This window comes from Shewanella atlantica (assembly GCF_003966265.1).
GTDB classification, from domain to species: domain Bacteria; phylum Pseudomonadota; class Gammaproteobacteria; order Enterobacterales; family Shewanellaceae; genus Shewanella; species Shewanella atlantica.
Genome location: NZ_RXNV01000006.1, coordinates 230687 through 273211 on the forward strand (window position 1 = coordinate 230687; position 42525 = coordinate 273211).

26 protein-coding genes and 2 rRNA genes (1 of these 28 running past the window's edge) are annotated in these 42525 nt (G+C 44.9%); 14 read left to right on the forward strand and 14 right to left on the reverse strand.

Translation table 11 applies throughout. The features are described from left to right. The 3 genes from purH to EKG39_RS14880 form a co-directional block, all read left to right on the forward strand. Window positions 1-178 carry the final stretch of a bifunctional phosphoribosylaminoimidazolecarboxamide formyltransferase/IMP cyclohydrolase gene (gene purH / locus EKG39_RS14870; protein WP_126506535.1) on the forward strand. 1427 nt of this gene lie to the left of the window's left edge, so only the last 178 of its 1605 coding nucleotides appear in the window; its start codon lies beyond the left edge, outside the window; its stop codon occupies window positions 176-178. A gap of 81 nt (window positions 179-259) precedes the next feature. Beyond that, a complete protein-coding gene (gene purD, locus EKG39_RS14875; RefSeq protein ID WP_126506536.1) occupies window positions 260-1552 on the forward strand; it encodes a phosphoribosylamine--glycine ligase in 1293 nt (430 codons plus the stop codon). Between the two features lie 335 nt (window positions 1553-1887). Then, complete coding sequence (locus EKG39_RS14880) at window positions 1888-4893, forward strand: hypothetical protein (protein WP_126506537.1); 3006 nt, start codon at window positions 1888-1890, stop codon at window positions 4891-4893. 158 nt (window positions 4894-5051) lie between these two features. Here the strand turns inward: EKG39_RS14880 and EKG39_RS14885 are convergent, their stop codons facing one another. Beyond that, complete coding sequence (locus tag EKG39_RS14885; RefSeq protein WP_126506538.1) at window positions 5052-7664, reverse strand: EAL domain-containing protein; 2613 nt, start codon at window positions 7662-7664, stop codon at window positions 5052-5054. Between the two features lie 540 nt (window positions 7665-8204). After that, a complete protein-coding gene (gene hemE / locus EKG39_RS14890; protein WP_126506539.1) occupies window positions 8205-9269 on the reverse strand; it encodes a uroporphyrinogen decarboxylase in 1065 nt (354 codons plus the stop codon). A 525-nt stretch (window positions 9270-9794) separates the two neighbouring features. Between hemE and rsd the strand changes: the two genes are divergently transcribed. Continuing rightward, window positions 9795-10262 carry a sigma D regulator gene (rsd, locus tag EKG39_RS14900; RefSeq protein ID WP_126506540.1) on the forward strand — a complete coding sequence of 156 codons (468 nt, stop codon included), beginning with the start codon at window positions 9795-9797 and terminating at the stop codon, window positions 10260-10262. A gap of 192 nt (window positions 10263-10454) precedes the next feature. Here rsd and acnB read toward each other — a convergent pair whose 3' ends face one another. Continuing rightward, window positions 10455-13052, reverse strand: a complete 2598-nt coding sequence (gene acnB, locus EKG39_RS14905; protein ID WP_126506541.1) for a bifunctional aconitate hydratase 2/2-methylisocitrate dehydratase — start codon at window positions 13050-13052, stop codon at window positions 10455-10457. A gap of 415 nt (window positions 13053-13467) precedes the next feature. On the opposite strand from acnB, the gene hxpB reads away from it, so the two are divergent. Then, window positions 13468-14139, forward strand: a complete 672-nt coding sequence (gene hxpB, locus EKG39_RS14910) for a hexitol phosphatase HxpB (protein WP_126506542.1) — start codon at window positions 13468-13470, stop codon at window positions 14137-14139. 334 nt (window positions 14140-14473) lie between these two features. Here the strand turns inward: hxpB and EKG39_RS14915 are convergent, their stop codons facing one another. The 9 genes from EKG39_RS14915 to ampD all read right to left on the reverse strand — a co-directional run bounded on the left by EKG39_RS14915 (window position 14474) and on the right by ampD (window position 32692). Then, complete coding sequence (locus EKG39_RS14915) at window positions 14474-16528, reverse strand: M13 family metallopeptidase (protein ID WP_126506543.1); 2055 nt, start codon at window positions 16526-16528, stop codon at window positions 14474-14476. Window positions 16529-16694: 166 nt separating this feature from the next. Further along, window positions 16695-18908: a patatin-like phospholipase family protein gene (locus EKG39_RS14920; protein ID WP_126506544.1), complete on the reverse strand. Its 2214-nt coding sequence runs from the start codon at window positions 18906-18908 to the stop codon at window positions 16695-16697. A 154-nt stretch (window positions 18909-19062) separates the two neighbouring features. Further along, the gene (locus EKG39_RS14925) at window positions 19063-23520 is read right to left on the reverse strand and encodes an EAL domain-containing protein (protein ID WP_126506545.1); all 4458 of its coding nucleotides are present in this window, start codon (window positions 23518-23520) and stop codon (window positions 19063-19065) included. Between the two features lie 132 nt (window positions 23521-23652). Continuing rightward, window positions 23653-25080 (reverse strand): dihydrolipoyl dehydrogenase, encoded by a 1428-nt coding sequence (lpdA, locus tag EKG39_RS14930; RefSeq protein WP_126506546.1) that lies wholly within the window; start codon window positions 25078-25080, stop codon window positions 23653-23655. Between the two features lie 154 nt (window positions 25081-25234). Next, entirely contained in the window at window positions 25235-27163 is a 1929-nt protein-coding gene (aceF, locus tag EKG39_RS14935; RefSeq protein ID WP_126506547.1) for a pyruvate dehydrogenase complex dihydrolipoyllysine-residue acetyltransferase, read from the reverse strand. Between the two features lie 12 nt (window positions 27164-27175). Then, window positions 27176-29842 (reverse strand): pyruvate dehydrogenase (acetyl-transferring), homodimeric type, encoded by a 2667-nt coding sequence (gene aceE, locus EKG39_RS14940; RefSeq protein WP_126506548.1) that lies wholly within the window; start codon window positions 29840-29842, stop codon window positions 27176-27178. Between the two features lie 85 nt (window positions 29843-29927). Beyond that, window positions 29928-30680 carry a pyruvate dehydrogenase complex transcriptional repressor PdhR gene (pdhR, locus tag EKG39_RS14945; RefSeq protein ID WP_126506549.1) on the reverse strand — a complete coding sequence of 251 codons (753 nt, stop codon included), beginning with the start codon at window positions 30678-30680 and terminating at the stop codon, window positions 29928-29930. Between the two features lie 403 nt (window positions 30681-31083). Continuing rightward, complete coding sequence (gene ampE, locus EKG39_RS14950) at window positions 31084-31935, reverse strand: beta-lactamase regulator AmpE (RefSeq protein WP_126506550.1); 852 nt, start codon at window positions 31933-31935, stop codon at window positions 31084-31086. A 139-nt stretch (window positions 31936-32074) separates the two neighbouring features. Next, on the reverse strand, window positions 32075-32692 hold the full coding sequence (gene ampD, locus EKG39_RS14955) for a 1,6-anhydro-N-acetylmuramyl-L-alanine amidase AmpD (protein ID WP_126506551.1): 618 nt from the start codon (window positions 32690-32692) through the stop codon (window positions 32075-32077). Between the two features lie 312 nt (window positions 32693-33004). Here ampD and nadC point away from each other — a divergent pair, with 312 nt between their 5' ends. The 9 genes from nadC (at window position 33005) to mutT (ending at window position 41249) form a co-directional block, all read left to right on the forward strand. Next, on the forward strand, window positions 33005-33910 hold the full coding sequence (nadC, locus tag EKG39_RS14960) for a carboxylating nicotinate-nucleotide diphosphorylase (RefSeq protein WP_126506552.1): 906 nt from the start codon (window positions 33005-33007) through the stop codon (window positions 33908-33910). A gap of 725 nt (window positions 33911-34635) precedes the next feature. Then, window positions 34636-35088 carry a pilin gene (locus tag EKG39_RS14965; protein ID WP_126506553.1) on the forward strand — a complete coding sequence of 151 codons (453 nt, stop codon included), beginning with the start codon at window positions 34636-34638 and terminating at the stop codon, window positions 35086-35088. A 76-nt stretch (window positions 35089-35164) separates the two neighbouring features. Continuing rightward, a complete protein-coding gene (pilB, locus tag EKG39_RS14970) occupies window positions 35165-36874 on the forward strand; it encodes a type IV-A pilus assembly ATPase PilB (RefSeq protein WP_126506554.1) in 1710 nt (569 codons plus the stop codon). A 66-nt stretch (window positions 36875-36940) separates the two neighbouring features. Further along, on the forward strand, window positions 36941-38209 hold the full coding sequence (locus EKG39_RS14975) for a type II secretion system F family protein (RefSeq protein WP_126506555.1): 1269 nt from the start codon (window positions 36941-36943) through the stop codon (window positions 38207-38209). A gap of 50 nt (window positions 38210-38259) precedes the next feature. Next, a complete protein-coding gene (locus tag EKG39_RS14980) occupies window positions 38260-39171 on the forward strand; it encodes a prepilin peptidase (RefSeq protein ID WP_126506556.1) in 912 nt (303 codons plus the stop codon). A 44-nt stretch (window positions 39172-39215) separates the two neighbouring features. After that, on the forward strand, window positions 39216-39821 hold the full coding sequence (gene coaE / locus EKG39_RS14985; protein WP_126506557.1) for a dephospho-CoA kinase: 606 nt from the start codon (window positions 39216-39218) through the stop codon (window positions 39819-39821). Window positions 39822-39829: 8 nt separating this feature from the next. Then, window positions 39830-40564 carry a cell division protein ZapD gene (gene zapD, locus EKG39_RS14990; RefSeq protein WP_126506558.1) on the forward strand — a complete coding sequence of 245 codons (735 nt, stop codon included), beginning with the start codon at window positions 39830-39832 and terminating at the stop codon, window positions 40562-40564. Between the two features lie 79 nt (window positions 40565-40643). Then, entirely contained in the window at window positions 40644-40856 is a 213-nt protein-coding gene (gene yacG / locus EKG39_RS14995) for a DNA gyrase inhibitor YacG (RefSeq protein ID WP_126506559.1), read from the forward strand. A gap of 3 nt (window positions 40857-40859) precedes the next feature. After that, window positions 40860-41249, forward strand: coding sequence for an 8-oxo-dGTP diphosphatase MutT (gene mutT / locus EKG39_RS15000; RefSeq protein WP_126506561.1), 390 nt, complete (start codon window positions 40860-40862; stop codon window positions 41247-41249). Window positions 41250-42189: 940 nt separating this feature from the next. Here the strand turns inward: mutT and rrf are convergent. Both rrf and EKG39_RS15010 read right to left on the reverse strand, forming a co-directional pair. Further along, window positions 42190-42305 (reverse strand): 5S ribosomal RNA (gene rrf / locus EKG39_RS15005). A gap of 106 nt (window positions 42306-42411) precedes the next feature. Then, window positions 42412-42525, reverse strand: a 23S ribosomal RNA gene (locus tag EKG39_RS15010); the annotation flags it as partial.

Here is a 42525-nt window from a genome sequence, read left to right on the forward strand (position 1 = left end):
AGTTATGGCGTCCGATGCCTTCTTCCCATTCCGTGATGGTATCGATGCAGCCGCTGCTGCGGGTATCAGCTGTATCATCCAACCCGGCGGTTCGATTCGTGATGAAGAGATCATTGCCGCGGCAGATGAGCACGGCATGGCGATGGTATTCACCGGAATGCGCCACTTCCGTCATTAATGATAAGAAGGAACTAGGTTCTAGGGTTTAGTTCCTAGTTCCTAGCTCCTCGATCCTAAGAACTTCTTTAAGGATAAAAAAATGAATGTATTAGTCATAGGTGGCGGCGGTCGTGAACATGCATTGGCATGGAAAGCGGCGCAGTCTGCACAGGTCGAAAAAGTCTTTGTTGCCCCGGGTAATGCTGGCACGTCTCTGGAACCAAAATTAGAAAATGTAGCCATTAATGTAGAAGAGATCTCAACTTTAGTCGCTTTTGCTAAAGAGCAGAAGATAGAGATAACCATTGTCGGCCCTGAAGTTCCATTGGCGCTAGGTGTGGTCGATGCGTTTAATGAGGCGGGTTTACCTATTTTTGGCCCAACCCAAGGCGCAGCACAGCTGGAATCTTCTAAAGCCTTCACCAAAGATTTCTTAGCGCGTCATAACATTCCAACGGCAGCCTATTCTAATTTCACAGAAATAGCGCCGGCTAAAGCCTATGTTACTGAAGTGACTGGTATGACAGGTTTCCCTATCGTGATTAAGGCCGATGGCCTTGCCGCGGGTAAAGGGGTGATCATTGCCGAAGATCAGGCTGCAGCAGATGCAGCTATCGAAGATATGTTGGCGGGTAACAAGTTTGGTGAAGCGGGTTCTCGCGTCGTGATCGAAGAGTTTCTCAAAGGTGAAGAAGCCAGCTTTATCGTTATGGTCGATGGCGAAAACATTCTTGCCATGGCCACCAGCCAAGATCATAAAGCCCGTGATAATGGCGATCATGGTCCTAACACCGGCGGTATGGGTGCCTATTCACCCGCTCCGGTTGTCACACAAACCGTACATGATTGGACCATCAATAACGTCATCCGCCCAACGGTCGATGGCATGGCAGCAGAAGGCAACGTCTATACCGGCTTCCTTTATGCGGGCTTGATGATCGCGCCCGATGGCAGCGCTAAGGTATTAGAGTACAACTGCCGTTTCGGTGACCCTGAAACTCAACCGATCATGATGCGCCTGAAATCTGACTTAGTTGAGCTTTGCCTCGCTGCCACTCGTGGTGAGTTGAATAAGGTGACGGCTGAATTCGATGAACGCGCCGCCGTAGGTGTCGTATTGGCCGCCGGAGGGTATCCGGAAGCGTACCGTAAACACGATGTGATTGACGGTTTAGATCTGGGTAACAATGACGCTAAGGTCTTCCATGCAGGAACCAGCATGAAAGACGGTCACGTGGTGACCAATGGTGGCCGCGTACTCTGTGCTACCGCTCTGGGTAATAATGTCACCGAGGCACAACAAGCAGCATACGGGCTCGTCGATAAGCTTCACTGGGATGATGTCTACTTCCGCACCGATATCGCCTACCGCGCTATATCCAGAGAAAGTTAGAAGCCAAACGCTTCAAATATAAAGCAGATTATTTAGGTGGCTGACGTTTTAATACCCATTAAGAGGTAATCAACTTAAAACGAGACTGAGGTCACGCTCATAACCGCATGCAGACTTTCTGCATAATAAAGCACCTAATAACCTTAACATTTTTAGGTGCTCTATTTTCTAAGGGCTGGAACAAAGCAGTAGAAAAAATACTCCTTAAAAGTGAATAACCATTGCAATAACTAAATACCGACCACTACAACACTATAAAAACACTGCAAAACACCATTGTTACAGACTTTTCATCTACGTATACTCCAGCTCTTTTTAATTTGGCCGGGGGCCCGATGAGATACCTGTTATTAATAATCACCTTATTTATTACCGCATGCGGTGGCGGCGGAGGTGATGAAACAAGCACGACACCACAAGAAAAGTTAACTCATCCGGGACTCATAGCGTCCGATATCCGGGTCGATTACTCACTCGATGGCAATCTGACACCAACACTCAGTGGTACCCAAGGCAATATCAGCTTCAGCTTAGCCGATGGCGCCGCGAATGATGTTGTGCGAATCAATCAAAATACTCTGACCATATTAAATGTCGGTAAAACTAAGTTGATCGTTACCGATAGCGGTAACAGTCAATATAAGTCCACGGTCACCTCATTTTATGTCACTATCGATAAAGCCGATCGCGACCCCTTACTGAGTAATGACTACTCCTACCCTTATGAAGCAGGAGCCATTCACCGGGTCAGTGTCAGCGGTGCTAAAGGAAAATTACTTTACGAACTCAGCTCCGGTTATCGCAATGATGTTGTCAAAATCGATATTGCAGGTGAGCTAATAGTGTGGGGAGAAGGTCAGACTCAAGTCACAGTCAATGATGACGGGGGGCGAAACTACCAAAGCAGCGAGAGTAAATTTTTCATTACCGTCGAAGCCGCAAACTCTCAGTCTGCCACCTATCAAGACATAACCAATAAGCCATTAATCTTTGGTGGCACTATACTTCCTGTTTATTCCGGCTCACCGACGAGTGAAATAAGCTTCACTATCGCAGAGAATGCCAATCCAGACGTTGTCTCGATACACCCTACTACGGGTGTGATGAATATCAAGGGAGCAGGTGAAACTGAAATCGTCGTCAGCCAAACGGCTGAAGATAATCATCAAGGCATTGCAACACAGACCTTCAAAGTCAGCGTAGATAAAGCTGCTAACACTAGCTTTAAGGCTGGAACTCTGACAACCCCATATGGATTCGATGACGAACCAATACTACAAACAAGTGGTGCACAGGGCATACTCACTTTCGAAATTATCGATGGTGAGTCGACTGATGTGATCAACTTTATCAATAGTGAAACCGGACAATACCGTTTCAGCGGTGTCGGTGAGACTAAAGTAAAAATTACAGATTCGGGTAACACTAACTACCTGAGTAAGACCATAGTGACCGATGTTAAAGTTGAGCGTATTCAATCTGCGCAGCTCTCACCGGTAGACCTTGAGAGTTCATATCAGGAAAACAAGGTAATATCGGCTCAAGTCGCAAGCAGGCAAGGTAAGCTAAGCTTCTCTCTTGCAAAAGATAGCGCAACGGATGTGGTGAGCATAGATTCACAATCGGGTGAGATGACGGTACTAAAACCAGGTAAGGCAGAAATCAGTGTCACCGATGATGGTGATCTGTTCTACATTCCGCAAACCACAAGTTTCTTTGTGACTATCAATAAACTAGTTAACAATCAATTCAGTGTCGATGATAGTCGTATCAATAATATTGCGAATAACACAGTGTTTACTCCAACCCCCAGAAATAGCCAGGGGACAGTGACCTACTCGATTTCAGCCAACTCTACGGCGAATGTGTTAACTCAAGACCCGACAACCAAGGTCATCACATTAACCGGTGCAGGTCGAGGCTGGATAACCGCAACTGATCATGGTAACGATTACTACCACAGCCAGACAACTGACTTCTACGTTGATGTAAACTACACAGCAAGTTCATTACAGGCTGACCCTATCAGGACAAATTATGTCGCCGATAAGTTAGTCAGCCTTCCAATTTCGGGTGTCGTCGGACAGCTAAGTTATAAGCTGGACAATGGTCAACCCGGTGATGTTGTCGATATCAATCTTGTTGATCTTACAGCCACCGTTAAAAATGCGGGCCATACAACTTACATCATCACAGATTCCGGTAATGAAGCTGTCGCCTCCACCAAAATTTATCTACCAATAACGGTAGAAAAAGCCGCAACGAATGTAGACTTAACCCTGAAATCTACGCTGATAGATACCATATATGAAGAGGATAAGCAGCTTACCTCACCCGCGGTATCGGGAAAGGCTACCGAGAGTTCGATTAAATACTTTGTCGACTATAGCGATCGACAGGTGGTTACCGTAGAACCGAGCAGTGGAGCTCTGACAATACAAGGCGCTGGTTCGGCTCAGGTCCAGGTTACCGAGGTGAGTCGTAACTTTGAAAACACGACACGCAACTTCACAGTTAACGTCGGTAAAGCGAAGCACCCAGGATTGACCGTTGCTAAACAGGTACCCACAGCAAGCTATTACCCGGGACTCGAGATGGCGCCTGCTGAGCTGGCCAATCGATTCGGAGAGCTCAGCTATAAGTTCACATACACTGAAAAGCCACAGACTTATGAGTTAAGCCAAAACGGAACTTTAAGAGTACTAAAGTACCCAGCCTCGCGTACCAACACATATGTCCGTATAACTGCCACCGATGATGGCGGCGATGATTACCTGCCAAGTTCTGTCGATTATGATATTCATGTCAACCCTATCGAAGAGGGCCGCGGCGAACAGGCTGTGCTCACTTTCGACGGGAACGAGCTACCTATCACCTCTCCAATCGATGTAGCCGCCGGAGATGTTACATACTTCTCGGCCTCAGATAGTCTCTCGGAAGCAGAAACCATGGGCGGTAACGTTCAAAAGCCCGGCGGCTATGCAACTCAAACAGTTACCGTTTGTAATGACCCATCAGTCTTAAGCACCTGTACCTTAATCACTGTTAGGCTACAAAACACCAGTCACTGTACCGATGGCAGTAAAATCGCCTACCCTGTAGGCGCTAAAATTCGTTATGAATGTCCGGATCTGAAACAACCTATACGTTCAGAGGTGACGATGAGCTTCGATAGAAACGATGCCTTTAATGCTTCTCTGTCTACGGGCACTTATCAATCTAAGGAGCCGATAACCTTAGTACACTTTGCCAAACCCTACCGCTCGGGAGGTGTCATCGAGGCGGGTGACATTCAACCAAGGGCCTGGTGGTTGATCAAGGTTAACCTGACCCAAGACTAGTCCGGTTACGTTCCGGCACCACTCTGACTCCTCATGGACGTTTAAGGCCTGATACTCGAGAGTATCAGGCCTTATTTTATTCACAGAAAATGGGCAGCTTAATCAAGTGTTCGTTAGGGGATTAGCGAGTTCAGCATCGGGACAGGCATACTCGACGATCAGGCACTGATAAGCTCCAGTGCAGGCTTAGCTTGCAACGGCTGCCCTCTGGAGCGTCTAAGTTCAATATATGTCTCTAAAGGCTTAGGGCGCCCTATTGCATAGCCTTGGGCATAGTTAATCCCGATCCCCTCAAGCCTGTCGATGATATCCTGGTTTTCAACAAACTCAGCCACGGTCTCAATACCCATGACATCGCAGACATCATGAATAGACTTAACGATGGCATAATCTTTTGCATTCGTTGCTAAGCTTTTGACGAAGCAACCATCGATTTTCACGTAGTCGACAGGTAACTCTTTCAAGTAGCCATAAGAGGCAAAGCCGGTACCGAAATCATCCAACGCAAATGAGAAACCGAGTTTTCGCAGGTAGTTGAGCATATCCATAGCTCGATTTCTATTTTGAATTGCACTGGTCTCTGTGATCTCAAAACAGATACACTTACTCGGGATCTCGAAACGCTTAAACTGCTCGGCAATGTACTCCACCATGCCTTCGGCACCTAAGCTATTACCGGAAAGGTTAATCGATATGCAGTGATCGTCCCAAATCTCCTCATGAAGCGACAACCACAGAAATGCCTTTCGAATGACCTCTTTATCGACGTCATTCATTAACTTGAAGCGCTCAGCAGCTTCGATAAACTGGGCTGGTGATAAGATGCGTCCACAAGGCTCCTGAATACGGAGTAGAATTTCCATGCGTTGTTTATGTTCACCCGGCCCCATACCTTTGATTGGCTGGTAATAGAGTAGCAGTTCATTATGCTCTATCGCCTGACCAATTCTTACCGCCCACATGGGGGCGTTACGCTGATAGATAGATTCTTTATCATTATCATCGTAAAAGTGAACTTGGTTACTCCCTTTTCGCTTAGCGGCAATACACGCCACATCAGCATCTTTGAGCAACTCTTTCGGGCTGATGTAGGGAGCTCTGGCAATTGCGACACCAGCGCTGACACCGACCTTATAGTGACACCCATTATCACGTAGCACCTGCATGGAAACACTGGAAATGATCCTTTTCACCAGCTGAGCCACCTCTAATGCGTTATGATCCCGTATAGCTAAACCGAACTCATCTCCCCCTAATCGGGCCAACATCTCATCTTTACTCAAACAAGATTGCATCGCTTTGGCAACCATGGCCAGCATGGTGTCTCCGGCACTGTGTCCACAGGAATCATTGATCAACTTGAACTGTTCAAGGTCGAAGTAACAGATCGCTATCGATTGAGCATCATGGCTAAATTTATCCAACCTCTCTTCGAAAGCGCGACGATTCAACAGTGAAGTGATGGAATCAAAATTGGCCTTTTGCCTTAACTGCCTTTTCAGTAGCTCCTCTCGGGTAATATCGCGTAGCACGATAACACTCCCTATCACGCCCCTCTTATGATTAAGTAAATTACTGATACTACGCTCCAGAATTCGAGTCTTGTCAGTTTTCAACTTTAACTTACTTAATACGGGTTGCTGAGCCTGACTAAACATGAATTCAAACAGATCATCTTTGATACTCTTGTCTGTTTTAACCAATGAGTCCACGGAAGTACCTATGGCACTTTCACTCTTAACACCGAGTAACTGCTCGGCCTGGGGATTTAAATACACTACCTTAGCCCCGATATCGGTCAGAATCACCGCCTCGGCGATCGACTCTAATGTCGTTTTAAACCGCTCCTTCTGCTGAAATATTCGTGCTAGCAAGATATTCACTCTTTCAGCCATAATGACAAGCTCAGAGCAACCACTTCCAACGAGCGGGGTATAGGTTTTGGCAATGGGATCGATATCGGCAACCTGAGTCATCAATTTACGGAAGGGACGAATAAGCCCCAGCTTGAGCCAAATATACCCGATGATAAGTATCAGTAATCCTACCCCCACGATAGAGAAGGTCACCAGATCATACTTTAACTTCACCTGATTAAACGCATTTTCGGAGAACTGAACCTCCAGATGAATAGGACTCTCAAAGACTAAACTCGGTACCTTAATACTCGATATTGGGTTATCACTATTGACGTCATAGACCAGGTTTGATTCACCTGACACCATATTGATACGACTGACTAACCCTTTGAGGCCATAAGTAGAGAGATATTCGGGTGTAAGCTGTCTGGCTAAAATAATTGAACGACTCTCAGAAACCGGCACTAAGCTGACAATGAAACTCTTATCCTGCAGCATATAAATACCGGACTGGGCTTGAGTAGCATGTTTAAGCTGAGCAGGCACTGTATCGAACTCAAATGACATGGTGTCATCGTATATAGGAGAAAATGGCTGCAGTTCACCATTATTTAGATAAAATAAACTCAAATGGTCGGCAAGCTGACTGTCCCGCCATGCTTCGTCTAATAGTTTTCTTTCTTCGGTAGCGAGTTTTGAAAGGGGTAAGGCGTAGACATTAGCTAATAACTGCAGCTGATTTATATCTTTTTCTATATGGGTTTTAATGGTGCTGAGTTCGATGCCGATCGCACTGTTCTTGAATGTATCTACCCTGTGATCGAACCACATGCTTAAGCAATAAGAGACAGAGATAACTGCGGGCAGACAGAAGCCTATAATAAAGACGATTAACTTTTTGCCTATACGCATCTTATACCAATTTCAATGAACATTTTTCACTCAGAGCCGATTTGGCATTTCAATTTTAAGGATATTGATGGGTGTGTTCTAATCCTTGAGCGCCCTAATCTATAATGATGTTGCCTTGCACGCTCCCGGTGCAAAAAAGTCAGAATTACATTGAAAACATCTACCTCATAACAACGACAAAAAAGCTCACAACTAAAGCCCTGATAACGATTTCAAAAATAAATAAAGACAGTAATCATAACCTCGGCATGCAAAATAGCGCATTTAGAGACAGGATAAAACCCGTTTTGCTTTACTCGTTGCTAAAGTAATCAATAGCCTGCATTTATCTGATTTTGTAAGCCTTGATATAGCGCATTAAAAGATCTGTAATCCGCAGATATCGGCTGAAAAACAGATGACAATCACATATTGAAGTTTGCTTTGACACATTTGTGGTCATTCCTCGGAACTCAAATTGCCCTCTTTAGCTACAATCAATAAAAAGGCCCGCCAATGGCGAGCCTTAATAACACAACAAGAAGACTAAGAGCTGATAGTTTACTTGTGGTATTGAGCCGATAACTCGTGTACTGAATTAATGAAAGAACCTGCGTGCTCTGGATCTACATGCTGGTGAATACCATGACCCAAGTTGAACACGTGACCAGTACCTTCGCCATAGCTAGATAGGATCTGATCCACCTCTTGATGGATACGCTCAGGTGAAGCATAAAGTACCGACGGATCCATGTTGCCTTGAAGGGCCACTTTATGACCAACACGACGACGTGCATCACCGATATCGACAGTCCAATCCAAACCAAGTGCATCACAGCCGGTTTCAGCCATTGATTCTAGCCATAAACCGCCACCTTTAGTGAACAAGGTAACCGGAACCTGACGGCCATCGGCGTGACGAGTCAAACCATCGACAATCTTCTGCATATAACGCAATGAGAATTCACGATAAGCGTGATGTGAAAGTGCACCACCCCATGAATCGAAAATCATCAGTGATTGAGCGCCGTTAGCCACTTGAGCATTTAGGTATAAAATCACTGAATCAGCAAGTTTATCGAGTAGCATGTGCAATGTAGCTGGCTCTTCATAGGCCATCTTCTTGATCTTCTCGAATGTCTTGCTTGAACCACCTTCAACCATATAAGTCGCAAGTGTCCATGGAGAACCAGAGAAACCAATTAACGGTACTTCGCCTTTAAGCTCACGACGAATAGTACTGACGGCGCGCATGACATAACCAAGCTCGTCTTCAGGATCAGGAATTGAAAGCTTCTTGATCGCATCGATCGTATCGGTCGGACGCTGGAAGCGCGGGCCTTCACCCGTTTCGAAGTACAGACCTAAGCCCATGGCATCTGGTACGGTCAAAATATCCGAGAATAAGATAGCTGCATCGAGGTCATAACGGCGAAGTGGCTGTAGTGTCACTTCACAAGCCAAATCCTGATTCTTACACAAAGACATAAAGTCACCGGCTTCTGCACGTGTGGCTTTATATTCTGGAAGGTAACGGCCAGCTTGACGCATCATCCAGACAGGTGTTCTGTCGACAGGCTGTTTTAGTAAGGCGCGTAAATAACGATCATTTTTTAATTCTGCCATTTGGCTCTATTCCTAGATTTATTGATTTCCGCTGGGTCAGTAGTTTAGCATTTACGCGAATAAAGTAACCTCTATCAGCTCATTTATGTGACATTAACCTCTTCATACTCAAATAGGTTAATGCGCTACCGACTTATCCATCTCTGTATTTCCCGCTGCACTCAGATAGAGAAACATCGGGATGTAAATATCCTGACAAAAATTAGGTGTTAATGTTCCCAATATGACAGAAAAAAGTTGCACACATCTTCAGCCTTTGGTATAAAAAGTCTGCGCTAGCAAGAACAATCAAGAAGCTCGTCGCATCGAGCCCGCAAAACCTTTACTCGCCCAGCGATAGCATTCTATCGCTGGGCATTTTATTTTTTGGCTGTTTAATTCCCCTATTTCCACATTTTTCTGTATACAAAATAATCATCTCTTCGAATTAATAATATCTGCCTAAATAAGCGAATAATGGTTGATCATTACCCTAGTTGTCACCTACATTAGAAGTCAGGGAAGAACTCTTTAACGGGAACTATCATGCTAAGACAACTAGAGAAAGCCGAACAAAAATGGGGTGGTTCTAACACTCTTATCGATCATTGGCTCAACAACCGTCGCAAACTACTCGTGAACTATTGTCAGATCGCAGGCATTCCTCCCTATGAGCCAAGCGAGAAATCACTGCCGGCTATTACAGCAATCAAAGAGTTTTGTGATCTCTTGATGGATTATGTTTCTGAAGGGCACTTCGAGGTTTATGATCGTGTCGTGACAGCCTGTGAAAAACATGGGGTTTCGAGTCAGAAGCTCGCCCAGAACCTGGTTCCCCGCATCAGTGAAACTACAGACTCAGCCTTAGATTTCAATGATAAATATACCGAATTCGTAGATGATAAAGTGTTATTCCAGCTCGACAAAGATCTATCATCTTTAGGCCATGCGATGGAAACTCGATTCGAATTAGAAGATCAGTTACTGGAAGTGCTACACACTAAGCATTCATAATGAGGTGCTAGGTGCTAGGTGCTAGGTGCTAAAAAGTTTAATAAGAAAGGCTAGATTCATTGATATGAATCTAGCCTTTTTGTTGGTTCGCTGCACTGAAATACCAACCGGTATAACGCTCAATACTACGCCCTAAGGGATAAAGTCCACCTTATAAGCTAATGCTTTAAGTGGACCCGACCCGTTCTGACTTTATACCGCAGACTGGAAGATAACTTCGCCCGCTTTTTCAGTATAAGAGCTCATCTCATCGAAGTTCAGATAACGATAGGTATCGGCAGCCGTGGCATCTAACTGCTTAGCATACTCCTGGTACTCGTCAGAACTAGGCAGACGACCAAGGAGAGCTGCAACCGCGGCCAATTCAGCCGATGCCAAATAAACATTAGCACCTGTACCCAAACGGTTAGGGAAGTTACGAGTCGAAGTCGACACCACTGTCGCACCATCGGCAACACGGGCCTGGTTACCCATACATAGAGAACATCCTGGGATCTCAACGCGTGCACCAACACGACCGAAGATAGCGTAATAACCCTCTTCGGTGAGCTGATCACGATCCATCTTAGTTGGAGGCGTGATCCACAAGCGCGTCGGTAGCGTCGTAGCAAACTTATCTAACATCTTACCCGTAGCACGGAAGTGACCGATATTAGTCATACAAGAGCCCACGAAAACTTCGTCAATCTTAGTATCTTTAACGTCTGATAGCAGTACCGCATCATCAGGATCGTTAGGTGCACATAAAATTGGCTCTTTAATGTCATTCAGGTCAATTTCGATAACTGCGGCGTATTCTGCATCGCTGTCTGCTTCCATCAACTCTGGGTTTTCTAACCACTCTTGCATCGCGATAATACGACGCTCGATAGTACGGCGATCACCATAACCTTCGGCTATCATCCACTTCAACATCACAATGTTAGAGTTCAGATATTCGATAACAGGCTCTTTATCCAGCTTGATACTACAGCCTGCAGCACTGCGCTCAGCCGATGCATCGGACAATTCAAATGCCTGCTCAACTTTCAAGCTTTCCAAGCCTTCGATTTCAAGTACACGCCCTGAGAAGAAGTTGATCTTACCTTGCTTCTCAACAGTTAGCAGACCCATCTCAATCGCTTTATGAGGAATCGCATGGACAAGGTCACGTAACGTGATACCTGGCTGCATTTCACCTTTAAAGCGAACCAAGACTGATTCAGGCATATCGAGCGGCATTACGCCAGTCGCGGCTGCAAAGGCCACGAGACCCGAACCTGCCGGGAATGAGATACCTAACGGGAAACGAGTATGTGAATCACCACCGGTACCAACAGTATCAGGCAGTAACATACGGTTTAACCAAGAGTGGATAACACCATCGCCCGGACGCAGAGAAACACCACCACGATTCATGATGAAATCAGGTAGAGTGTGGTGCGTATTCACATCGACAGGCTTAGGATAAGCCGCTGTGTGACAGAAAGACTGCATCGTCAGATCGGCGCTGAAACCAAGACATGCAAGATCTTTAAGCTCATCGCGAGTCATAGGACCGGTAGTATCTTGAGAACCAACCGAAGTCATCTTAGGCTCACAGTATTGACCAGGACGGATACCGGTAACACCACAAGCTTTACCAACCATCTTCTGAGCAAGGGTATAACCTTTACCTGTATCGGCCACATCTTGTGGTAATACGAAAACAGTTGATGCTTCAAGCTTAAGAACTTCACGGGCACGAGCCGTCAGGCCACGACCGATAATCAATGGAATACGACCACCAGCACGAACTTCATCCATTAACACGTCAGTCTTAAGTGCGAATTCAGAGATAACGTCATCGCTATCATGACGCTTAACGACGCCCTGATACGGGTAGATATCGATCACATCACCCATATTCATCTTACTAACGTCGAGTTCGATAGGTAGTGCACCGGCATCTTCCATAGTGTTGAAGAAGATTGGCGCTATCTTACCACCCAGACAGAAGCCGCCAGCGCGCTTGTTTGGCACATTAGGGATATCATCACCCATAAACCAAAGCACTGAGTTAGTCGCAGATTTACGTGAAGAGCCGGTACCGACAACATCACCGACATAAACTAATGGGAATCCCTTAGTCTTAAGCTGTTCGATCTCTTTAATTGGACCAATCACACCGGCTTCATCGGGCACAATACCTTCACGGGCATTTTTTAGCATAGCTAAGGCGTGCAGTGGGATATCCGGGCGTGACCATGCATCGGGAGCTGGAGACAAGTCATCTGTGTTTGTCTCGCCTGATACTTTAAATACTGTCAGAGAGATCTTCTCTTCAAGCTTAGGGCGGTTAAGAAACCACTGTGCCTCAGCCCAAGAGTGAACGACCTGCTTAGCAAACTCATTACCGGCTTGCATCTTCTCAACCACATCGTGGAAGGAATCAAACATCAACAGGGTTTTAGATAGTGCAGCCACGGCCAAAGGCGCCTGCTCTGCAACATCTAACTGAGCGATGAGCGGTTGAATATTGTAACCGCCCTGCATGGTGCCAAGCAGTTCAACGGCGCGAGCCGATGACAGAATAGATGACTTGGCTTCGCCTTTTGCGACAGCATCCAGGAAACCAGCTTTAACATAAGCGGCTTCATCGACACCTGGTGGAATTCTATTTTCCAGCAGGTTCAGGATAAACTCCTCTTCTCCTGCAGGTGGGTTCTTAACCAGCTCAACCAGTTCGGCAACTTGGTGGGCATCTAGTGGCTTAGGGACTACGCCCTCTGAAGCACGCTCTTCGACGTGTTTACGATATGCTTCTAGCACGGCAACATTCCTCTTTGTTTGGCGTTCTAACAACGAAACTGCACGTCTTCATAAATGAAGCTCACAGTCCTGCAGGCTCGACCCTTATTTCTGCTCGGCATTATACAACAGGTTTACAAAAGTTTGAATCAGATCACACTCTTATGGGCCATAAACCGATGATTAATCCGCCAGCTTGCTTAGGGGGAACTGTAATTTAATCGTTACTCGTGCAAAATGAAATTAGACAATAGTTTTAAAAACTATATAAACACCTTAAAAACATATAGTTAAGCACAACAAGATCACCGCTAAGACCATTGAAGAAGGCAGTGAAAAGTAAACTTTATTAGCAGAAACACTCCCAATATCATGCAAAAATGATGATAATTAGTAGTACTATTCACCGTAGTTATAATGAACATACCGGAGCCCTATGACTTCTTCGCACCTATTGGCCATCATTTTCGATATGGATGGCATACTTATCGACTCAGAGCCAACCTGGCAGAAAGCAGAATTTCAGACCATGAGAGATTTAGGGTTAGAGATCAGTTTTGACGATACCCTTCAAACTACAGGCCTGAGAATCGATCAAGTGGTGAGTTATTGGTATCAGCGTTTTCCCTGGGATAATTATGACAACAGTGAAGTGGCTAAGCAGATCGTCGATCAGGTTGTTAGCTATATTAACAAAGACGGTATCGCCATGACGGGAGTGATCTCTGCATTAAATTACTGCCGGGAAAGAGACCTCAAAATAGGTTTAGCCACCTCCTCATCACACGCTATCGTCGATGCTGTTTTAAACAAACTGGATATCAGTCATTACTTTAACTCGATTCAATCAGCCGAGCATTTGGCCTATGGAAAACCACACCCGGAAGTGTATCTGAACTGTGCACTGGACTTGGGCGTATCCCCTACGGAATGTATTGCTGTCGAAGATTCATTTAACGGACTCGTCGCCGCCCGTGCGGCAAACATGCAGACTTTAGCTATCCCCGCCCCAGAGCAACGCCTCGAATCTAAGTGGATTATTGCTCACCAGCAGCTCACCGATCTCACCAAGCTTCCAGAATATTTAGATGGGATTAGGAAGTTCTAAGTTCTAGGTCAAAGTGCGGGAAAATGGACGCGACTTTGTCGCTAAGAGACGCCAACCCGTTGGCTGGAAGACGCTGCGCTAATCGAGCTAAGTAAATATATTAAATATTAAACATACGCGGAGACGATTTGATTTTAGGGCAAAGCCCGTCTAACAGGCTTCGCCGTCCGCATAGCGATAGACCTAAGGTCATCATCTTAGTTTTTGCCCTAAGCACTGTCTGTTTAAAATAAAAAAGCCCATCTAAAAAGATGGGCTTACTTGTGATTACTTTTATTGCTCTCTATCTTGGTCACACCACGAAGTGGTATCGATAGAGATGCGTGCAGGTCTATTACCAGATCTTAACGCGATCTTCCGGACTCAGGAACATCTTATCACCCTCTTTCAAGTCGAATGCTTGATAGAAGGCCGGGATGTTTCTAGGTGTCCCCATGGCGCGGAAGTGGCTCGGAGAATGAGAGTCGGTCATCAGACGGCGGCCCAACTCTTCATCACGGTAATTACGACGCCATACTTGCGACCAACCAATAAACAGACGCTGTTCACCGGTTAAACCTTCAATTACGGGCGACTCTTTGCCATTCAGGCTCAAATGATATGAGCGAGCCGCAACAGTCAAACCACCTAAGTCACCGATATTCTCACCAAGAGTCAGATCACCATTAACGTGTTTGCCAGGTAGCGCTTCATAGGATGAGTACTGTGCAGACAGTTGCGCCCCACGCTTCTGGAACTCTTCACGATCTTTATCTGTCCACCAATCTCGCAGGTTACCATCACCATCATACTTGGCACCCTGGTCATCGAAGCCGTGACTGATCTCATGGCCGATAACGGCACCGATACCACCGTAGTTTATCGCATCATCGGCATCCATATTAAAGAAGGGAGGCTGAAGAATGGCAGCAGGGAACACGATCTCGTTCATCACAGGGCTGTAGTAGGCATTTACTGTTTGAGGCGTCATGTGCCACTCAGTACGGTCGATAGGCTTACCTAGCTTATCCAGCATGCTTGTATACTCGAACTTAGCATAACGCTTATAGTTACCTACCAGCTGATCGGCTTTGATTGTAAGAGGGGTATAATCCTTCCACTTATCAGGATAACCAATCTTATAGGTAAACTTAGACAGCTTCTCTTGAGCTGCAACCTTAGTCTCCGGTGTCATCCATTCCAGTTCATTGATACTAACTTCAAATCCTTTGATGAGATTTTGAATGAGTACTTCCATCTTCTCTTTGGCTTCCGGTTTGAAGTGTTGTTTCACATACTCCTTACCTACAAGCTCACCAATGACCTGATCCGCAGCATCGACAGCCTTCTTCCAACGTGGCTTCTGCTCTTCGATTCCCATCAAGGTTTTACTATGGAAAGCAAAGTGAAGATCAACATAGTTTTTACTCAAAAGCTCAGCATAACTATCAACCAGATGGAAAGAGAGGTAATCCTGCCACTCGTTCACGGTAAACTGATTGAACTGGGCACCAAATTTTTCAAAATAGGAAGGCTGACGTACAACGGTTTCAGTTACCGCACTCATGTTGGCACTGGCAGCAAACTGAGCAAAGTCAAAATCGCTTACTGTAGTTTGAAGCTCAGCGCTATCCATCTTGTTATAGCTCTTGTTCGCATCACGTGACTCGACACGACTCCACTGACTCTGAGCGATAAAATACTCGATTTTGGCTACACTGGTAGCGACTCGCTCAGCATCTTTACTGCCAGCTTGCGTCATGATATCAGCGATATAAGTATTTAATGCGGCTCTGTTAGCTACAAACTTTTCGTCATCTTTCAGGTAATAATCACGATCGGGCAAGGTTAAACCAGATTGATAGAGGTAAACCGCATATTGGCTTGAGTTTTTAGCATCGTTGTTAACGTAAAAACCGAATGGCATCTGAACACCACTTACCAGCAGTGTGCCCATCAAGCCAGCGATATCTTTGTGAGTCTTTGCCTGAGCGATATCGGACAGTTGCTCGCTCAACGGGCTGATACCTAGCTTCTCGATGACATCAGTATTCATATAGCTGGCATAGAAATCACCCACTTTTTGCTCACTGGAGCCTTCAACTTTATCTTTCTTAGCCGCAGCTTCATCGATAATTTTTTTCAGTGCATTTTGGCTCTGCTCATAAAGAACTGAAAATGCGCCATAGTTAGACTTATCAGCAGGAATTGGAGTATTAGCAAGCCAATGGCCATTTACGCTGTAGTAAAAATCATCTTGATGGCGAACCGAATTGTCGAAATTCTCTTTTTCGACTCCTGACACCTTAGCCACTTCCTGAGTGGCGATTGTCGTTGGTTCATTACTGCTACAGGCAGCGAGTCCTAAGCTAAGTGCAATACCTACTGCCAGTTTACTTACTCTGTTCATTTTCATCCCCGATCTGTCCTTTTAACGTATATGTATAGAGTCTCCTATGGTGGAGCTTTCTATAAATTTATCCGATCACACACTACCACTGAGCTATTTTCGCCTACAGTAAGTTTTTGTAACTTTGTATGAATTAATACCAATCGGTATAAGCTAACCTTCGGGCTTACCAGTTCTTTCCTATAAAAATGAATAACGTCATCTCACCATCATCAGCCCAACCAAAACCTAATGCGGCAGGCCCCATGGAGGTATCTGTTCCGAAATATAAACTGCCGGAATAGATAAGATCATCAAGATCCACTCCATCTCTGTAGTCCCAAACATTACCCGCCTCGATACTCGTACCAAGATAGAGCGGATAATCTGTCATACCTAGCACATCTCGTCCCAGATCATACTGATAGACGAAGGCGCCAAACACTTTATGAGCGCCAACCAGCGCATTCTTGTGATAACCCGATAGATTCAGGAAGCCACCGAGTTCAGACACATGCACGCTGAAACTGTCATCTTTATCGACGGTAGCCAGTGATGCGATTCCAACAAATGCATGGTTGCCAAAACTTAATGCCCCGCGCCAGTCAGCCTCTATTTGGAAAGAGTTCTCGCTATTCTGAAAACCTAAAAGATCCGGCGCCGACTCGTTTCTGTAATAGAGGTTTAAGGTAAATCTATTACCTGAAGTGGGGAAGTTAATGCTGTTGAGATCATCGAAACCAAACTTGAAATAAGCACCATAGGTTTCATATTTGAGTTCATCAATGAGCGCCTTATTTTCCAAAATTCCCTTTTCACCCGTTATTCCCAGCTCAACCATGCCCTCTTTTACATAGTTATATCCGATGCCAAGATCCGCTCTATACTGAGTCTGAGATAATTGTAATGTCTTAGCATTTTTTTCATAGAAATCCCAATCCCTTAACTCATAAGCTAATTTGGCGCGACTAAAGAAGCCTTGATCATAATCCATAGGCAGATAAAACTCAGTCGAGATCAACTTTTCAAAACCGAGTCTTAATTCATTGCGCCACTCACCACCGGTATCGGTGATATCGGTCAGTGTGTAGGCCAGATCCAGTGACACGACAGAGTCCAGAGAGAAATCATCTTCCCAACTGAAACCCAGTTGAAAATAGTTAGGCCCCCATGATTTTGCCTTGGTATTTAAGGTCAGTACACGACCTTGTTCGGTATCGGTAAACTCTGCATCAACAAGCTCAAACTTGTCCAGGGCATATACATTAGCTATGCCTTTTTCAAGTTGCTCAGTAGTGACAACCTCACCGGAATCAATCCCAAAGGCCTCCCTTAACAGAGATTCACTCACTCTTGATTCATTGTTAAACACGACATCGACTAAGGGGTGATCGACTTCATTGACCCAGGCTTTACTTCTGCGTTTTTTTCCTTGCTGATAACTGGCGTATTGAGCCTCAGTGACACGTAACTGCTTGAGTAACTCAATATGCTCCAGCGCAGCCGACTCACCCAAGGCGTATGCCTGAGGCATGATAGAAAAGTCTGTAGTACTCATACCACCGACTTTTGGGCGAATAAGAATATCACCTTCGCCAAGGAGGAGCTTTTGTCTCTCTGAACTGGCATTAGTCAGCATGGTCGATAGCTGGTTCAATACCGCCACAGTACTATTCAACTCCTCTTTCTTTACCAGAGATGAACCGATATCGACGGCAATAATAATGTCAGCCCCCATCCCCATAATCACATCGATTGGCATGTTATTAGCGATGCCACCATCGACGAGAAGCTTGCCTTCATATTCAACCGGCTGGAGCGCACCGGGAACGGTAGCCGAAGCCTGCATGGCCTTAACGACACTACCATTATTGATAACTACGGCATGACTGGTTTCAAGATCCGTTGCCACGGCGCGATATGGGATAGCTAATTCATCGAAGTGACCAAACTGATGAACTAACCCGGTAGATCGCTGAAGAAGTGTAGACATGGTTTGCCCACGCAGCAGACCATTAGGTACTTTCATCTCATCATCGCTATAACCCATATTCACAGGAATATTAAATCTATCCCTCTGCTGCTTATTTCGATAGCTTAATGACTCTCTGGGAATCGTATCTGAATATCCATCGGACCATGACTCGGTCATCATGATCTTTTCAATCTCTGTTGCACTGTATCCAAGGGCATACATGCCGCCGACGTAAGCACCTATGCTGGTTCCTGCGATATAATCGACAGGTATTCTATTGTCCTCAAGCACCTTTAATACACCAATATGTGCCGCTCCCTTCGCACCACCACCACTGAGTACCAAACCGATTTTAGGTCTGGCTTCAGCCATGACGGGAGTAGTGATAAAGCTAACCACCAGAAAAAATATTAGATTACGTATCATAGGATATTGGTTCTTAGTTCTTAGTTCTTAGTTCTTAGTTATGAGTTATTAATTGATGCAGGCGGGCATATTCTAACAAAAAAAACGTAACATGGTTAAAACACAAACAGAGAACTAATATGGGATGTTCAATGACCAATATGAAATCATTCGATCACTCAGTTTTTTCCAGCCCCATATATGACTCCATATCGTTCAGCGTTAACGGCTTAGAGAAGTAATAACCTTGGATAACATAACAACCCCGGCTAAATACTTGCTCGAGTTGATCTTTGGTTTCCACACCTTCCGCTACCACATTCAATTTTAAGTTTCTGGCCAGCTCTATGATACTACTCGCAATGGCCTGATCGGTCTCATTAGTAGCGATATCTATGAGGAAAGAGCGATCGATCTTCAATGTATCGACATCGAAGTGACGCAGGTAAGCCAGCGAGGAGTAACCGGTACCGAAGTCATCAATAGCCACATCTATTCCGAGTTCTCTCAGGTCCCTCAGATGATCTTTTGCAATATGTAACTCCTTCATCAAGACCCCTTCGGTGATCTCAAAACCCAATGCAGATGGAGGGATCTTAGTCTCTTCCAGAATAGATCTTACACCATCGATAAAGTCAGGCTGACGAAAGTGAACAGCAGAGATATTAACGGATAACTTAAACTTTTCATCATAAGAGTTGGCCCAGAGCGCCCCCTGTACACAAGCCTGCCGTAGCACCCAGCGATCGATATCTATGATTAATCCGCATGACTCGGCCACCTTGATGAAGACATCGGTCCGAACCAGCCCATCTTTATGATGCCTCCAGCGCAGTAATGCCTCCATACCAATTAATTTATCCCCCCTGAGAATATCGACCTGAGGTTGATAATGAAGCTCAAATTCATCGCGTTCAATCGCTTTACGCAGTTCCCCCTCCAGGCGCAGATGGTATAAGGCCTCAGCATTACGATCCGAAGAGAAATATTGGAAATTCCCTCTCCCCTCCTCTTTCGCATGGTACATAGCCTGGTCGGCATTTTTAATTAACACCTCAGGCTGCCTTGCATCATCTGGCCATAAGCTGACACCAATACTCGTAGAGATAAAAAACTCTCGGCCAAATAACTCAAATGGAGCCTCGATTTGTACCAGTAACTCGGCACAAACATGATTTATCTTATCAATATTGCCGGCATCTCTGATTAGAAGCACGAATTCATCACCGCCAAAGCGACATAAGGTGTGCTCCTCTGATATACACGACTGCAGCCTGCTTGCGGCTTCAACCAAGAGTGCATCCCCCATGCTATGGCCATATGAGTCATTTACATGCTTAAAGCGATCCAGATCGAGAAAGATCAGAGCCAACTTCTCACCGCTATGTTCAGCACGATGAATAGATTGAGCCAAACGGGTAGAAAACAGAGAACGATTAGGGAGTCCCGTTAGTACGTCATAATTAGCCAGACGACGCAGGTCTGCTTCTGTTCGCTTTCGTTCTGTGATATCGGAGAATACGGCGACATAATGGGTGATATTCCCTTTGCCGCCGAGCATTGTCGATACATTAAGCCACACCGGACAGCTACTACCATTCGTACATACAAACTCACGTTCCCCCGTCCATGAGACGCCCTGATCCAGAAGGTGCGCAATTTCATCTGAGCGCCCCTCTTTAGCGACCATAAGGTCGGAGAAATACTTATGCGTTAACACTCTCGCATCTGAACCTATAATTTTCTGAGCCGCCTTATTGGAGACCTTTATCCGCTCACTGGCATCCAAAATCAACACACCTTCAGAGGTGTTACCGAATGCCTGGGCTAACAATTTCACATCGTCTTCGAGTTGACGTTGCGTCGTGATGTCTGAATATATCCCCGCTACGCGTAAGATTTGTCCCGATTCAGGATCAACCTCTACCGGCCTGCCTCTAACTCTTGTCCACCCCCAGGTCTTATCTTCTCTTCGGTAGCGATACTCGATATCGAATCGATCGCTATAGCCATCGATCATATTATTCCAGGAGGCCAATACCTTATCTTTTTCATCACGATGAACCGGAAATTCATTCAGTGTAAGCAACTTATTTTTGCGATCTTCTTTTCGTTTCGCACCTCTATTCTCCAGGCTGAACATCTGTGTGTCGTAACGCCACTCCCAGAGTTCTGAGTCACTCCCCTTGAGTGATTGGCGAAGCCTGTCCTCACTTTCAACCAAGGCACTGTTAACAAGCTTAAAGGCCTTCACTTGTCGCTGCCTGTAAACAATCACTCCGATACCAATGCAGAGAACGGTGAATAATATCAGGCCGTTAAACCATTGAGTCTGCCACCAGAATTGTTTAACCCTAAATTCAAAGGTATGAGGATCCTTTGACCAGACACCATTCTCTTGACTTAAAATATCCAAGTGATATTTCCCGGATGATAATCCGGTGATATTCAGTTGAGATTGCCCCTCCAACAAGAGATAGTGGCTCTCAGTGCTGTCCCCTTCACGGCGCAACCTATATTGCAATGTCATAGGTGTATCATCGAGGTAATCCAAGCTGGTGACCTGGAAACTAATCAGTCTCGCACCAGGTAAAATCACTTTATCGGCCAGAGGGATGAGATCGATTTGAGTATCATCGTCATAAAATACCGAAACGGCTTCCAGAAACACCTTGTCTCTTTGAATACGATTGCTCAAGTGATCGACATTCAGCGCCATGGCTCCGTCAGGCGTACCCAGATAGAGTCCGTAGCCGGGATCATAAAAATAGGCCCCGTCGTTCAACTCGTCACCAATAAGACCGTCGTTTTCACCGATAACCAAAATATCTTTACTCTGGATATCCTGCCTGATTATCGAATATGGGCAACCAACGACCCGATAGTCGTCATCTTGGTGAATGAAATAAACAGAGGAACAATCTATCAACCACTCCTGATCTAATGACTTAACCCGGCCCGTAACCGGAATATATTCAATTAGTCCCTTGGGAGATGTACCAAGCCAAAATACACCCGGCTCGACTTGATTAATGTAATTGACTTCGACATCAGTACCTTCATCGCTGAAAATACTTAGTTTTGAATGAAACTGCTCATCACTATCCAGATAACCAAAAAAGCTTCCTCCGCCGACCCATAATCTGCCCGCCCCGTCGCGAAATAACGCCCGCAGGTCTCGCATGCTGGAGCTGCTCTCTCTTCCTTCGAGCAGCATCTCTTGTGGGTTAAGCATTCCCGGCTCCCAAAAATACAGGCCGGTCATGGTGAGAAACCACCAACGTCCCTCTATCAAGGGATCGTTATAACTTGTATATACCACTTTGTGCTCTAAGGAGTAATCTCCCTGAGCCCACTGGTCAAAACGTTGAGAAGTAAAATTACGCTTATCTACAACAAACAGACCATTGGTCGTTGAAAGTAACAGGTGGTTACTATCTAAAGGATCAATCTTATAGATACTGTCATTTAACTCGATACCATCAGGAACCAAGGTCTTAGATTGCTTTGTGTTTTTATCGATAACGATAAGACCGTTATCGGTACCAAGCCAAAGGTACTGCTCCTCAGCAAACACTCCCCACACCATCTCATTACTGATATTATAGGGCTCAGACATAGTGAATTTATCAATAAGGAAATCAGGATCATCGGCAAGAACAGCCAGGCCATCTCCCGAACCTCCGACCCATATAATGCCTGTATTATCAATTGCGATATCATTGATATAATCGATATCAGCACTCAGCTTTAACTGCTCTTTAAATAGCTTATGGTCAGTAGCTCCCGGATGCCACTTGATTAACCCTATATGGCTGGAGATCCAAAGATTGCCATTATTATCCTCAGCAATCTTGGTCGTATAATAGGGTAGCTCTTTAACAGGGTTAATCTGTAAATTATCAACATCGACCCGATATAATCCATTCGTCGAGCTTAACCAAACTCTTCCCTTTGAGTCTTTAAACAGCCACTTCATTAAGCCGTTTTTCTCTTCCCAGGGTAAAACCGCTATCCGTCGTCCTTTGCTGTCTCGTAGTTGTAACTCATATTCGGTGCCGACCATGATGCGGCCATCGTCGAGTGCAACCAGGTTATGCCAGAGAACATCGGCATTGTTAGGTAAGAAGATAATTCTTTCTAACGAAGATTGCTGGTAGGAAAATTTAAGCAACTCCCCTTCTCTGGTGAGAAAAATGAAGCTCCCATCCGCCAGTTTTACCTGAGCCATTATACTTTCCCCCTTAAAATCGGGGAAAAGCTCATCACTGCCGAATTTGATAAACTGATTGTTCAGAATGTCATAGAGATAGTTATCAGAATAGTTACTGACAAGCAGATGTTTTTTACTCAGGGGTTCAACAATATTGATATATTCATCGGAGAGGCGCAGGTCGAATTCGACTTTGTCGATTCGTCTGACTTTTGAATTACTTAATCTATAAAGTCCCTCATCGGTGGCCAGCCACACGAAACCATATTCATCGAAGCTGATGTCATTGATCTGGGAGTTAGCCAGACCTTCACGTTCATTAAAAACACGAGACACGAGATCGCCTGCCATGACGGGCGTCAGGCAAGTAAGAAGCAATAACAATGGAAAAAGTATTCTTTTTAAGTAAGCGATTTGCATTCAATAAACATCTCATAGGCTTACTTCGAATGTAGCAGTTCATTGAGCCTAATTCACCTGCTTATTTACATATTTGTAACGCAATTAAAAAAAAAGCGCTCTAAAAGAGCGCTTTATCAGTTCTGTGTCAGGTTACTTTTTCTTTTTTGCTTTTGGATTTGGCAAATCAGTTATTGAACCTTCATAGATTTCAGCGGCCAAACCTACTGATTCATGCAAGGTTGGGTGAGCATGAATAGTCAACGCTAAGTCTTCAGCATCACAACCCATCTCGATAGCAAGACCGATTTCACCCAGTAGCTCGCCACCATTAACGCCTACGATAGCGCCACCGATCACACGATGTGTCTCTTTATCGAAGATAAGCTTAGTCATACCATCGCTACAATCGGATGCGATAGCACGACCACTTGCGGCCCATGGGAAAGTAGCGGTTTCATAAGCAACACCTTGCTCTTTCGCTTCTTTCTCAGTTAAACCTACCCACGCGACTTCAGGGTCAGTATAGGCAATCGAAGGAATAACTTTAGGATCGAAGAAATGCTTAAGGCCGGAGATAACTTCTGCTGCAACGTGACCTTCATGCACACCTTTATGTGCAAGCATAGGTTGGCCAACGATATCACCGATTGCATAGATGTTTGGAACGTTAGTACGCATCTGCTTATCAACATTGATGAAACCACGCTCATCGATATTAACACCCGCTTTTTCTGCATCAATTAGCTTGCCATTTGGCGTACGGCCAATTGCCACAAGCACTGCATCGTAACGAACAGGTTCCGCAGGCGCTTTCTTACCTTCCATAGACACATAGATACCGTCTTCTTTAGCTTCTACGGCGGTAACCTTAGTCTGTAAGATAAGATTAAATTTCTTCTTAATCTTCTTAGTGTAAACACGAACGATATCTTTGTCAGCGGCAGGAATGACCTGGTCAAACATCTCAACCACGTCAATCTCACTACCCAGCGATGAGTAAACAGTACCCATCTCAAGGCCGATGATACCACCGCCCATAACAAGTAGCTTTCCAGGTACTTCTTTAAGCTCTAGCGCATCGGTCGAATCCCAGATACGTGGGTCTTCATGTGGGATAAATGGCAATTGAATAGGACGTGAACCAGCGGCAATAATTGCCTGCTCGAAGCGAATAACTTTGACGCCATCTTCACCAGCAACTTCGATGGTATTAGGGCTGGTAAACTTACCAAAACCATTAACAACATCAACTTTACGCATTTTGGACATTCCGCCCAAACCCGTTGTTAGCTGACTAATCACTGTTTCTTTAAAGCCACGAAGCTTATCAAGATCAATTTGTGGCTCACCAAAAACTACACCGTGACTCGCAACCGCTTTCGCCTCTTCGATCACTTTAGATACGTGAAGCAGCGCTTTTGATGGGATACAGCCTACATTCAAACAGACACCACCAAGCGTGTTGAAACGCTCAACGATAATAGTTTCCAGACCTAAGTCAGCCGCACGAAATGCCGCTGAATAACCTGCAGGGCCTGCGCCTAATACCAATACCTGAGTTTTGATTTCGTTACTCATGTTTTCCTCTATTCTTTTTATTTCATTCCGTTGGCGAATGGGTCGCTTCACGGTAAATGACGCCAGCTATCGAATTTTTATTCTGTAAGGTGGCCGCATTTTAACCCTCAATTGCAATAAACAAAAGGCTACTCAACATGAGTAGCCTTCATCATTACAAAATAAGCGTGCGTATATCGGACAGCATACTTGACAGTGTCACGCTAAAGCGTGCTGCCATCGCCCCATCTATCACCCTGTGATCGTAAGACAAAGAGAGCGGCAACATTAGCTTAGGCTCGAAATCTTTACCATTCCACTTTGGTTTAATCTCTGATTTAGAGACACCTAAAATAGCCACATCCGGGTAATTGACGATAGGCGTAAATGCCGTACCACCGATACCACCCAGACTCGAGATAGTGAAGCAACTGCCCTGCATATCTGCAGACTTAAGCTTACCATCACGTGCTTTAATCGAGATCTCAGTCAACTCTTGAGTCAGTTCGTGAATACCTTTCTTATCAACATCACGAACAACCGGAACCACTAGTCCGTTTGGCGTATCGACTGCCACGCCGATATGGTAGTACTTCTTCTTAATTAAAGACTCACCATCGGCACTCAGGCTGGCATTAAACACAGGGAAAGCTTGTAGCGTCTTAGCAACGGCTTTCATCATAAAGACAAGTGGTGTGATCTTAATACCTGTCTTACGCTTAGCGGCAAGTTCATTTTGCTGCTTACGGAATGCTTCCATCTCTGTGATATCGGCTTCATCGAATTGTGTCACATGGGGAATGGTAACCCAGTTACGATGTAGGTTAGGACCAGAGATCTTCTGAATACGTGTTAGTGGCACTTCCTCGATTTCACCAAACTTAGCAAAATCGACTTTAGGTGCAGCAATAACCTGTAATCCACCTTCTCCGGCGCCAACACTGCTGGCAGCAGTCGCCTTAGGACGAGAGAGTTCATACTTAATGTAAGCCTGAACGTCTTCCTTAAGAATACGCCCCTTACGGCCCGTACCTTTAACTAAGGTCAAATCTGCACCGAACTCACGAGCCATACGGCGAACCGCTGGTGAAGCGTGTACCGCTCCGGTGTTAGGCTTGCTGCCCGCACTTGGATGATGCGGAACCGGAGGCTTGCTTGCCGCCGCAGCCTGAGCTGGTTGAGCTGCAGGCGCCGCAACAGGAGTTGGTGCTGCCGGAACACTCGCAACTGCAGTGGCCTGAGTTTCTATGGTCGCAATGAGCGTTCCTTGAGAAACCTTATCGCCAACATTAATCGTCAGTGAAACCAATTTACCCGCAAATGGAGCAGGTACTTCCATTGTCGCTTTATCAGTTTCTAAGGTGATTAGCCCTTGATCTGCCTCGACCGTATCACCAACAGCGACAAGGACTTCAATAACATCCACATCTGATGCATCACCAATATCGGGAACAGCAACCTCTTTCACTTCGCTCACACTAGCAACAGATGGAGCTGCAACAGGGGCTTCTACCGGAGTCGCCGTTTGAGCTGGTGCTTGATCACCAACTTCCAACATAAGCACAAGCGAACCTTCAGAGACTTTATCACCAACAGCAACTTTCAGCTCTTTCACCACACCGGCAGAAGGTGCAGGCACCTCCATGGTGGCTTTATCGGTTTCCAGGGTGATCAAACCGGTATCGACATCTATGCTGTCACCAACGGCCACCAGCACTTCGATGATATCGACATCGGCCGCATCACCAATATCCGGCACTGTGACTTCAATAATTTGTGTACCAGTAGCTGCAGCTGGAACAGGCGCTGCAGGTGCAACCGGAGCCGCCTCTGTAGCTACGGGTGCGGTAACTTCAGTGCCTGCACCTTGTGCAGACATCATAGCAATCAAGGTACCTTCAGAGACTGTGTCACCCACGGCGACCTTTAGCTCGGTTAACTTGCCGGCAAAAGGCGCTGGTATGTCCATAGTCGCCTTATCACTTTCTACAGTAATAATTGACTCTTCTGCTGCAAGTTGATCACCAACTGCAACACAGACCTCAATTACCTGAACTTCGTCACCACCGATATCGGGGACTAAAACTTCTTTTAATTCAGACATTTTATTTCCCTCTTACGCGTACTGTGGGTTGATCTTGTCAACATCGATACCGTACTCGCTAATGGCTTTTGTTAGCACATCAACAGGCAGTTCATTACGGTCAACAAGTGACTTAAGTGATGCAATCACGATAAATTTCGCATCAACCTCAAAGTGGTGACGTAAGTTGTCACGGCTATCGCTGCGGCCGAAACCGTCAGTACCCAAAACTTTGTAATCTGTAGGCACGTACGCACGAAGTTGCTCACCATATATTTTCATATAATCGGTAGCGACAATGGCAGGAGACTCACTGGAGATGACTTGACTGATGTAAGCCTCTTGTGGAGTTTCAGTTGGGTGCAACATGTTATAACGTTCTGCAGCTTGACCATCTCGAGTCAGCTCGTTGAAACTGGTCACACTGAATACGTCTGCAGAGATACCAAAGTCTTTAGCCAAAGCCTGAGCCGCTTTACGCACTTGTTCAAGAATGGTGCCACAACCCATTAATTGAACTTTACCTTTACCCGAACCTTCAACAGTCTCCAGCTTGTAGATACCTTTGACAATGCCTTCTTCAGCGCCTTCAGGCATAGCTGGCTGCTCGTAGTTTTCGTTCATTGTAGTTAAGTAGTAGAAGATATCTTCTTGCTGCTCACCATACATGCGACGAATACCGTCCTGAACAACTACTGCGATCTCATAACCGTAAGTAGGATCATAAGAGACGCAGTTTGGAATAGTATTAGCCAATACATGGCTGTGACCATCCTGATGCTGTAGACCTTCACCGTTCAAGGTTGTACGACCCGATGTGCCACCGACCATGAAGCCACGGGCACGCATATCACCAGCAGCCCAAGCCATGTCTCCGATACGTTGGAAACCAAACATTGAGTAGTAGATATAAAACGGGATCATTGGCGTATCGTTAACAGAGTAACTGGTTGCCGCTGCGACCCAAGATGACATTGCACCTAGCTCGTTAATACCTTCTTGCAATACCTGACCTGATTTATCTTCACGGTAGTAAGCCACTTGATCTGAATCTTGTGGAACATACTTTTGCCCTTCGTGAGCGTAAATACCCACCTGGCGGAATAGGCCTTCCATACCAAAGGTACGTGCTTCGTCAGGAATAATCGGGACAATTTGCTTACCAATCTTCTTGTCTTTCAGCAGTGCAGTCAAAATACGCACGAATGCCATTGTGCTTGAAATCTCACGGCCATTCGAACCTTTCAGTACCGAATCGAAAATCTTCAATGATGGTACTTCAAGATCTTCAGAGAACTTCTCACGACGTGCAGGCATTGCACCATGTAGCTCAGCACGACGTGCTTTGAGGTATTTAACCTCTTCCGAATCTGCACCCGGGTGATAGAAAGGAATATCTTCTAACTGATCGTCGCTGATTGGGATATTGAAACGGTCGCGGAAGTATCTAAGTGAATCGACACCCATCTTCTTCACGTTGTGAGCGATGTTTTTACCTTCACCCGCATCACCCATGCCGTAACCTTTTACAGTTTTAGCAAGAATGACAGTTGGACGACCTTTAGTGTCTTTAGCATGCTGAAGTGCAGCAAAGATCTTAACAGGATCGTGACCACCACGGTTCAGGCGCCAGATGTCATCATCTGACATGTTAGCAACCATTTCGGCTGTTTCCGGGTACTTACCGAAGAAATGCTCACGAGTATATGCGCCACCTTTGGCCTTACAGTTCTGGTATTCACCATCGACTGTCTCTTCCATCAACTGCAGTAGTTTACCGCTGGTATCACGGGCCAATAATGGATCCCAGTAACGACCCCAAATAACTTTAACCGCTTCCCAGCCTGCGCCACGGAATTCGCCTTCAAGCTCTTGAATGATTTTGCCGTTACCACGTACAGGACCGTCAAGACGCTGTAGGTTACAGTTCACGATGAAGACCAAGTTATCCAGCTCTTCACGGGCTGCAAGACCGATAGCACCCAGAGTCTCTGGCTCATCACACTCACCGTCACCAAGGAAACAGTAAACGGTTTGCTCAGAACAATCTTTTAAACCACGATCAGTAAGGTACTTTAGGAAACGAGCCTGATAGATCGCCTGGATAGGGCCCAGACCCATAGATACCGTAGGGAACTGCCAGTAGTCAGGCATTAACTTAGGATGTGGGTATGAAGGCAGACCTTTACCATCAACTTCTTGACGGAAGCTGTTCATTTGATCTTCAGTCAAACGTCCTTCAAGGAAAGAGCGTGAGTAGATCCCTGGAGCAATATGGCCTTGGAAGTAAACCAGATCGCCACCATCTTTTTCATTTGGACCGCGGAAGAAGTGGTTAAAACAGACATCGTATATAGTGGCGCTTGAAGCGAAACTAGATATGTGGCCACCGAGTTCAAGGTCTTTCTTAGAACCACGAAGTACCATAGCCAATGCATTCCAACGAACAATGGCACGAATTCGACGCTCCATCTCCTGGTTGCCAGGCATATGAGGTTCGTGGCCTGCCGGAATCGTATTAAGGTAAGCTGTAGTCGCCTTATAAGGCAGGTGTGTACCATTACGACGTGCTTTGTCGATAAGCTTTTCCAGAAGGTAATGTGCGCGTTCAGGACCCTCTTGCTCAAGTACTGCCTGCAGAGAATCGACCCATTCTTGGGTCTCTAATGGATCTAAGTCTTGTAGCATATGTTCAGACATTTCGCAGTCCTTCCCCATACGTAGTAATAATAGTCATCATGAAAATTGTCATTTTCAGAATATTTTCAGGTGTTAAGCCCCTGGCTTACACACCGCTTTTTAAACGGCGCAGGCTACGCTGCAACCGGCTATCTTCTTCCCTTACAGACAGCATGACTTCCTCAATGTAACTTAAGTGTTCATTAGAGGCTTCTCTAGCTGCTTCGGGATCTCGGCGAACGATGGCGGCAAGCAGAGCCAGCCTATGATCGTTTGCCATTGTGGAGGCTTCCTCTCTTCGATTCAGAAGCTCCAGGTTCTGTGCCACGTTTTTATGCAGCACAGGGGATAAACTTAAGACTAGGTGTAGCATGGCGACGTTATGAGAGGCTTCCGCAACCGCACGGTAGAACCTTACAATCGCTTCCGCTTGCTGTTCAATTTCAGATGCTGCTTCAACTTCCATAATCGTGCGCTTGATATTCTGCATATCTGAATCGGTACCACGTAGCGCCGCAAAATATGCCATCATGCCTTCTGTAGCATGACGAAATTCAAGCAGATCATACTGACTCTCAGAGTCACTATGCATCAACTCAACGATAGGATCGGCTAAGCTCTGCCAAAGTTGTTCTTTAACATAGGTGCCACCACCTTGACGACGCAAGAGTAGACCTTTGGCTTCAAGCTTTTGAATGGCTTCTCGCAATGAGGGGCGGGAAACTTCGAACTGTAGTGCAAGTTCGCGTTCAGGAGGTAGTTTCTGACCAGGCTGGAGACTTCCTTCCAGGATCATCTGTTCCAACTGTCCCATGATGACGTCAGAAATTTTTGGCTGGTTTATTTTGCTATAAGCCATATGGCCCTCAGCTCCTATTGTAAATTGGTCTTACCAATTTAGTCGACTGAGCGCACTTTATCAAATCACATTTTGAATGTCCAGCTTGTGATCTACATCATATATGCTCGCGATATGTGAGCATAGCTGAAAAATCAGTCGAAGGGGTCTGACCATTATCACTGAACTTTAATTTTCATATGCTTATCGACAGAGCTTTCTCCTCTTGGTGAGGACGATGACACAAAAAATTTTATAAAAAAATCTTATCCGAAAACTCAACTCATCAGCATACAATCGATATATTTAGGACTTTCAAACAAATGAAAAGTGAGCCCTGCCCTAATCCATAATGGCTAAGAGGCTAGATGGAAGACCTTGTTCAGCTAAAACAAGAGCTCCAACCATCTAAGTTATAAGCTATTTAAGCCACGACACCAAAAATCGTCAATAATGACAAACTGGTAAGAAGAAGGATAAAGTTACGCTTGCTCAATTGTAGCAGCGCTAATGTAGCCTGCACACAAATTGGCTTAGCAGATGGTTCGGGGCTTGGCTCAGCAGCCAGAGCGACTTGAGTCACGATCTCTCGGGCACTGTATTTCAAACTAAAACCGAGTTTTCTCCAACTTGCAAAGGCTTGGGAAAACTGTCCGCTAAGCACATAACCAAATGCAAACACCCGGCTTGGAAGCCAATCCAGTAATGTGAGCACATGCCCAACCAGAGGCTGCTCGAGTGACTTTTGCTGGTTTTCATCGGAGAAAAACCGAACCGTGCAATAAAAAACGGCTCCAGCGGGCCCGAAAAAGATAAGGTAAAGGGCGACAGCACCATAGAAGCGGTAATTTAACCAAGCGACACTTTGACCAACCTTAGCGCCTAAATCCCCTTCGGAAACGGCTTCAATTGACCTGTTACAATCCAGCTCTTCGGCAAAGTGGTAACAGGCTTGCGAGTCACCCCGGCAGGCAGCTTGCATATAACGTTTAAACGTCTGCCTCTGCTTTAGATGGCTGAAACAGAGTATTGAAACTGCGACCCAAAGCATTAGACTTAACACGCCCCAAAATAGACCGGCAATCGCCCATGAGGCGACTTGAACGGCGATGGCGGGTAACACAAGAGCCAAAGCCATCATCACTTTAGAATTAAGCTGCTTTTTGCCAAAAAAATTGTTGGAATAAACGCTTAAGAACGACTCAAGCTGCCAACTTTTCGGCAAAAGCTTTAATCGCTCGACAATAATCGCCACTAATAAAGAAAACAATGCCATTTAAAGTATCCTTTCATGAGGTGGAGCTAGCTTAAAACTCTTCAATTAACGTTCATAACTTAGACAATAGTTCACTATATACTAAGCGCTGTATAACCACTATCTCATTGCCAACATCTAATCTCTTATGTTCAACACTTTAAGTTAAATCTTTTTTAAATCTTTGCCAATCAAAGCTTTCACCTGGATCTGTTTTGCGGCCCGGCGCAATATCACAATGGCCAACGACTCTATCAGTATTTAGCATAGGATATGCGTCAAACAAGGCAAGGGTTAACATTTTCAGCTCCCGGTACTGCAGATCCGTGTAAGTCTGAGTATCGGTCCCTTCGAGTTCAATTCCAATGGCAAAATCATTACAGCCTTCCCGGAACCCATAACTGGAAACCCCGGCATGCCAGGCACGTTCATCACATGACACATATTGTACTAACTCGCCATCTCGGCGAATAAGAAAGTGAGCAGACACCTCAAGTCCCTTAAGGTCTATAAAGCTGGGATCAGCACTGACATCCAGACAACCTTTAAACAATTGGTCAATATAGGGCTTACCGAAACAGCCGGCAGGCAGGCTGATGTTATGAATAACCAATAGGCTGACCTCATTCAACGGGCGGCCGTTAAAATGTGGCGACTCACACTGTCTGGCATCGTTTACCCAACCATTGACACAGCGCTTTTCATGACAAGTATCATTGTCCGATGGGGAACGCTCTTGCGCAGTTACCGAGGAGGACGTTTTTATGTGTGAGGGCATAACAAAGATATCTCAGCTCTTAATTTGGTGTTTACATACACTCTATCAGTAAGCTATACAGCTGAGAAGCGGCTGATTTAGTCATTCAAGTTTCACCCAAAAAACAGAGCAACCTACTAAGCCAGAAAATTAGCCTAAGGGTCGTGAGATAAATGCCGTCTCACTCAGGGAGCTAGTTCTGCGCTCCAAAGGTTTCAACTTTCCTTATTCTCTACTTTAGAAAATAAATTTGTTATTATAATTATATCAAACAGCTAAATTTATACTTAACAACATCTGTTCATCAGTTGTAGTCGATTAAGGACATCAAGTATGTTGGAAAATGACATTCGTTTATCAGTCAAAACCGCACTCGAAGAAGACTTAGGTTATCAAGATAATGCAGCTGTCTCTGGACGAGATAAGGCCAACTCGGACATCACAGCCCAACTGATCCCGGCCGACAGATACGCTCAGGCGACATTAATTACCCGCGAAGAGGGCGTTTTTTGCGGTAAGGCCTGGGCGGAGCAGGTATTCAATCAATTAGGTGGTGAAGTCGCGCTTCACTGGCATGTTGACGATGGCGATCTCGTAGTACCGAATCAATTATTGTGTGAGTTATCAGGACCAGCCAGAGCTATTCTTACAGGCGAGCGCACTGCAATGAACTTCATCCAGACACTTTCAGGCGTTGCGACTCATACCAAGCATTACATAGATAAAATTGCCAGCACTCACACTAAATTACTCGATACACGTAAAACCATTCCCGGCCTTCGCACGGCTCAAAAATATGCCGTCACTTGTGGTGGGGGCAAGAATCATCGTATAGGCCTGTTTGATGCTTTCCTCATTAAAGAAAACCACATTATGGCCTGTGGCAGTATTTCGAAAGCTATTTCCGCCGCCAGAGAGCTTGAACCCAATAAACCTGTAGAGGTTGAGGTTGAAAGCATACAAGAGCTAAAGCAGGCGCTGGAAGCCAGATCTGACATAGTTATGTTAGACAACTTCGATGTCACTATGATGCTGGAAGCCGTCGAGTTGAATAATCAGTGCTATGCCCAGTTAGGCGATACTCAGAGCGGCAATAAAACCAAGCTGGAAGTCTCCGGTGATGTAACTCTTGAGACCATTGCAAACTACGCTAAAACCGGGGTCGATTACATCTCCGTCGGAGCCTTGACTAAACATGTTAGAGCGCTCGATCTATCACTTCGACTAAAAAACACGTAACAAATAGCCAACAAGAGATAGGTAATATAGTGAATGGTACTTCGCATCGTAAGCGGTGCGAAACACCTAACCCAACTCTAACAACTCATGCTTCATACTACACCTCGCAAAAAACAACTGTGCAACATTCATACAAGACATAAAACTGTCGTCTGTAAAATAGACAGGATTTTAGATTCTGAAAACGCCCAAAAATTGACACAACTCACCAAAGCGCCAGTTTTCGATACACAGCCAAAAAAATGTTAGAACTTTTTAACATAAAACAACATTCATTAGACGAATTCATCGTCAAATTAGTACTTTGTTGTAATTTCCAGTTCCATTTTCCTTAACTTTGTACTAACTTTGGACTTAGGCGAGATGGCCATTTCGGTCAACCTCACCATTAGGTAGACGCTCAACCTTTGAAGTGCACTGATAGCTGACACATATTCGGTTTTAAATGTGCAATTGATAAAGGAAGAGATCACAAGGTGCGGTTTGCCGAAACGACAATGGATAGCACAACAAACTTTTAACACTTAGCATATATGGCATAACAGGCAAATTTTAGATTAGTTGTGATTACGAATTTAGTTACCACTTCATCATTACCATAACTAAACGGTAACGAAGAAACTTAGTAACAAGATTTATTTAAGGACAGATTAGCTAGCGCAGGAGCAACACGGCTAAGTAACATAGACTAAACTAAAGTAAGCGGTGCCACTTGGAGATTGAAAATGAAAGGTCTTAACTTGAACAAGAGTATGAAAAACGCTAAGGGTTTCACCCTTATTGAATTAATGATCGTTGTTGCAATCATCGGTATTCTCGCCGCAATTGCACTACCTGCTTACCAGGATTACACTGTAAAGTCTCAAATTGGTGGTGGATATAAAGAAGTTGCCGGTCTTAAAACCGCTTTCGAGGTTGCAGCTACTGAAGGTACTACTCCATCTTTAGTACTGAATGATCCAGGATACATCGGGCAGCAAGCCGACACTGGTACATATTGTACTTTAAGCACTACAGCTGCAACGCAACTACTGTGTACTCTGAAAGGTGGCAACGCAGCTAAGGTAAATGGCAAATTAATAACTTTAGACAGAAGTGCTGATGGTGTATGGACTTGTACATCAAGTGTTGACACTCAATTCCTTCCTAAAGGATGTACCGCAGCAGCAGCTCCATAAGCTTGAATAGTATTAAGAGGTAGGCAGTACAATGCTTACCTCTTCACCTTTAACTTAGGGGTCATCAACTCAAAGCATGCCAACCACAGGGCTTCATCTAGGTTTATCCACTCTTTTTATTCGTAAGCAGCTGCTCAGCGAAGAGCAGATCGCATCGGCAATAACAAAGTCCCGCCAGTCTAAACAATCACTCGTTTCAACCATAGTCAGCGAGCAAATGATCTCGGCCAGAGAAATAGCGGAACTCTGCTATGAAGAATACGGTACGCCGCTGTTGGATCTCGATGAATTTGACATCACCAGTATTCCTGAAGATTTTCTCAATAAGAAGCTGATTGAAAAACATAAATGTTTGCCGCTGTTCAAGCGTGGCAACCGTCTCTATATCGGCACCTCGGATCCAACCAATATTGCCGCCTTAGAGGATTTTCAATTTAGTGCCGGCCTACACGCCGAAGCAATTCTGGTTGAAGATGATAAATTGACCAAGGCATTGGAAAAGGTGCTCGAAGAGGACATCTCGGCGCTGGATATCGGCGGCATAGATGAAGACTCTTTAGCTGGCATAGAAATCGAAGATACCAGTAAACGCGATGATGCTCAGAGCGGTGATAGCTCCGATGATGCGCCGATTGTTATCTACATCAATAAAATTCTCACCGATGCAATACGAAAAGGCGCCTCAGATCTTCATTTCGAACCCTATGAAAAGCGCTACCGGATCCGCTTTCGTATTGATGGTATCTTACATGAAGTCTCAGAACCGCCGGTAAACCTTTCCGGTCGTATTTCGGCCCGCCTCAAAGTAATGTCTAAACTGGATATTGCCGAGCGCCGCGTCCCTCAAGATGGACGCATCAAGATGAAGCTATCTCGAACGAAATCCATCGATTTTCGTGTTAGTACTCTGCCCACTATCTGGGGAGAGAAGATAGTGATGCGTATCCTTGACTCCTCCTCGGCCCAGCTGGGCATTGAGAAGCTGGGTTATGAAGATGATCAACGAGAGCTTTACGAAGAGATGCTCGCAAAGCCACAAGGCATGATTTTAGTGACCGGCCCAACTGGTTCGGGTAAAACGGTCTCTCTCTATACCGGACTCAATATTCTCAACACAGAAGAGCGTAATATTTCTACCGCTGAGGATCCGGTAGAGATAAACTTAGAAGGTGTAAATCAGGTACACATCAACCTTAAAGCCGGCCTCACATTCGCGTCAGCCTTGCGTTCGTTCCTTCGTCAAGACCCCGATGTCGTCATGGTGGGGGAGATCCGAGATCTGGAAACGGCCGAGATTGCGATTAAGGCGGCTCAAACCGGTCACCTCGTACTCTCGACTCTACATACGAATTCAGCTGCAGAGACCCTCACTCGACTCATTAATATGGGCGTGCCCGGCTACAATATTGCGAGCTCAGTCAATCTGATTATTGCCCAGCGCCTTGCTCGTCGTTTATGTCCCGAGTGCAAACAACCAGAAGAGGTTCCCGAACACGAATTGGAAAAGCTGGGGTTCAATCCAAAAGATATTGAAGCAGGCATCACTGCTTATAAACCTACAGGCTGTGACCTCTGCTCCGGCGGTTATAAAGGCCGTGTAGGTATTTATGAAGTGATGAGAATGTCAGATGAGATAGCCCGTACTATTATGGAGGGTGGCAACTCATTACAAATTGCCAATCAAGCCACTGAGCAAGGAATGAGAGATCTCAGAGGCTCTGGATTACTGAAGGTCATCCAAGGCGTAACTAGCATTGCTGAAATAAATCGAGTAACGAGTTTTTAATTTAGCCGGAAATAAGCACTTCATTATTTGTTAAACCTAATGAAATAATCCAGAGGAAGACGGGCTATGGCAACAGCAAGCAAAACAAAAAAAACAAAAAAAACAAAAAAAACCAATGCCAAGGTTCAGCCTAAGGTCTTCACCTTCGAATGGAAGGGAGTTAATCGCGACGGAAAGAAAACCTCTGGCGAGTTAAGAGGTTCCTCCGTAATAGAGATAAAGAGTCAGCTTAAGCGACAAGGTGTTAAACCTAAAGTTGTCCGTAAAAAGGCAAATTCACTCTTTAAGAGTGATAAAAAGATTACAGCCATGGATATCGCCATGATGACCAGGCAGATTGCTACCATGTTGTCTGCCGGTGTCCCCATAGTAACAACACTGGAATTACTGGGTCGTGGCCATGAAAAGCCTAAGATGCGTGAACTACTGAGTACTATTGTCACCGATGTTCAGGCGGGTATCCCCTTATCGGACTCACTTCGACCACACAGACGGTTTTTCGATGATCTTTATGTCGATCTGGTCGCCGCAGGCGAGCATTCTGGTTCACTCGATGCGGTATTTGACCGCATTGCCACCTATCGGGAAAAAGCAGAAGCATTAAAATCTAAAATCAAGAAGGCGATGTTCTACCCTGTCGCTGTTGTTATTGTAGCGGTACTGGTTACCGCACTACTGTTACTTTTTGTAGTGCCTCAGTTTGAAAGTATCTTCCAAGGATTTGGCGCTGAGTTGCCCGCTTTTACACAGATGATTGTCAATATTTCTCGCTGGTTGCAAGCTTCCTGGTATATCTTTGTCATAGCAATAATCATTATAATATTCAGCTTTAAGAAGGCTCATCTAAACTCCCAAAACTTTAGAAACAGGGTGGACCAATTTGTATTAAAAATTCCCGCGATTGGCGATATACTGGATAAAGGTGCTATGGCTAGATTTGCCAGAACTCTCTCAACGACCTTCGCAGCAGGGGTCCCTCTTATTGACGGCTTAGAATCCGCAGCTGGAGCATCTGGTAACTATGTTTATCGCAGCGCTCTAGTTAAGGTGCGCCAAGAAGTAATGGCAGGTATGCAGATGAATGTCGCCATGCGCACAACAGGTTTGTTTCCTGATATGTTAATTCAGATGGTGATGATCGGTGAAGAGTCTGGCGGACTCGATGAGATGCTCAATAAAGTGGCTAACATCTATGAGATGCAGGTCGATGATGCAGTCGATGGCCTGTCCAGCCTAATTGAACCTGTAATGATGGTTGTTATCGGTACAGTAGTCGGTGGCCTGATTGTAGGTATGTACTTGCCTATATTCCAAATGGGTAACGTGGTAGGCTAGCTTTTCAAAAAAGTGTTAATAACCATCTAATATAAAAGAATAAAAAACCAATGTCAGAATTTCTCTCAATATTGAACCAGAACCTTTGGCTCTTCAGTGTTATCAGCTTTATATTTGCAGCCGTCATAGGTAGCTTTCTTAATGTGGTCATACACCGCTTTCCGGTTATGTTAAAGCGTGAATGGCAACAAGAATGTAATCAGTATTTAAACGAGTACCATGAAAAGCTAATCGCTCCTATCTCGAAGCAACTAAACAACCCTATAGACAACTACCCGGAAAAATACAATTTAATTATTCCAGCCTCTGCATGCCCTAAGTGCAAGGCAAACATTAAGCCTTGGCACAATCTACCGATTGTCGGTTGGCTTATGCTTAAAGGAAAATGTGCTGCGTGCGGTACAAGTATTTCACCCAGATATCCAATTATTGAGCTTCTGACCGGGCTTGCTGTAGCATTACTTGCATTTCATTTTGGTCCCGGCTGGGAATTCATTCTTGCTACGGTTCTGACATTTGTTTTAATTGCATTAACCGGTATCGATCTGGATGAAATGTTACTGCCTGATCAACTGACCCTTCCTCTACTCTGGCTTGGTTTACTAATCAATCTAGATAGCACTTTCACATCACCTACCGATGCAATGATCGGTGCCGCTGCAGGTTACTTAAGCCTCTGGAGTGTTTTCTGGGCGTTTAAGCTATTAACCGGGAAGGAAGGCATGGGTTACGGTGATTTTAAACTGTTGGCAGTTTTCGGAGCCTGGTTTGGTTGGCAGATGTTACCACTCATTATTTTACTATCATCATTAGTCGGCGCTGTTGTTGGCATAGCCTTGATAGTAAGCAAGAAGATAAATAAAACTAACCCTATTCCTTTCGGCCCTTATATAGCTGCAGCAGGTTGGATCGCCATGATCTGGGGAAGTGATATAACTAACTGGTACCTTTCTACACTGTAACGAACAAAACCTTTGGTTGAAATACGGTAAGCAGGAACAGATCAATGTCAAAGTTTATAGTTGGCCTGACGGGTGGTATTGGTAGCGGAAAAACAACCGTTGCCAATATGTTCGCAGAGTTAGGAATTGAGCTTGTCGATGCAGATATTATTGCCCGGGAGGTGGTAGAGGTCGGCTCCAAAGGACTATATGAAATTAGTGCGCACTTTGGAGACACAATACTAAACAAGGATAAAAGCCTGAATAGGGCTAAACTCAGAGAGCTAATTTTTAGTCAACCCGATGAACGACAATGGCTGAATGATCTGATGCACCCCATGATCCGCAATAAAATCCTCAAACACCTTGAATCCGCCACCTCACCCTACGCAATTTTGGTTGCTCCCTTGCTATTTGAGAATGGTTTAGATAGGTTAGTAAACTTGTCTCTTTTGGTTGATATTTCACCTGAACAGCAATTGAATAGAGCAATTGACAGAGATTCTGTTTCTTCAGAACAAATTAAAAACATAATAGATAGTCAGGCTCCCAGAGCCGAAAGGCTATCGAAAGCTGATGATGTAATAGACAATCATGGAAAGATATCGGCACTAAAAGGGAAGGTAATTACATTACATAATAATTATTTTAAATTAGCCAATAATGCTTAAAAAACACCATGACTGAACTAATTTATGAACAGCCTTTAAATGAAAAAACAAGAAGCTATTTGCGACTAGAATATCTGGAACAGCAACTACAAACAAATTTAGCTCATGATCATCAGCATAGATGTTTCTACCCACTTTTTTCTCTGTGCGAATTAACCGAGCGCTGTGATTATCGGGGCGAAGTATTAAAAGACATTGATAAACAGATCCTTCAACTCTCTAACTGGCAAAGTCTTCCTCATATAGACACCATGCAAGTAAGTACATACTTGTCCCAACTTACTGATGCAAGGGAAGCACTAAGCGTTTGTGAGAGGCCTGGAAGCCAGCTTAAACTCAATCGATTTCTTGCAGCTATACGGCAAAGATTTAATATGCCGGGCGCTTGCTGTAACTTTGATCTTCCTCAGCTTCACTACTGGCTTGCAAAACCCTGGGACATTCGCCAGCATGAATACTCTGAGTGGATTTCTCATTTTACCGCTTTACTCGTCCCCATTAAGTTACTACTGGATCTAACCAGACAAACCACGGAATATAGAGAGGCTGTAGCGTCAGCGGGCTTTTTTCAAGGAAACAGTAATCAGGCCTTATCTTTAATCCGAGTAAAATTAGACTCCCAGCAAGGATGCTATCCAACAATCAGTGGTCATAAAAATCGTTACGCTATCCATTTTGTACAATTCGACCAGCAGAAACATTCTGATAAAAGCATAGAATTCAAATTAGCCACTTGTTCTTAAAATTAGTATTATTGTCATATCTACTATATAAAATGATCTGTTTCTAAAAAGTCACTAAAACTGTTCAAGAGAACTAAACATGACAACAAGCGTGAAGTGTCCAACCTGCCAAAAAGAAGTCATATGGAACAGCGAGTCCAAATTTAAGCCATTCTGTAGCGATAGATGTAAACTTATTGACTTGGGTGATTGGGCCTCAGAGAAACATGCAATTCCAGTTAAACCCGAATTTGATCCTGAAACTCTAGATAGCTTAGGCTATGATGAAGCTGATTTCTTTAAGGATCAATAATCAATGAAACGGATACATGTCGCCGTAGGCGTTATTCTTAACAAAGACAATCAAGTATTGTTAGCCAAACGACTCGCTCACTTACACCAAGGCGGCAAATGGGAGTTTCCCGGAGGCAAGGTTGAAAGTGATGAGACTTGTTCACAAGCATTGATCAGAGAACTCAGAGAAGAGGTAAACCTAAATGTTATTGATACAAGCCCCTTAATGACGATCTCACATGACTACTCTGACAAAGAAGTACTCTTAGACATCCATACAGTAAGTAGCTTTACAGGTATTGCTGAGGGGCTGGAAGGACAGCAAGTATTATGGGTAGATTTAGATAACTTAAACGAATATGATTTCCCTGACGCCAATACACCGATAATCGACAAGCTGCAGTCCTTGTAGACGGCTTTAGTGCCTAAGCTAAAGATGACTTAGGCTCTTCCTCACTCTCATCCAACTCAGCCTTGAGAACAAATAGCTGTACGCTCGGTAAGTTTACAAGACTTCTTCCTTTTAATAGCAAGCACCACACCATCACACTGGTGAAGTTATATTACTTTGCCGAAGACCTCTCACATAGGGCGAAGAGGTTGCGCTTAATGTACAAAATACATTGCTAACCCGTAGCGCGAAGAAGCTTGTCTTCGAAGCTGGGAGCCCGCTCAGCTACGGATATGCCGCCATGGCCTATCCTTGGCATATCTGCCATCAAGGCATTTGTTAATCCTAAACATTAGATGACGGAAATGCGGTTAATGCATGGACGTAATTAACGGACACACTGCTTTATAGATAAAAGCGAATGCGCCTGTCATGGTCTTTCGTTGGCATTCTTGCCATCAAGGCATTTGCTAACCCTAAACATCAGATAGTGGAAGTGTCGATATTGAAGGAGCATTTATCGACCGACATCGGGGGTAAGCATTGCATGTACGTGCTTAAGTGGAGAGGTCACCTGATATCAATGCGAACAAGTTCGAGCTGAACACTCAAAATATCACTGATTCCCAAACGCAAAAAAGCCACCACTCTGTATAAGGTATAAGAAGGTGGCTTCTCTACTTAAAATAAGGAGTGCGCCTGTCATGGTCAGCTACGGATAAATCCTCCGCGTTCAATAGACGCAAAGCTGCGCTTAGCCAACAACCATGGTCGGCCAGAAAAGAGAGCGAAAATATAGACCCTGACCGCCATGGATGGCGGAAATGCCGTTAATGCAGGATGCAATTAACGGCCACATCGACGAAGTCGCTACGGGCTGCATGTGAGGTAGCCCTCCGCGGAGCGTATATACGAAAAAAGCCCTAGCGTTTTCTGCTAGGGCTTTATTCGTGTATTAGGCGCCTGGAAATGACCTACTCTCACATGGGGAGACCCCACACTACCATCGGCGCAATTGCGTTTCACTTCTGAGTTCGAGATGGGATCAGGTGGGACCACAATGCTATGGTTTCCAGACTAATTTGGTAAAATTTGAAAAGCTTTAAATAATTAAGTCACACTAAAATCAAGTACTGTATTCTTTCAGTTAAGCAAAACCACTTGCAAAACCCATCTGGGTTGTATGGTTAAGCCTCACGAGTCATTAGTACAGGTTAGCTCAACGCCTCACAACGCTTACACACCCTGCCTATCAACGTCCTAGTCTCGAACGGCTCTTTAGAGGAATTAAATTCCT

What these genes read in the sequence shown, in the direction of transcription:
- hxpB (WP_126506542.1), top strand. Translation starts at nt 13,468, where the DNA reads ATGACTTCTTCGCACCTATTGGCCATCATTTTCGATATGGATGGCATA.
- EKG39_RS14915 (WP_126506543.1), bottom strand. Translation starts at nt 16,528, where the DNA reads ATGAACAGAGTAAGTAAACTGGCAGTAGGTATTGCACTTAGCTTAGGA.
- EKG39_RS14980 (WP_126506556.1), top strand. Translation starts at nt 38,260, where the DNA reads ATGTCAGAATTTCTCTCAATATTGAACCAGAACCTTTGGCTCTTCAGT.
- EKG39_RS14925 (WP_126506545.1), bottom strand. Translation starts at nt 23,520, where the DNA reads ATGCAAATCGCTTACTTAAAAAGAATACTTTTTCCATTGTTATTGCTT.
- purD (WP_126506536.1), top strand. Translation starts at nt 260, where the DNA reads ATGAATGTATTAGTCATAGGTGGCGGCGGTCGTGAACATGCATTGGCA.
- nadC (WP_126506552.1), top strand. Translation starts at nt 33,005, where the DNA reads ATGTTGGAAAATGACATTCGTTTATCAGTCAAAACCGCACTCGAAGAA.
- coaE (WP_126506557.1), top strand. Translation starts at nt 39,216, where the DNA reads ATGTCAAAGTTTATAGTTGGCCTGACGGGTGGTATTGGTAGCGGAAAA.
- rsd (WP_126506540.1), top strand. Translation starts at nt 9,795, where the DNA reads ATGCTAAGACAACTAGAGAAAGCCGAACAAAAATGGGGTGGTTCTAAC.
- mutT (WP_126506561.1), top strand. Translation starts at nt 40,860, where the DNA reads ATGAAACGGATACATGTCGCCGTAGGCGTTATTCTTAACAAAGACAAT.
- aceE (WP_126506548.1), bottom strand. Translation starts at nt 29,842, where the DNA reads ATGTCTGAACATATGCTACAAGACTTAGATCCATTAGAGACCCAAGAA.
- EKG39_RS14880 (WP_126506537.1), top strand. Translation starts at nt 1,888, where the DNA reads ATGAGATACCTGTTATTAATAATCACCTTATTTATTACCGCATGCGGT.
- EKG39_RS14975 (WP_126506555.1), top strand. Translation starts at nt 36,941, where the DNA reads ATGGCAACAGCAAGCAAAACAAAAAAAACAAAAAAAACAAAAAAAACC.
- EKG39_RS14965 (WP_126506553.1), top strand. Translation starts at nt 34,636, where the DNA reads ATGAAAGGTCTTAACTTGAACAAGAGTATGAAAAACGCTAAGGGTTTC.
- ampD (WP_126506551.1), bottom strand. Translation starts at nt 32,692, where the DNA reads ATGCCCTCACACATAAAAACGTCCTCCTCGGTAACTGCGCAAGAGCGT.
- hemE (WP_126506539.1), bottom strand. Translation starts at nt 9,269, where the DNA reads ATGGCAGAATTAAAAAATGATCGTTATTTACGCGCCTTACTAAAACAG.
- EKG39_RS14920 (WP_126506544.1), bottom strand. Translation starts at nt 18,908, where the DNA reads ATGATACGTAATCTAATATTTTTTCTGGTGGTTAGCTTTATCACTACT.
- lpdA (WP_126506546.1), bottom strand. Translation starts at nt 25,080, where the DNA reads ATGAGTAACGAAATCAAAACTCAGGTATTGGTATTAGGCGCAGGCCCT.
- pdhR (WP_126506549.1), bottom strand. Translation starts at nt 30,680, where the DNA reads ATGGCTTATAGCAAAATAAACCAGCCAAAAATTTCTGACGTCATCATG.
- yacG (WP_126506559.1), top strand. Translation starts at nt 40,644, where the DNA reads ATGACAACAAGCGTGAAGTGTCCAACCTGCCAAAAAGAAGTCATATGG.
- EKG39_RS14885 (WP_126506538.1), bottom strand. Translation starts at nt 7,664, where the DNA reads ATGCGTATAGGCAAAAAGTTAATCGTCTTTATTATAGGCTTCTGTCTG.
- ampE (WP_126506550.1), bottom strand. Translation starts at nt 31,935, where the DNA reads ATGGCATTGTTTTCTTTATTAGTGGCGATTATTGTCGAGCGATTAAAG.
- zapD (WP_126506558.1), top strand. Translation starts at nt 39,830, where the DNA reads ATGACTGAACTAATTTATGAACAGCCTTTAAATGAAAAAACAAGAAGC.
- aceF (WP_126506547.1), bottom strand. Translation starts at nt 27,163, where the DNA reads ATGTCTGAATTAAAAGAAGTTTTAGTCCCCGATATCGGTGGTGACGAA.
- pilB (WP_126506554.1), top strand. Translation starts at nt 35,165, where the DNA reads ATGCCAACCACAGGGCTTCATCTAGGTTTATCCACTCTTTTTATTCGT.